The organism is Mesobacillus subterraneus, from assembly GCF_003937825.1.
Lineage (GTDB): Bacteria > Bacillota > Bacilli > Bacillales > Cytobacillaceae > Mesobacillus > Mesobacillus subterraneus.
Genome location: NZ_RSFW01000013.1, coordinates 57,672 through 115,342, shown reverse-complemented (window position 1 = coordinate 115,342; position 57,671 = coordinate 57,672). Strand labels below are relative to the sequence as shown.

At 43.7% G+C, this 57,671-nt stretch carries 49 protein-coding genes and 1 pseudogene (2 of these 50 cut by a window edge); 35 read left to right on the top strand and 15 right to left on the bottom strand.

All coding sequences use genetic code 11. The annotated features are described in order from the left end of the window. On the bottom strand, positions 1-1,730 hold the 5' portion of the coding sequence (locus EJA10_RS10840) for an NEW3 domain-containing protein (RefSeq protein WP_125480024.1). The gene continues 781 nt to the left of window position 1, outside the view; only the first 1,730 of its 2,511 coding nucleotides appear in the window; its start codon is at positions 1,728-1,730; its stop codon lies off the left edge, out of view. A 401-nt stretch (positions 1,731-2,131) separates the two neighbouring features. Between EJA10_RS10840 and EJA10_RS10835 the strand changes: the two genes are divergently transcribed. From EJA10_RS10835 to EJA10_RS10750, 18 genes are all read left to right on the top strand, one after another. Next, on the top strand, positions 2,132-3,343 hold the full coding sequence (locus EJA10_RS10835; RefSeq protein WP_246017757.1) for an ROK family transcriptional regulator: 1,212 nt from the start codon (positions 2,132-2,134) through the stop codon (positions 3,341-3,343). 15 nt (positions 3,344-3,358) lie between these two features. Continuing rightward, positions 3,359-4,444, top strand: a complete 1,086-nt coding sequence (locus EJA10_RS10830) for an extracellular solute-binding protein (protein ID WP_125480023.1) — start codon at positions 3,359-3,361, stop codon at positions 4,442-4,444. A 12-nt stretch (positions 4,445-4,456) separates the two neighbouring features. Then, a complete protein-coding gene (locus EJA10_RS10825) occupies positions 4,457-5,563 on the top strand; it encodes an ABC transporter ATP-binding protein (RefSeq protein ID WP_125480022.1) in 1,107 nt (368 codons plus the stop codon). Further along, positions 5,560-7,251: an ABC transporter permease gene (locus tag EJA10_RS10820; RefSeq protein WP_125480021.1), complete on the top strand. Its 1,692-nt coding sequence runs from the start codon at positions 5,560-5,562 to the stop codon at positions 7,249-7,251. Before EJA10_RS10825 ends, EJA10_RS10820 begins: the two co-directional genes overlap by 4 nt. 40 nt (positions 7,252-7,291) lie before the next feature. Continuing rightward, entirely contained in the window at positions 7,292-8,782 is a 1,491-nt protein-coding gene (gene argH / locus EJA10_RS10815) for an argininosuccinate lyase (protein WP_125480020.1), read from the top strand. 235 nt (positions 8,783-9,017) lie between these two features. Further along, positions 9,018-10,058 carry a LacI family DNA-binding transcriptional regulator gene (locus tag EJA10_RS10810; protein WP_125480019.1) on the top strand — a complete coding sequence of 347 codons (1,041 nt, stop codon included), beginning with the start codon at positions 9,018-9,020 and terminating at the stop codon, positions 10,056-10,058. Further along, entirely contained in the window at positions 10,042-10,998 is a 957-nt protein-coding gene (locus EJA10_RS10805; RefSeq protein WP_125480018.1) for a sugar kinase, read from the top strand. Before EJA10_RS10810 ends, EJA10_RS10805 begins: the two co-directional genes overlap by 17 nt. A gap of 13 nt (positions 10,999-11,011) precedes the next feature. Then, positions 11,012-11,557 carry a 6-phospho-3-hexuloisomerase gene (hxlB, locus tag EJA10_RS10800; protein WP_125480017.1) on the top strand — a complete coding sequence of 182 codons (546 nt, stop codon included), beginning with the start codon at positions 11,012-11,014 and terminating at the stop codon, positions 11,555-11,557. Between the two features lie 12 nt (positions 11,558-11,569). Next, positions 11,570-12,580: an ureidoglycolate dehydrogenase gene (allD, locus tag EJA10_RS10795; protein ID WP_125480016.1), complete on the top strand. Its 1,011-nt coding sequence runs from the start codon at positions 11,570-11,572 to the stop codon at positions 12,578-12,580. Positions 12,581-12,609: 29 nt separating this feature from the next. Next, complete coding sequence (locus EJA10_RS10790; protein ID WP_125480015.1) at positions 12,610-13,614, top strand: TRAP transporter substrate-binding protein; 1,005 nt, start codon at positions 12,610-12,612, stop codon at positions 13,612-13,614. Between the two features lie 66 nt (positions 13,615-13,680). Further along, positions 13,681-14,172: a TRAP transporter small permease gene (locus tag EJA10_RS10785; RefSeq protein ID WP_125480014.1), complete on the top strand. Its 492-nt coding sequence runs from the start codon at positions 13,681-13,683 to the stop codon at positions 14,170-14,172. Further along, entirely contained in the window at positions 14,169-15,443 is a 1,275-nt protein-coding gene (locus tag EJA10_RS10780) for a TRAP transporter large permease (protein ID WP_125480013.1), read from the top strand. Before EJA10_RS10785 ends, EJA10_RS10780 begins: the two co-directional genes overlap by 4 nt. Before the next feature lie 14 nt (positions 15,444-15,457). Next, positions 15,458-16,477 (top strand): zinc-binding alcohol dehydrogenase family protein, encoded by a 1,020-nt coding sequence (locus tag EJA10_RS10775; protein WP_125480012.1) that lies wholly within the window; start codon positions 15,458-15,460, stop codon positions 16,475-16,477. Positions 16,478-16,487: 10 nt separating this feature from the next. Beyond that, positions 16,488-17,123, top strand: a complete 636-nt coding sequence (locus EJA10_RS10770; protein WP_125480011.1) for a bifunctional 2-keto-4-hydroxyglutarate aldolase/2-keto-3-deoxy-6-phosphogluconate aldolase — start codon at positions 16,488-16,490, stop codon at positions 17,121-17,123. Next, complete coding sequence (uxuA, locus tag EJA10_RS10765; RefSeq protein WP_125480010.1) at positions 17,120-18,181, top strand: mannonate dehydratase; 1,062 nt, start codon at positions 17,120-17,122, stop codon at positions 18,179-18,181. Before EJA10_RS10770 ends, uxuA begins: the two co-directional genes overlap by 4 nt. Positions 18,182-18,191: 10 nt before the next feature. Further along, a complete protein-coding gene (locus EJA10_RS10760; RefSeq protein WP_125480009.1) occupies positions 18,192-19,028 on the top strand; it encodes an SDR family oxidoreductase in 837 nt (278 codons plus the stop codon). Positions 19,029-19,095: 67 nt separating this feature from the next. Continuing rightward, positions 19,096-19,716 carry a 3-hexulose-6-phosphate synthase gene (gene hxlA, locus EJA10_RS10755; RefSeq protein ID WP_125480008.1) on the top strand — a complete coding sequence of 207 codons (621 nt, stop codon included), beginning with the start codon at positions 19,096-19,098 and terminating at the stop codon, positions 19,714-19,716. Positions 19,717-19,944: 228 nt separating this feature from the next. After that, a complete protein-coding gene (locus EJA10_RS10750; protein ID WP_125480007.1) occupies positions 19,945-20,667 on the top strand; it encodes an SGNH/GDSL hydrolase family protein in 723 nt (240 codons plus the stop codon). Between the two features lie 188 nt (positions 20,668-20,855). On the opposite strand, the gene EJA10_RS10745 is transcribed toward EJA10_RS10750, so the two are convergent. Continuing rightward, the gene (locus tag EJA10_RS10745; RefSeq protein ID WP_125480006.1) at positions 20,856-22,490 is read right to left on the bottom strand and encodes a bifunctional metallophosphatase/5'-nucleotidase; all 1,635 of its coding nucleotides are present in this window, start codon (positions 22,488-22,490) and stop codon (positions 20,856-20,858) included. A 339-nt stretch (positions 22,491-22,829) separates the two neighbouring features. Between EJA10_RS10745 and EJA10_RS10740 the strand changes: the two genes are divergently transcribed. Continuing rightward, positions 22,830-23,297: a DUF5381 family protein gene (locus tag EJA10_RS10740; protein WP_125480005.1), complete on the top strand. Its 468-nt coding sequence runs from the start codon at positions 22,830-22,832 to the stop codon at positions 23,295-23,297. Positions 23,298-23,354: 57 nt separating this feature from the next. Here EJA10_RS10740 and EJA10_RS10735 read toward each other — a convergent pair whose 3' ends face one another. Together EJA10_RS10735 and EJA10_RS10730 are read right to left on the bottom strand one after the other, a co-directional pair. Next, entirely contained in the window at positions 23,355-23,924 is a 570-nt protein-coding gene (locus EJA10_RS10735; RefSeq protein ID WP_246017756.1) for a class D sortase, read from the bottom strand. Between the two features lie 43 nt (positions 23,925-23,967). After that, positions 23,968-25,155, bottom strand: a complete 1,188-nt coding sequence (locus tag EJA10_RS10730) for a processed acidic surface protein (protein WP_125480003.1) — start codon at positions 25,153-25,155, stop codon at positions 23,968-23,970. Positions 25,156-25,357: 202 nt separating this feature from the next. Between EJA10_RS10730 and EJA10_RS10725 the strand changes: the two genes are divergently transcribed. The 3 genes from EJA10_RS10725 to EJA10_RS10715 all read left to right on the top strand — a co-directional run bounded on the left by EJA10_RS10725 (position 25,358) and on the right by EJA10_RS10715 (position 28,051). Then, the gene (locus tag EJA10_RS10725; protein ID WP_170169113.1) at positions 25,358-26,053 is read left to right on the top strand and encodes an N-acetylmuramoyl-L-alanine amidase; all 696 of its coding nucleotides are present in this window, start codon (positions 25,358-25,360) and stop codon (positions 26,051-26,053) included. Between the two features lie 178 nt (positions 26,054-26,231). After that, on the top strand, positions 26,232-27,449 hold the full coding sequence (locus EJA10_RS10720; RefSeq protein WP_125480001.1) for an N-acetylmuramoyl-L-alanine amidase family protein: 1,218 nt from the start codon (positions 26,232-26,234) through the stop codon (positions 27,447-27,449). Between the two features lie 335 nt (positions 27,450-27,784). After that, positions 27,785-28,051, top strand: a complete 267-nt coding sequence (locus EJA10_RS10715; protein WP_125480000.1) for an IDEAL domain-containing protein — start codon at positions 27,785-27,787, stop codon at positions 28,049-28,051. Between the two features lie 70 nt (positions 28,052-28,121). Here EJA10_RS10715 and EJA10_RS10710 read toward each other — a convergent pair whose 3' ends face one another. Continuing rightward, positions 28,122-28,613 carry a sigma-70 family RNA polymerase sigma factor gene (locus tag EJA10_RS10710; protein ID WP_125479999.1) on the bottom strand — a complete coding sequence of 164 codons (492 nt, stop codon included), beginning with the start codon at positions 28,611-28,613 and terminating at the stop codon, positions 28,122-28,124. 613 nt (positions 28,614-29,226) lie between these two features. Between EJA10_RS10710 and EJA10_RS10705 the strand changes: the two genes are divergently transcribed. From EJA10_RS10705 to EJA10_RS10670, 8 genes are all read left to right on the top strand, one after another. Then, the gene (locus EJA10_RS10705) at positions 29,227-29,775 is read left to right on the top strand and encodes a competence protein ComK (protein WP_125479998.1); all 549 of its coding nucleotides are present in this window, start codon (positions 29,227-29,229) and stop codon (positions 29,773-29,775) included. Positions 29,776-30,040: 265 nt separating this feature from the next. Beyond that, a complete protein-coding gene (locus EJA10_RS10700) occupies positions 30,041-31,240 on the top strand; it encodes a hypothetical protein (protein WP_125479997.1) in 1,200 nt (399 codons plus the stop codon). A gap of 31 nt (positions 31,241-31,271) precedes the next feature. Next, positions 31,272-31,610 carry a hypothetical protein gene (locus EJA10_RS10695; protein ID WP_125479996.1) on the top strand — a complete coding sequence of 113 codons (339 nt, stop codon included), beginning with the start codon at positions 31,272-31,274 and terminating at the stop codon, positions 31,608-31,610. Between the two features lie 44 nt (positions 31,611-31,654). Beyond that, positions 31,655-31,984 carry a hypothetical protein gene (locus EJA10_RS10690; protein WP_125479995.1) on the top strand — a complete coding sequence of 110 codons (330 nt, stop codon included), beginning with the start codon at positions 31,655-31,657 and terminating at the stop codon, positions 31,982-31,984. Positions 31,985-32,381: 397 nt separating this feature from the next. Next, positions 32,382-33,176, top strand: a complete 795-nt coding sequence (locus EJA10_RS10685; protein ID WP_125479994.1) for a hypothetical protein — start codon at positions 32,382-32,384, stop codon at positions 33,174-33,176. A gap of 93 nt (positions 33,177-33,269) precedes the next feature. Beyond that, positions 33,270-33,956 carry a L,D-transpeptidase family protein gene (locus EJA10_RS10680; RefSeq protein WP_246017755.1) on the top strand — a complete coding sequence of 229 codons (687 nt, stop codon included), beginning with the start codon at positions 33,270-33,272 and terminating at the stop codon, positions 33,954-33,956. A 205-nt stretch (positions 33,957-34,161) separates the two neighbouring features. After that, positions 34,162-35,133, top strand: coding sequence for a UDP-glucose 4-epimerase GalE (galE, locus tag EJA10_RS10675; RefSeq protein ID WP_125479993.1), 972 nt, complete (start codon positions 34,162-34,164; stop codon positions 35,131-35,133). Positions 35,134-35,314: 181 nt separating this feature from the next. After that, complete coding sequence (locus EJA10_RS10670) at positions 35,315-35,701, top strand: hypothetical protein (RefSeq protein ID WP_125479992.1); 387 nt, start codon at positions 35,315-35,317, stop codon at positions 35,699-35,701. 195 nt (positions 35,702-35,896) lie between these two features. Here the strand turns inward: EJA10_RS10670 and EJA10_RS10665 are convergent, their stop codons facing one another. The 4 genes from EJA10_RS10665 to EJA10_RS10650 all read right to left on the bottom strand — a co-directional run bounded on the left by EJA10_RS10665 (position 35,897) and on the right by EJA10_RS10650 (position 44,415). Further along, positions 35,897-36,862 (bottom strand): LacI family DNA-binding transcriptional regulator, encoded by a 966-nt coding sequence (locus EJA10_RS10665; protein WP_125479991.1) that lies wholly within the window; start codon positions 36,860-36,862, stop codon positions 35,897-35,899. A 68-nt stretch (positions 36,863-36,930) separates the two neighbouring features. Then, positions 36,931-38,535, bottom strand: a complete 1,605-nt coding sequence (locus EJA10_RS10660; RefSeq protein ID WP_125479990.1) for a glycoside hydrolase family 13 protein — start codon at positions 38,533-38,535, stop codon at positions 36,931-36,933. A gap of 56 nt (positions 38,536-38,591) precedes the next feature. Further along, positions 38,592-41,918 (bottom strand): GH36-type glycosyl hydrolase domain-containing protein, encoded by a 3,327-nt coding sequence (locus EJA10_RS10655; RefSeq protein ID WP_125479989.1) that lies wholly within the window; start codon positions 41,916-41,918, stop codon positions 38,592-38,594. Positions 41,919-42,240: 322 nt separating this feature from the next. Further along, a complete protein-coding gene (locus EJA10_RS10650; protein WP_125479988.1) occupies positions 42,241-44,415 on the bottom strand; it encodes a glycoside hydrolase family 3 N-terminal domain-containing protein in 2,175 nt (724 codons plus the stop codon). A gap of 447 nt (positions 44,416-44,862) precedes the next feature. Here EJA10_RS10650 and EJA10_RS10645 point away from each other — a divergent pair, with 447 nt between their 5' ends. The 4 genes from EJA10_RS10645 to glpK all read left to right on the top strand — a co-directional run bounded on the left by EJA10_RS10645 (position 44,863) and on the right by glpK (position 49,699). After that, complete coding sequence (locus tag EJA10_RS10645; RefSeq protein ID WP_246017754.1) at positions 44,863-46,131, top strand: sugar ABC transporter substrate-binding protein; 1,269 nt, start codon at positions 44,863-44,865, stop codon at positions 46,129-46,131. 90 nt (positions 46,132-46,221) lie between these two features. Next, complete coding sequence (locus EJA10_RS10640; RefSeq protein WP_125479987.1) at positions 46,222-47,109, top strand: carbohydrate ABC transporter permease; 888 nt, start codon at positions 46,222-46,224, stop codon at positions 47,107-47,109. Between the two features lie 22 nt (positions 47,110-47,131). Continuing rightward, positions 47,132-47,992, top strand: coding sequence for a carbohydrate ABC transporter permease (locus EJA10_RS10635; RefSeq protein ID WP_125479986.1), 861 nt, complete (start codon positions 47,132-47,134; stop codon positions 47,990-47,992). A 216-nt stretch (positions 47,993-48,208) separates the two neighbouring features. Further along, complete coding sequence (gene glpK / locus EJA10_RS10630; protein WP_125479985.1) at positions 48,209-49,699, top strand: glycerol kinase GlpK; 1,491 nt, start codon at positions 48,209-48,211, stop codon at positions 49,697-49,699. Between the two features lie 301 nt (positions 49,700-50,000). On the opposite strand, the gene EJA10_RS10625 is transcribed toward glpK, so the two are convergent. From EJA10_RS10625 to EJA10_RS10600, 6 genes and pseudogenes are all read right to left on the bottom strand, one after another. After that, positions 50,001-50,297, bottom strand: a complete 297-nt coding sequence (locus EJA10_RS10625; RefSeq protein WP_125479984.1) for a hypothetical protein — start codon at positions 50,295-50,297, stop codon at positions 50,001-50,003. Between the two features lie 139 nt (positions 50,298-50,436). Then, positions 50,437-50,792: pseudogene (locus EJA10_RS10620) on the bottom strand (DUF898 family protein). A 152-nt stretch (positions 50,793-50,944) separates the two neighbouring features. Then, positions 50,945-51,637 (bottom strand): C40 family peptidase, encoded by a 693-nt coding sequence (locus EJA10_RS10615; RefSeq protein WP_125479983.1) that lies wholly within the window; start codon positions 51,635-51,637, stop codon positions 50,945-50,947. A 224-nt stretch (positions 51,638-51,861) separates the two neighbouring features. Then, positions 51,862-53,658, bottom strand: a complete 1,797-nt coding sequence (locus tag EJA10_RS10610) for an LTA synthase family protein (RefSeq protein WP_170169112.1) — start codon at positions 53,656-53,658, stop codon at positions 51,862-51,864. Between the two features lie 39 nt (positions 53,659-53,697). Further along, positions 53,698-54,504, bottom strand: a complete 807-nt coding sequence (locus EJA10_RS10605) for a hypothetical protein (RefSeq protein WP_125479981.1) — start codon at positions 54,502-54,504, stop codon at positions 53,698-53,700. A gap of 147 nt (positions 54,505-54,651) precedes the next feature. Continuing rightward, a complete protein-coding gene (locus tag EJA10_RS10600) occupies positions 54,652-55,836 on the bottom strand; it encodes a HupE/UreJ family protein (RefSeq protein ID WP_246017753.1) in 1,185 nt (394 codons plus the stop codon). A 235-nt stretch (positions 55,837-56,071) separates the two neighbouring features. Between EJA10_RS10600 and EJA10_RS10595 the strand changes: the two genes are divergently transcribed. Next, positions 56,072-57,671: the 5' portion of a DUF4350 domain-containing protein gene (locus EJA10_RS10595; protein ID WP_125479980.1), read on the top strand. The gene runs 4,832 nt beyond the window's last position; only the first 1,600 of its 6,432 coding nucleotides appear in the window; it begins with the start codon at positions 56,072-56,074; its stop codon lies off the right edge, out of view.

Here is a 57,671-nt window from a genome sequence, read left to right as displayed (position 1 = left end):
TTGAAATCTCCTGTTTGAATGCTTTCCGGCGGTGAAAGGGTAAACGCGACTTCTTTTTCCTCAAATTGGGCGCTGAAATCAACACTTGCTGATTCCGGTTCCACTACCCAGCCTGCGGGTGCTTTCAAGGAAACAGCAGCCTGGGAAGCTCCGTTAAAATAGTTCTTTACTTTTACCTTCACCGGGATTTCACTTTGGACATTTGCTGTATTGACGATGATGTCCTCTGGATTCAAAGTCACTGCAGCATCTGGCAGAACTGCGATGGTACCTTCCAGTTGCTTCACTTGTTCAACCTCAGCGCCATCGTTCTTATAAGAGACTTTAGCCTGTAAAACTGGCTCCTGGTATGCGTGGAAGAACTCAGCATCTTCCGGGACGGAAACGTCAAAAGAAAGGGTAGCTGTTTCGCCTGGCGCCAATGATTTTACCTTCCCGCTGGAAGCAACGCTCCAGCCTTCCGGAGCCAATAATTCAACTGCTGTATGCTCCAATTCATGTTCTCCATTATTTTGCAAGGTAACCGTTACTGTTGTGTCTTCGCCCTTTGTAACCACAGTAGATGGAGCTTCTGCTTTTACATCAAGGCTGGAAGAAACAAAGCTTGCCTCCTGAAGCTGATCTGCTTTCAGGCTTAGCTTGTTAAGTAAATCAGATTTAAGCTCGTCATCAAGCTTCGCTTTTTCTGTCATCTTTTCTAGACGGTGGACATCTTTTAAGGCTTTTTGTGTTTGAGTGAAGACTGCTCCTCTGTCAGGATAGGAAGCAATGATCGACTCAAGCTGTTTCTGGAAATTCGTATACTGGACGGACAATCCATTCGCGTTTTTCGGCAGCGTTTTTGCCCATTCTGCAAAGTCATAAGGTATGCCTGCGAAAAGTTCATTGCTGCCGTTTGTGTCAACATTGCTGAAAAGCAGTTCTAGATGAGTTTGTCGTGGTGCGACAGGAATGTCATTTCCCATTCCCTGGCTTTTGTGCATGTAGCGGGATTCTTCTCCCAGCTGTGGATAGGACATCTGGTAGATCGGGTCGTACATACCGATTTCAATAGAAGTTGTGGCAGTAGCTGGTGAAGCAGCAGGGAGGAAGAACTTTTTAGTCTGCCATACCGACAAGCCTTCTGTTAACTGTTCTGGATAAACGGAAGGGTTCGCTGCGTCTTTAAAAGCTTTTTCACTCAGGATGGCCATTGCGCGATGATGTCCATGCTGTGTTGGGGTATCTCTGAAGGATGGCATGACGATATCCGGCTGGTATGTGCGGATAAACCGGATTAAACGCTCATACGTGACATCTTCATCCCACTTTTCCAATGTTTCAACAGGGCTTTTTGAAAAACCGAAGTCGTAGATGGCATCGGATGTTGTGTCGCTCAAATGATAAGCAGTAACGCCGGTGATTTTAGAAGCTTCAATCATTTCGCGGGAACGGATGATCCCGAGTGCGTTCCCCAATTCATTGCCAATTTCATTTTGGCCGCCCTCACCGCGGTTGGCGATCATGCTGGCCGTTTTTACACCGAGTCCTCTTGATAGGTACGCTAAAAAGTCACTGCGCTCATCATCTGGATGGGCACCGGTATTCAAGAAGGTAACAGTTGTATCAAGTGGCTTTATTTCGTTCCAAAGGTCAACATCATGCTCCTGGGATTCGACAGCTGTTCCGCTTAAAGGCACCATGGATACGATGAGGAGCAAAGAAAGCATACTCATGATAAACTTTCGCATTTTTGTAACCCCTTTCATTTTGTGGTTTGAAAAAGAAATCCTGAACACTCCTTCCTCTTTTATGTAATCGTAGGTTAGTTAATCTGCCTAACTAACAACAGATGTAACACCTAACTAAAAGGTAAACATAGTTAGATAATATTGTAAATTCATAAATTATCAGAAAATTAAAAATGAGAATTTCTATCTATAAACAGTTTGGGTAAATGGAACTAACTGGATAATTTATAAAAATAGGGAAGGGAAGATCCAGAATAAATCCCACTTTTGTAAAATATACGTTTAAGAGACAGGATTTAAAATTTTCTGAACTTTACGGTTGTAAACGTTTCCAAATTAATGTATATTTCTAGTTAATTAGTAAATCTTACTAACCAAAAAGAAATTAAGGCCGTGATGTTATGAACGTAAGTGGAACAACTGTGCAGCTGAAATCACTCAATAAAAAAAGAGTGCTTCAGTGCATCCAGGGAAATTCACCGATCTCAAGGGCTGAAATTGCAGCGAAAATCAATATCAGCAAACCAACGGTTTCATTATTGGTCGATGAATTGATTCAGGAAAGATGGATCTTTGAAAAAGGGATTGGCGAATCGACATCACAAGGTGGCAGAAGGCCGATCCAGCTATACTTCAATGAAAAGGCGGCTTACATAATCGGGACGGATATTGGCGGGACGAAGGTGAAGACTGTTATTTGCGATTTGAATGGGAACATTATCGCAAACAGAAGTTTTAACACTTGCCAGTACCTTGAATCAGGGCTGCTGAAGCAGATTGCAAAAGAAATTGACTACATGGTAAAAACAGAAGGACTTGAAGTCGAGAAAATCTTGGGAATGGGCGCTGGGGTACCGGGGATTACAGAAACAACAACCGGAATCGTCGTCGAGGCGCCAAGCTTGAATTGGGTTCGATATCCTTTTATCAAAGAAGCGGAGCGGCATATTCCGTTCCCGGTCCATGTGGACAATGATGTCAACGTGGCCGCACTTGGAGAACAGTGGCTTGGGAATGCACGCGAAAAACAAAATGTATTGTTCATCGCAGTTGGCACAGGAATCGGCAGCGGCATTATCATCAACAACCAGCTGTATCGAGGTTCATCCAGTGCGGCTGGGGAGATTGGCTACATGGTCACCGACAAGAATCATATGAAGAATGAGTTCAAGCCGATTTTCCATCGTTACGGCTACCTTGAAAGTGTGGCAGGCGGGAAATCGATTGGAGACAGGCTGACGAAATGCATCCAGAAGGAGCCGGAACATCCTTTGCACCAGCAGGCACTTGCATCTGAATTGGCTGGGGAAACGGCATTCAAACTAGCGAAGACAGGTGACGAGATTGCCCTGAAAGTCATTGAGGAAGCGATCGAGCATTTAGCTTATGGAATTGTGAATGCTGCTAGTTTGCTAAATCCAGAGGTTGTCATTTTAGGAGGTGGTGTTTTAAAATCATCCGAATTCATCTTGCCGAAGCTGCAGGAGATTGTAAATCAGTATCTTCCTAGTTCAGTCCAGCTGAAAACTTCCCAACTGGGTGATAATGCAGGGGTTCTTGGTGCAGTATCGCTATTCATGAGGGAGCATGAAAGTTTGATTAAATACCATTAACGAGGGGGAATTTCCATGAAACACAAGAAAAAAGTTTTGATTATCACTGCACTAACTTTATCTGCATCCTTATTGCTGGCAGCTTGCAGCTCTGAAGAAGGCTCCAGCAAACCGGCAGGGGACAAAAAGGATAGTGATCTAACAGGAAAAGTGGTCATCTATTCTCCGCATGGTAAAGATATTTTATCAGAATTTGAGAAACAGTTCGAAGCTGAATATGATGTGGATGTTGAATGGCTTGATATGGGCTCCCAGGAAGTCCTGGACCGTGTCCGTTCGGAAAAGAACAACCCGCAGGCAGATGTTTGGTGGGGAGCACCATCTGTCATGTTTGACCAGGCTAAGGATGAAGGACTTTTACAGCCATATGAGCCTTCCTACTCTGGAGCCCTGGCTGATGGATTCCATGAGGCAGAATGGCACTGGTCAGGAACAAGCCAGACACCTGAAGTCATTATGTACAACAGCAAAGAGCTGACAAAGGAAGAAGCGCCAAAGGATTGGGATGAATTGCTTGATCCTAAATGGAAGGATGAAATCATCATCCGTTATCCACTCGCTTCCGGAACAATGAGAACCATCTTCTCCGCGATGATTTACCGCGATTTCAAAGACAGCAATGACCCGGCGAAAGGATATGAATGGCTCGAAAAGCTTGATGCAAACACGAAGGAATACTCCGCAAACCCTGAAATGATGTACAACAAGGTTGCCAAGGGTGAAGGTTCAGTATCTGTTTGGGCAATGCCGGATGTCGTCATGCTGAAGGAAAACAAGAACTATCCATTTGAATTCATTGTTCCTGAAAGCGGCACGCCTGTATTGACTGAGGGAATTGCGATCGTGAAAAATGGTCCGAACCAGAAAGCTGCCGAAGCATTTTATGAGTTCGTGAATACGCCTGAAGCTGCAAAGCTTTTAGCGGAAAAATACTACCGCATCCCTACGAGAGATGATGTAACGGATCTTCCTAAGTGGATCACGGATACAGAAATCAAGGCGATGGATATTGACTGGAAAGTGTTCCAGGACAACAGCGATGCGTGGATGAAGTATTGGGATGAAAACATTAAGAGTGGAGATAAAGAAATCAAAGAATAGGAAGTGTGTGGTATGGCGTCGATAAAAATAGAAAATGTCCAAAAAGCCTTCGGTAAAGTAATTGCGGTCGATCATTTGAACCTGGAAATCAAGGACGGCGAGTTCTTCACTTTCCTCGGGCCAAGTGGCTGCGGCAAGACAACGACTCTAAGGATGATTGCGGGATTTTACTATCCTACCAAGGGTATGGTCCGATTTGGCGATAAAGATATGACGCGTGTACCTCCAGAAAAAAGAAATACGGGCATGGTTTTCCAAAACTATGCCCTTTTTCCTCATATGACGGTCTTTGAAAATGTAGCCTTTGGATTGAGGGTCAGAAAGATTGGCTCCAAAGAAGTAAAAACGCGGGTGCATGATGTGCTTCGCAAGGTAAGGCTTGAACAGTACGCCGATCGTCAGGTGAGCCAGTTGAGTGGAGGACAGCAGCAGAGGGTTGCTCTTGCAAGGGCATTGGTGATTGAACCAGAAATCCTTTTGCTGGATGAGCCATTGAGTAACCTCGATGCAAAGCTTCGTGACGAAATGCGGAGCGAAATTCTCAGACTGCAAAAGGAATACAAGATTACCACGATATATGTTACCCACGACCAGGCAGAAGCACTGTCGATGAGTGACCGGATCGCTGTTTTCAACTTTGGTGTCTGTCACCAGGTTGGGACTCCATCCGAGATTTACAATGAGCCTGCAAATGATTTCGTTGCTAGTTTTATAGGCGAGATCAATCTTTTGCCTGTAAAAGTGGATCAGCTTGATGAAAGCCGGATTACCGTTTCTGCGATTGAGAATCCAGATATGAATAAATTTGTTGTACATAATACTCCGTTTAATTTTAGTCAGAGTGCTCAAGAAGGTGAATTGGCGCTGTCTATTCGCCCTGAATCAATAAGGATCCTTACGGAAAAAGCTGACCGTCCAAATGTTTTTAAAGGGAAGGTTGAAGATGTGCAGTTTTTTGGCACAATCATCCTTGTCAAAGTGCGGGTCAATGGTCTGCTGCTTGAGGTGAATTTGCTGAACCATGTGTCGGCAAACCTGAAACCGGGAGCTGATGTATGGGTCGAGATGCCTGAGGACCAAATCAGACTGATTCCGATGCTGAGCGGTGATGCGTCATGATGAAGAACCGTGATAACAGGCTGACGTTATATTTGCTCATTCCAGTGTTGCTTGTTTTGATTGCCTATGTTCTCTATCCTTCTGTTCGTACGATTCTTGAAAGCTTTCATAAAGATGGAGGATTGACGTTCGGGAATTATCAGGACTTTTTCACACAGGAATCGAAGACTAACCTGCAGGCGCTGTGGAACTCCGTTTACATCTCGGTGCTCAGCGTTTTGGTCAGTGCAGCGATAGGGATACCGCTTGCTTTTATTTTTAATCGATTTGACTTTCCGGGCAGAGGTTTTTTCGCAACCGCTGCGATCATGCCGATTGTTTTGCCTTCATTAGTAGGGGTTATGGCATTCATGTTTCTTTATGGGGAAACTGGCCTCGTCCCGAACGCAATTAAGGATTTATTCGGATTGGATGAGGTTCCTTTTAAAATTGGCGGCGTATCAGGAATCCTGATCGTCCACGCCTATACGATGTATGTTTATTTTTACATGACGGTTTCCTCGGCGATCAATAAAATTGATCCATCGCTTGAGGAGTCTGCGTATAACCTCGGAGCAAGCCGTTTTCAGGTGTTCTGGAAGGTGACATTCCCGTTGCTGACTCCGGCCATAGTTGCTGCTTCGTTATTGGTGTTTATGATCTCGATGGCTTCCTTCAGTGCACCATTCCTGCTGGCCGGCGGGTTTCGGGTCCTGAGTCTGCAAATCTATTTTTCCAAGATTAATGGAGATATGGAGGTAGCAGCGACTCAATCGGTCATTCTGTCGATTGTTTCGATCTCGTTCCTGTTGTTCATGCGCTGGTATCAGAACCGGAAGGACTACAGGATGGCATCTAAGGGGATTGGGGCTCATCGCAGCGAGGTCAATAATCCGCTGCTGAAGTGGACGATGGTGGCAACTGGTGTGATAGGCGTCATCATTCTGCTATTGCCGCATTTCACTATTTTACTATTGTCGCTCGTGCCGGATGGGACCTGGACATGGCAGACATATCCTTCAGTTTTCAATTTCGAAAACTACCGATTGCTGCTGCAGGACCCGAATATCTTCAAGCCTTTGAAAAACAGCTTGATTCTGTCGTTCATCGCTACGGCAGGGAATCTCGTATTCGGTGTGCTGGCATCCTATGTGCTTGTTAAGAGGAAGTTTGTCGGCAAAAGCTTCGTCGATATTCTCGTAATGATTCCATGGGCATTGCCGGCAACTGTTATCGGGATGAACTTGATCTTTGCTTTTAATGAGCCGAATATCTTTTCGTTCGGAAATATACTTGTCGGCACGTTCTGGATTTTGCCGCTTGCTTATTTTATCAGGCATATTCCTCTTGTGGTCCGTTCGACCAATGCGGTGCTCGAGCAGCTCGATGATTCGATTGAGGAGGCCTCTAGGAGCCTGGGGGCAAAGTGGTTCTATACATTCAGGAAAGTCATTTTGCCAATCATTATGCCGGGTGTCCTCTCCGGGACATTGCTTGCATTTGTTGAATCTGTCGGTGAATTCCCAACATCGGTATTGCTTTATACAATTTCGAACCGCCCGATTTCGATTGAAATCATGAACCAGCTGCGGATGTTCAATATGGGGCAGGCAGCTGCGTATGGAATGATCCAGATAACCTTGATTGCGGTTGTCCTTCTGATCTCGAACAGGTTCTTCGGGGTGAAGGCAGAACAGTCTTTATCATAATGGTACAAAAAAGCATAGTCATAGAATCGGAGATGAAAATATGAACAAGCTTGAAGAGTTTATTAAAAATGAAGGGGCTGCTTTCCCCGGGAAAACATACGTGGAAGAGCTGTTGATGCCCGTCTTCAACGACCAGCGAGATTACTTGTTCCATGTCATGTTTGATATCCACCGGGCGCATGTGATTATGCTGGCTGAGCAAGGAATCATAGAAGAGGCTGAAGCGAAAGTGATGCTTGAAGGAATCAATAAGGTCGCGCAGACGGATGTGGGGCTGTTAAGCTATCAGCCGCAATTTGAGGACTTGTTTTTCATGATGGAAGCGCAAATTGGCGAGGAAATTGGAGCAGAGCTCGCTGGCAAAATCCATATTGGCCGCAGCCGTAATGATATGGGTGTAGCAATGTATCGTTTGGTATTGCGTGAGCATCTCGTTAACTTGCTCGGGAGCGCCTATCAGCTAAGCGAGACTTTGCTTGAGCAGGCTGAACGCCATACAGACACGATCATAACCGGCTACACGCATACTCAGCCTGCGCAGCCGACTACACTCGGCCATTATTTCCTTGCGATTTATGACGTTTTGGCTCGGGATATTCAGCGTTTATGGTCCGCCTACCGGACGGTGAATCAGTCTTCGCTTGGAGCGGCCGCTTTGACAACGACAGGCTTCCCGATCAGCCGCGAGAGGACTTGTGAGTTGCTTGGCTTTGATCGGATTGTCGAGAATTCCTATGATTCTATTGGCGGTGGGGATTATCTGCTTGAGACGGCGTCTGCTTTGATGACAAGTATGGTCAATACCGGCAGATGGATCCAGGATTTCCTGCAGCATGTCACAAGGGAATTTGGTTCGTTTTATGTGGCCGATCCGTATGTCCAGTGCAGCAGCATCATGCCTCAAAAGCGGAACCCGGTGTCGATTGAACATTCGCGTTCAATTGCAAGCAGCGCATATGGTGATGCGCTGGCTGCTTTTAATATGGTGCACAATACACCTTTCGGCGATATCGTTGATACAGAAGACGATCTGCAGCCTCACTTGTACCGAGCATTTAACAATGCGAACAGAGTATGGAAGCTGATGTATGCCGTAATTGCGACATTGAAGGTGAACGGAGATCATACGAAGGAAATGGCGAAGAAATCAAGCATCACGATTACAGAGCTTGCTGATACGCTTGCCCGCGATTATGGAGTGCCATTCAGGAAAGCACACTCCATCGCCAGCCATATCTCCAAGCAGACCGTTAAGGAAGCAAGAGAACTGTACGAGTGGAACGTTGACGATATAAATACAGTCATTAAAGAATTTGTGGATGTTTCTTTAACAGAAGCAGAATGGCAAAAAATCATCTCACCCGAATACTTCATCGAAATCCGGAACATCCAGGGCGGCCCAAGTCCAAAAGAAGTCACAAGAATGACCTTGGATCGGAAAGAAAAACTCGGTAAAGATTTAGAAGATTATTCAGAAGTCGTTCAGACATTGGATGAAAAGAGAAAAAAATTAGTAGAATTTAGATTTTGAGTTTGATTGACGGTGTTGGTGTGCTGCCAGTGAACATCTGAATAAAAAACAGAGGGACGGTTCTGTGTTTCACGAAACACTAGAACCGTCCCTCTGTTTTGGAAAAAATAACAAACAAAATTTTTAGAAATTACTGATTGATTTTTGTAAGGGGTTTCATTTATACTGTTACTAAACCGGTTTACTAAACCGTTTTACTAAATCGGTTTATAGAGAATTCAAAGAAGGGATTCTTATGAAAAAAGTAACTATGCAGGATGTGGCTGTGAAGGCGGGCGTTTCGAAAAGTACGGTTTCTCAGTACATAAATAACCGATATGAGTTTATGGCGGAGCCGACAAGACTCCGCATCCAGGAAGCGATTCGCGAGCTTGGGTATATCCCGAACTTCGTCGCGAAGAGCTTGAAGCAAAAGAAGTCATCGACGATTGGCGTGATTGTGGCGAACATTCTCCACACGTTTTCAACGGAGATCATCCGGGCGATTGAGGATGCGTGTGAAGAAAGCCAGTTTCATATGTTCGTATGCAATGCCGATGACAATCCGGCGAAGGAACGTGATTACATCAATATGCTGCTCGCAAAGCAGGTTGATGGCCTGATCATCTTCCCGACGGCCGACAATCTTTGTTTGTATGAAGAGCTGAAGCGTTCGAACTTCCCGGTTGTATTCGTAGACAGGAAAGTGGAGCAGCCGATTTATCCGACGTTGATGCTGAACAATGAAAGGGCAGCTGAGGTCGCGGTTCGAGAGCTCCTGAAAAAGGGACACACGAAAATCGGAACGGTATCGATGTCGATCACCCAGAAGGTATCCCCGAGGGTGGAGCGTATCAGCGGTGCAAAGAAAACGCTTACTGAAAACGGTATCACACCAAACGAAAGCTGGATCATCGCAGCTGACCGGAAGGGAATCGTACCGGCGCTTGAAAAGCTCTGGGAGCAGGAAGACAGGCCAGAAGCATTTTTTGCGACAAATGACCTTTCCTTGATTGAGTTGCTCAAGTTTTTAAGAAAAAAGAAACTTCAAATCGGAGAAGATGTAAGCGTTATCGCGGTCGATGATTCCGATTTCCTCGAAATAGCGGCAACGCCGATATCTGCGATCAAGCAGCCTACCTTCCAAATTGGCAAGGATGCGGCCGAAACGCTGTTCAACCTGATTGCCGAAGGGGAAATAGAAGATTCATATGAAATTAGAAGGTACGACCCCGTATTAGTAGAACGGGAGTCCGTGCAAGTGTTGGGAGAGAAGAACAATGCCAGATCGGTATAAGGTTTTGACCATCGGAGATGCAATGATAACATTCAATCCATCTGTGCAAGGCCCCCTGCGCTTTGTAGAAAGATTTAATAGAAAAGTAGGCGGAGCGGAGCTGAACTTCGCGATTGGCTGTGCGCGACTTGGCCTGCACAGCAAATGGGTCAGCAGGCTGGGCAAGGATGAGTTCGGCAGGGTGATTTACAACTTCACTCGCGGAGAGGGTGTCGATGTCTCCGAAGTGAAGCTCGTGGAAGGCTATCCGACCTCACTAAATTTTAAAGAAATCAATGGTGACGGATCCGGTAAGACGTTTTACTACCGGTATAACTCGCCGATTACGACCTTGACTCCTGAAAAGGTACAGGAAGACTGGCTTGACGGAGTGAATTTGCTACATCTGACCGGTGTGTTCATGGCCATTGATTCAAATAATGTGAAGGTTGCTAAAAGGTTGGCCGAAGTCGCCAAGGAAAAAGGTATTCCGGTTTCCTTCGATCCTAATATCAGGCTTAAGCTTTGGACAATCGAAGATGCGCGCAAGGCATACAATGAGATTTTTCCTTATGTTGATATCCTCCTTACCGGACTGGATGAAATCCGCCTGATCATTGGCAAGGATTCAGCAGAAGAGCTTGGAAAGTTTGCAGATGAATTCGCAATCAAGGATCTCGTGATCAAGGATGGAGCGAATGGTTCGAGAATGTATCGCAATGGTGAGTGGATTGAAGCGCCTGGCTTCAAGGTAAATCCGATTGACACGGTTGGAGCAGGAGATGGCTTTGATGCAGGCTTTGTGTACGGCTGGCTTCAAGGCTTCACCCCAGAACAGCTTCTCCGCTTCGCAAACGGAGTCGGTGCACTTGTCACCACGGTCTCAGGGGATAATGAGGGGCTTCCTTATTATGAAGAAGTAAGCGCTTTTGTAAACAATGAAGCGGTCATTGAACGCTGATCGGAGGAGTGCCATGAATACGATCACAACAGTGTTAAAAGAAATGCAGGCCGTATGCATGAACGTTGAAGCTGAGCAATACGCTTCCTTCGTTGAACTTTTAAAAGAAGACAGACGCTTCTTTTTCACAGGGGAGGGGCGCTCGGGTTTCGTGGCTAAGGCGATCGCCATGAGGCTGATGCATAGTGGCAAAACAGTCTATGTTGTCGGAGAAACGACTACTCCGGCTATACAAGAGAATGATATTTTAGTAGTCATGTCTGGTTCGGGTAAAACCGCGCAAGCACTGAACATATCAGAAAGTGCCCATGAGACAGGAGCTCGGGTCTTCCTTGTTACGACAAACGAGGAAGCATTGCAGCTGCCCTTCATCTCAGGGGGGATCAGAATTCCGGCGGCGACGAAATATCGTATCGAGGGTGAGCCAGAAACAATCCAGCCGCTCGGGAACCAGTTCGATCAGGCCGCACATCTCATCTTGGATGCAGCCATCATCGACAGTCTGGCAGAAGGCAAAACGAACGAAGAATTAAGAAAGAACCATTCCAATCTGGAATAGGAGGGGCAAGGAATGTCAACAGTAACGATTTCACATGAAGAAGCGAAAGAGCTAGTTGTAAACAAACTTGGCGAGGCTGGCTTGAACAAGGAGCACGCAGTAAAAGTGGCTGAAATCCTTGTCCATGCAGACCTTCGCAATGTCAACTCACACGGTGTTCTCCGCACGGAGCATTATGTGAACCGCCTGAATGCTGGCGGAATCAATCCAAATGCGGATATCAAATTCAATAAAACGGGACCAGTTACAGGCGTTGTTGACGGGGATGACGGGTTCGGCCACGTGATCGCCGATGTCGCCATGAAACAGGCGATTCAAATGGCGAAGGAAAATGGTATCGGCATGGTGACAGCCATTAATAGCAGCCACTGTGGCGCACTGAGCTACTTTGTCGAGGAAGCGGCAGAACAAAACGTGATCGGCATCGCGATGACCCACACGGATAAAATCGTCGTTCCATTTGGCGGAAAGGAAGCGTTCCTCGGGACGAACCCAATTGCATATGGTGTTCCAGCCAAAACGAGCAAACCGTTCATTCTGGATATGGCTACTTCCAATGTAGCGCTTGGCAAAATCCTTCAATACAAGGAAGAAGGCAAGGAGATTCCTCCAGGATGGGGAGTAGATGAAAATGGTGAAACGGTGACTGATCCTGCCAAAGTTGTCTCACTCCAGCCATTCGGCGGGCCTAAAGGCTACGGATTATCCATGATTGTCGATATCTTTTCAGGCCTGCTGGCAGGCGCGGCATTTGGTCCGCATGTGGCTAAAATGTATGGCGACCTTGATAAGAAGCGCAAGCTTGGCCATTACTTCTGCGCCATCAACCCTGCATTCTTCACAGATGCGGATGCTTTCCTTGAAGGCATGGACCAGATGATGGCGGAAATTCGCCAGTCAGAACCTGCACCAGGGTTCTCACAAGTGTTTGTGCCTGGCGAAATTGAACAGATGAATGAGGAAAGAAATCTCCAAAACGGAATTACGATTGCTTCCACTGTGTATGAATTTTTAAAAAAATAATCTAAGGAACTAAGGGGAGGAAAATGTTCATGAAAAAGGCAAAATTTTTATCAGGTATTTTGGCAGCATCACTATTGTTGACAGCTTGTGGCTCTGGCGATTCTGAAAAAGCTGGCGGCGAAAGCAAAGGGGATGTCATCAAGTGGAAGTTCGGCCACCTTGCTGACGAAAATCACATCTGGCACAAAACAGCTAAGAAATTCGAAGAGCTTGTAGAAGAAAAAACTGACGGCAGCATTGATATCACAATCTATCCAAACAACTCACTTGGCGGGGAAACAGATACAATCAACGCGATTCAGGCTGGAACTGCAGACATGGTCATCTCTGGAGAAACACTGCAAAACTGGGCACCAAAAGCTGCGCTGATGGCTGTACCATACGCATTCCGTGATTTGGACCATGTTAAGACAGTTGTCGAAGGTGAAATCGGTGAGCAGATTGAAGCGGAAATCTCTGAAAAAGCGAACCTGACACCTTTGTACTATCACACTCGCGCACCGCGTAACCTGACATCCAACAAAGAAATCACTTCACCGGAAGATTTGAAAGGTTTCAGCATGCGTGTACCAAACGTTCCATTGTTCCTGAAGGTATGGGAAGCTGCAGGTGCAAAGCCGCAGGTAATGGACTTCAATGAAGTATTTACTGGACTTCAGCAAGGCGTAATCCATGGACAGGAAAACCCGGTTGACCTGATCAAGAGTGGCGCACTTTACGAAGTACAAGATTACGTGAACCGCACTGAGCACGTTTACTCATGGATTTACATCCTTGTTGGCAACAAGCAGTTCGATGCACTGAATGACGAGCAGAAAGAAGCTGTAAAAGAAGCAGCAGCTGAAGCACAGCAGTTCGGAGCTGACCTGTATGACAAGGAAATCGCTCAAATCGAAAAGGATCTTGAAGGCGAAGGCATGAAGTTTGTCGATGTGGATCAGGATGCATTCCGTGAAGCAATGATTCCTGCAATCAAAGCTTCGTTGAAGCCAGAACAATATGAATTATACGAAAAGATTCTTGAAACGAAGTAATTCTGATAAGGCACTGTCCGGCTATTGCAGCCGGCTGTGCCTTTCCTTTAAGGAAGGGATGGAACCATGAAAATTCGTAAATGGCTTGATACGGTGTTGGCGTTTTTAACTGTTGTCAGCTTAACTGGTGTCATCGTTGTCGTGATGGTACAGATCATGTCCCGCTATCTGCCTTATACAGCGATTTGGACTGAGGAATTGACACGATATTTATTCATTTATGCCATTTGCTTCGGCGCTCCGCTCGCGTTGCTCCGCGGGGAGTATATCAATGTTGATATGATCCTGACGAAAATGTCCCATCATTTCAGGCGTTTTTACGAAATCGGGATTTACGCAGTGTTGATGGTGCTATTCGGAGTCATGATCAAGACAGGCTACGACTTCACGCTGGTCGGCACACAAACCTCAGCGACAATGCCGTTTAAAATGTCTGCAATCCATGCAGCCATCTTGATTATGTCAATTCTATTAGCATTTTATTCTATTGTTAAAATCGTTAAGTTGATTCGTAATGAAGTAGACTTCAAGTCAGACATCGATGGAGGAGAGTTATAATGGCGGCCGTTTTATTCATTTCATTCATAGTGCTGATCTTTTTGGGCGTGCCGGTTGCTTTTAGCCTCGGTTTGTCTTCCTTGATCTATTTGTTCCTGGCAGATATTCCTCTAACCATCATTCCCCAAAAAATGTTTGCCGGACTGAATTCCTTTGTATTGCTGTGTATTCCGGGATTTATCCTTGCAGGTAACCTGATGAACGCCGGCGGGATCACGGACCGAATCATCAAGTTCGCGAATAACCTCTTCGGACATGTCCGCGGCGGCCTGGGATTGGCGAACGTTGGTTCATCCATGGGCTTTGCCGGGATCTCCGGAACGGCGCTTGCGGATACAGCAAGCATCGGCGCGATCATGATTCCTGCAATGAAAAAGGAAGGCTACGGTCCTGGCTTTTCTGCTGCAGTTACTGCATCGTCTTCAACGGTCGGACCAATCATCCCGCCGTCCCTGCCAATGATCATTGTTGGGACATTAGCTTCTGTATCGATTGGTGACCTGTTCTTAGCGGGAGCGCTGCCTGGACTAATGCTTGGACTCGGTTTGATGATTCCTACTTACATTATTTCAGTTAAGCGTAACTATCCAAAAGGTGAAAGAAAATCCTTAAAAGTCATTTTCGAAAGCTTCATGGGCTCATTCTGGGCATTGTTCATGACGGTCATCATCCTTTGGGGCATTCTTGGCGGATACTTCACGCCAACAGAGGCATCGATTATTGCGGTTATCTACGCACTTGTAATCGGAATCTTTGTTTATAAAGAATTGCCGATCAAAAAGATCCCTGGCATCATGCTGTCTACCATGACAACGACCGCTTCCATCATGCTGCTCGTCGGTTTTGCCAACCTGTTTGGCTGGATAATGGTAAGCGAACAGATTCCACAGCTAGTGGCTGATACGATTCTTGGTATCTCTGAAAATCCAATTGTCGTCATCCTGCTGATCAACCTGCTGCTTTTATTCGTAGGTACATTCATGGAAACGATTGCTGCGCTTGTCATTTTGTTCCCGGTATTGATGCCGGTTGCTGCACAAGTTGGAATGGACCCAGTCCAATTTGGTGTCATGATGGTCCTTAACCTTGTCATCGGCCTCGTTACACCTCCAGTTGGTGTATGTCTTTTCGTTGCTTCCCAGATCGGCAAGGTACCGATTGGCAGGACAGCGAGGGAACTCGTTCCTTTCCTTGGCGTCAGCTTAGTGGTATTGCTGCTGGTTGCGTTCGTGCCGCAAGTTTCACTTTTCTTACCAAGCTTATTTGAATAGGTGGTTTTTAAAAAATGAAGGCAGTCCAAATTCCTCAAGCAATGGAACTTGTAATTCAAGAGCTAGAACAGCCCGTTATAAAGAATCCGGAAGATGTTCTTGTAAAAGTAAAGCGTGTTGGCATTTGCGGATCCGATATGCATATCTACCATGGCACGAATCCGCTGGCCACTTATCCGCGAATCCCTGGCCATGAAGTTACCGGGGAAGTAGTTGAAGTAGGCTCTGCAGTTAAAAATGTAAAACCTGGAGACCATGTGGTGGTTGAACCAATCCGTTACTGCGGTGAGTGCTATGCTTGCAGAAAAGGCCGCACGAATGTTTGTAAGTCACTGTCCGTATTTGGTGTCCACGAAGATGGCGGAATGCGCGAATCTTTCGTGCTGCCGGAAAAACAGCTGCATGTGGTTGATCCTTCCCTTGGTTGGGATGAAGCTGTTTTAGCAGAGCCATTCACGATCGGTGCACAGGCTGTCTGGCGCGGCGGTGTTGAAGAAGGGGATACCGTATTGATCCAGGGCTCCGGTCCGATTGGGATCTGCATTTTAAAAATGGCGAAGCTTCAAGGAGCAAAGGTGATCATCACAGACCTTGAAGAGGAAAGACTTGCATTCGCCAGGGAGAATGGTGCAGATGAAATCATCAATGCCCGTGAAGTATCCGTGGCCGAACGCGTAATGGAACTGACGGACGGTGACGGCCCGAACGTAGTGATTGATGCAGTCTGCCTTCCGTCAACATTTGAGCTTGGTGTCGATGTCGTTTCGCCAGCAGGCACAGTCGTAGTGCTGGGCTTTGATGAGCGGCCATCACAGATTCCGCAGCTGCCGATCACGAAAAAGGAAGTGACGATTGTCGGCTCTCGTCTGCAGACGAACCAGTTCGGCAAGGTCGTCAACTTACTTAATGACAGAAGACTGAAAGGGAATGGTTTTATCACCCACCAGTTCCCGCTTGAGCAGGTAAAAGAAGCTTTTACATTTGTAGAGCAGAATCCGGGTGAAGTACGCAAAGCAGTTATTGTGTTTGAATAGGGGCGATTTGATGAACTTGAAAATAGAAACACTACAGCAATTGTCTGAATCCAAGGTCGTCGCTGTCGTCCGCGGCGCGACGGCAGAAGAAGCGATTCAAATCTCGGAAGGTGCCATCGAAGGCGGCTTCCGGGCCATTGAATTAACCTATACGACTCCTGATGTTGCCAAAGTATTCGAGGAGCTGTCAGGATCAGATGCAATTTTGGGTGCAGGAACAGTACTTGATCCGGAAACAGCCCGCCATGCGATATTAAGCGGAGCTAAATTCGTGGTCAGCCCGAATTTTAACAAGGATATCGCAGTACTGTGCAATCGCTATTCTGTTGCATATTTGCCAGGCTGCATGACGATTACCGAAATCGTTACGGCGATTGAAAGTGGCTGTGACATCGTCAAACTGTTCCCGGCAAACCGTTTCGACCCATCATTCATTGGCGCGGTCAATGGGCCACTGCCACAGGTTCGCGTCATGCCGACAGGCGGCGTCAACCTTGATAATGTATCCGATTGGCTTGGTGCTGGTGCGGTTGCAGCAGGAATTGGCAGTGACCTGAACAAGGCATATCGTTCTTCCGGAAAAGAAGGCGTGACGGAGCTTTGCCGTAAATACACCGAAGCAGTATCAGGAGGTAACGCATCATGAATATGACATTTCGCTGGTATGGCCGCGATAATGATACGGTCACTCTTGATCATGTCAGACAGATTCCTGGTGTAAAAGGCATCGTCTGGGCGCTGCACCAAAAGCCGGTAGGAGAAGTGTGGGAAAAGGAAGAAATCAAAGCGGAAATGGACTACATCCAGTCATTTGGCTTCCATGGAGAAGTCGTTGAGAGTGTGAATGTCCACGAAGCGATTAAACTGGGTAATGAAGACCGTGAGCGTTATATCGAGAATTACAAGCAAACAATCCGCAATCTTGGTGAGTTTGGTGTCAAGGTGATCTGCTACAATTTCATGCCGATTTTCGACTGGACGCGAACCGATTTGTTCAAGGAGCTTCCTGATGGATCCACGGCTTTATTTTTCGAAAAAGCGAAAGTAGAAAACCAGGATCCCCAGGAGTTGATCGACACCGTTTCTTCAGCCTCTGACTTGACGCTGCCAGGATGGGAGCCGGAAAAACTGGCACGAATCAAGGAATTGTTTGCAGCGTATGAAAATGTAACAGAGGAAGACCTATGGGAGAACCTTGGCTACTTCCTCAGAGAGATCCTGCCGGTTGCTGAAGAAGCTGGAATCAAGATGGGAATCCACCCGGATGATCCGCCATGGTCGATTTTTGGTTTACCTCGTATCATGACGGGCAGAGCTAGCCTTGAGAAGCTGCTTTCCATCTCAGATTCTCCATCGAATGGAATCACTTTCTGCACAGGTTCGCTGGGGGCGAATCCTGAGAATGATATGGTTGCGATTGCGAAGGAATTTGCGCATAAGTCTCCTTTCGCCCATATTCGCAATGTGAAGATCTATGAAAATGGCGATTTCATTGAAACTTCCCATCTGACAACGGATGGTTCAATCGATATTAAAGGCGTAGTGAAAGAACTGGCAGATATCCAATACGACGGCTACGTTCGTCCAGACCACGGCCGACATCTGTGGGGCGAGGTGTGCAGACCAGGATACGGTTTATATGACAGGGCGCTAGGCATCATGTACCTTCACGGGTTATGGGATGCATATCAAGCCTCGAAATAGGAGGGATACGATGTTTCCGATCCATGAAAATCTGAATGGTAAGACAGCCGTCATTACTGGAGGAAGCGGAGTGCTTTGCTCCGAAATGGCACGAGAGCTTGCAAGGCATGGCGTCAAAGTTGCGATTCTGAACCGCACTGCGGAAAAAGGCGAGGCCATCGCAGCAGAAATCAACGAAGCTGGCGGGTCAGCGATTGCAGTTGCGGCAGACGTACTTGACGGTGCCTCCCTTGAAGCGGCAAAAGATCAGGTAGTTTCCGAGTTTGGCAGTGTCGATATTTTGATTAATGGCGCAGGCGGGAATCATCCTGACGCGATTACGGCAGTGGAGAAGTATGATGAGGAATCAACAGAGAAATCCTTTTTCGATATGGATGCTTCCGGATTCTCTAAAGTGTTTGATACGAACTTCATCGGAACTTTTTTGACATGCCAGGTGTTTGGCAAGGAGCTGCTGAAACAGGAAGCTCCCGTCATCATCAACGTTTCATCGATGAGCGCATACTCGCCGATGACGAAGGTGCCTGCCTACAGTGCAGCCAAATCGGCAATCAACAACTTCACGATGTGGATGGCCGTCCATTTCGCCGAAACAGGCATGCGGGTCAATGCGATTGCACCAGGGTTTTTCCTGACATCGCAAAACCGCAACCTGCTTCTCAACGAAGACGGAACACATACAGACCGTTCCAAGAAAATCATCGCCCATACGCCAATGAAGCGCTTTGGCCAGCCGAAAGACCTGCTTGGCGCACTTCTGTGGCTGACAGATGAAGAATACTCAGGGTTTGTGACGGGTGTAACCGTGCCGGTGGATGGCGGATTTATGGCTTATTCAGGAGTTTAAAATGATATAAAGCAAAACATCCACGAGAAGCATTTCTTGTGGATGTTTGCTATTTTAGGAGGCAGCTATGAAGATTCAGCTTGCACTTGACCGATTAACAAAGGAACAATGCTTTTCTATTTTGGAAAAGACTGCAGACAATATCGAATGGATCGAAATAGGTACAGGTGTAATAAAGGAATATGGTATGGAAATTGTTCGCGAAATCAATGAAGCCTATCCTCATAACACTGTTGTGGCCGACATGAAAACCTGTGATGCAGGCCGGCATGAAGCGAAGCAAGCCTTTGAAGCAGGAGCCGATATTATTACGGTTATGGCTTTCTCGCATAACAAGACTGTCGCTGAAACACTTGAGGTCGCCCAACAGTACGGAAAGAGGATCATGATAGATTTGCTGGGTGTTACCGACAGGGAGCGCGTTCGGGAACTTCATGAGCTGGGAGTCGACCTATTTTGCCTGCATGTAGGAAAAGACATGCAGAAGGAAGGGGCGCTGGCAGATCCGTCACTTTACCATTTGGTAGATGGCCTTGATAATATTGAGGTTGCTATTGCAGGAGGAATTTCTGATAAAACCATAGGTTCCTTGAAGAATAGTGTCGTTGATATTGCCATTGTCGGAAGTGCAATTACTGGAAGCAGTGACCCTGGCGAAGAGAGCAGAAAGATAAGAGATTTTATATAAGAGTTTCTGTCACCACTCAAAGGTTTTTACGAAACAAAACATGCAACTATATGTGAACTCTACCCCGGATAGTGGCACTTTTTATCAGTGTCCGCTATCCACGGGAAAGCTTCTTCATATTAGTATAGGTTCTAAAACGGAATAATTAACTGAATATTCTACCTTTTGTTCATGGATTCTGTTAAAATTGAACTGTACTTAATAAAGAACGAATGGGGTGGAATCTAAATGTTTCTATCAAAAAAGATTACCGGTTTCTTGATCGCTGGATCATTGCTGGTAGGCCTGCCGGGTGGCGTGATGGCAAAACCCGAAAAGAAGGTGGCAGATTTAGTCGTCCTTGGAGACTCCTTAGCCGCAGGATGGACTCCATATGGTGAAAAAGGTCCCGGATATGGGGAGTTTTTAAAGTCCAGATTTGAACAATCTCAGTATACTGGGGATTTAGACAATCATGGGGTTCCTGGATATGTTTCTGCCCAGCTTTTAAAGGATGTCCTGACCAGGGAAGATGTCAAACAATCCATAAGAGGTGCTGAAGTAATCACGATGGATATAGGAGCCAATGATCTTTTACGGGCAATTAAGACGAATGATCCTGCTAAGATCCAGTCAGCATTGGGAGAAGTGCAGAGTAACTTGTTCCTTATTTTAAAAACGATCGACGAATTAAATCCCCATGCTGATGTTTATGTAATGGGATACTATAACCCCTTCCCATACCTTCCGGAAGAACAGCAAGCTTCCCTTAGACCAATGCTGGGAGCCTTGAATCAAACGATTGAAACCATTGCAAAAATCAATGGAGATACTTTTGTTCCAACAGAGAAGGTGATTGCCAAGCATTTCGAAACTTACCTTCCAAATCCAAATGATATCCACCTCAGCGAGGAAGGCTATAGAATTGTAGCAAAGGAGTTTTGGAAAGCGATTGATAGAAGTTTAAATTAATTGTGGTCCCTGGCTTTTTCGGCCAGGGATTTCTCCTTGCCCTTAATTAGGATGTAGGGGCTTTATAGCATGCTTTGATTGACAGGTTAAAGAGATGAGTTGAGAGTTCTATAATATTAGCGGATGAGAATGTATTTAGCTTCCATTAAAATACCCAGCCACAAAGCTCTGTGGCTGGGCATTAATTATTAATTTGCTATACCAACAATTCTTCCTTCTACAGCAGGACTCACGGTTTTTTGATCTTGTGACTGAACATATTCAGTGAATATCTCCCAATCAACAAAGCCAGGTTCACTGACACGACCTTCATTGTAGGCTTTTGCAAAGACAGTATATCCGTCTCCACCTTTAGCAGTGAAAGTGTTTGTTGCTACTGTATAAGTCTTGTTTGCATCCAGGCTGACGTAATTTACGCCATCTTCTTTTACTTCAACAGAAACTACTCTCTGGCCAGATGGAAGACTGCTGTTGTACTCAAACTTTAGGCCTGATACTTGAAGAAATGCGCCGTTCGCTTTTGGGGCAAGACTTACGCTATGCTCCAAAGCTTCTTTAATTTCAGCACCTTTTAACTGCATAATGCCTAAAGAGTTTCCGAATGGCATAACTTCCAATACCTTCGCCAGAGTGATGTCTCCAGCAGAAACGGATGTGCGAATTCCGCCGCCATTCTGGACTGCGATCACCGTGTTTGGATTAATGGTTTTCGCTTTTGCTAGCATTCCGTCTGTAATCAGGTTTCCAAGATTGGTTTCACCAGTTCTGGCTGCAGGATTGCCGCCAACTAGATCGACAGTCGTTTTTCCGATAACGGTTTTTTTCATTTCATCAACCGCAGGCTTGTATTTAGTATTCAGGATTTGTGCAGCTTCCAAATCCTCTGGATAACCATTAACGTCTAACAACTTCCCAGCATATTCGGTTACTTTTCCTTTTTTATCGAATGTAACATCCAGAGTACCGAGGAATTTTCCATACTCATTCGCCTGAACAATGACTGTAGGTTCTTTACCGGCCTCTACTACAAGTGGTGCATTCAACTGAACGTGAGTGTGGCCGCCGACGATTACATCGATCCCATCTACAGCTTCAGCCAGTGTCAGGTCATTATCGCCGCCGCCATCATTCAAGCCAATATGTGTCAGGGCAATGATTTTATTGATGCCTTGCTTTTCGAAAGCTTCGACTGCAGCTTTTGCCTCTTCAATGTAGTCTGTGAACTTGACATCTTCTCCAGGGCTGGAGATTTCTACAGTTTCAGCTGTTGTGAGACCGAAGATTCCTACTTTCTCACCGTTAATTTCTTTAACGATGCCTTTGTAGATTTCACCATCTTTTGGCTTTGAAGCGTATTTATTTTTAGCATATTTTTTTAGATTTTTGTCTTTTTTAACGTCTACGTTTGCACTGACAAATGGGAATTTTGCATCTTTAACAAAATTAGCAAGCGTCGCTGTTCCTTTGTCAAACTCATGGTTTCCAAATGTCATAGCATCATAGCCAACAAGGTTCATGAACTCCAGGTCTGCAAGTCCTTCATACTCGTTGAAATAAAGAGTTCCAGAGAAAACATCCCCAGCGTCCAATAATAGGCTGTTAGCGCTTTCCCCGCGTACCTGCTTGATAGCTGAAACGCGTTTAGCCACAGTGTCTAAATGTGCGTGAGTATCATTTGTATGCATGATGGTAAGCTCAAATGGCTTGTCTGGGCTAACATGCTTCTCTTTTGCAGCTACTGCAGGTACCGCTACTGATGCCAAAAGAGCAGCAGAAGCAACTACCGACAAAACTTTACGATAAAACCTGTTCTGGTAATTCATTTTGACCCTCCCTAAAATTAAAAATAATTTGTGGTACTACTAAAATAGTAATTAAGTAGCACACTACCATTATTCTATCAAATTTGATTAAGAACGGGTGAATTTTACATTAAATTCATAATATTTAACAAAACACAGGGACGGTTCTAGTGTTTAATTGGGAGGCCCCTTTTCGAATTTTAGAGTCCCATCTTTCTTTTTGGGTGACCTTTAGTGAAGATAGGTCCCATTCGAAATTTGTCGAAACTCTTCTGTGCCGATATTTGTTTGGAAATAGTAGGATAATGATGGATAGGGTTTAGCTTTGCAAGAAGAATTTTTGAAATATTGAAGGTGGATATGATGAAAATAGTAAAATACCGTACGGCTACCATAATTGGGCGCATTTCAATTTGCCTACTTTTTATCGTATCTGGAGTGGCACTAATCCTCGCAAGTATGTATCTGGAAGCTCCTACCGGCAGGAAGATCATCTCTGTTGTTGCAGGTATAATGGGAATTTTGTTTTTTGGCAGAATGCTCTTGATGCTTATGATCCTTTTAATTAAGAATAAACAGATGTTCCGTTACGATAAGGAAAATATTATAATCAGGGACAAAACAATTAAGCTGGACACTATAAAAAAAGTTGAAGTAGAAAATGACATACCAACAGGATACTTAGGAATTAAGACACCTGCATTCGTACTAAATATAAAGGATGGGGAATCTATTCATATTCCAACTTACTATGTAATCTCAAAAAAAGATTTTCCCGTTTTCAATACAACATTAAAACAGATTGTCAGTGACAGGACAAAAAGATAAGAAAAAACAGAGGGGCGGTTCTTGCGTTTCGAAAAACGCAAGAACCGTCCCTCTGTTTCAATTTACATCGACCAGGTCTGCGACGAGGATGTATCGTTCCGGTGCGTCGCCGATATAGTCGAATGGGTAGCAGGTGCTGACGGTTAGTGTGGGGCGTGGTGTTGGCACGATGACCGTTCTATCGTCAGCGTCTACGATTCTTACTTTCCTTACTTTGTAGGTAAAGGTTCCGGCCTCGGTGGTGACGACGAGCAGGTCGCCTTTGCCTACTTCACCAAGCTTGCGAAAAACGGTATCTCGATGGCCGGAAAGGACGGAGTTGTCCCTCTCGCCTGGAAGGACACTGCCTGCAAAGTGGCCTACCCCTTTTTCGAGCTCATCTTCGTCTGTTCCATGGTAGATTGGCAGGTTCGCTTTTATTTTAGGAATGGTTAAGTTACCCATCATTTCGCCTTTTTTAGGCCGTTGGGCGTAAAGCTCTTTCTTTTTTACAACCTTTTGTATTGCTTCATGGGCGGATGCCAGCTCGGTTTTAGCCCCAGTCTTGAACAGCCAGTAGCCTTTCATGAACTTGTAGGCATTTGTCCCGCTGAACCAAATCCCAGATACGATTATTACAAGGGACAAGGAAAGAAGAACCACATTTCTGGTTCTTCTTTTCTTTCTATTCCTACGCACGTCTTGTCTTCACTTTCCTGAATACTAAGGCTCCGAGCAGAACAATTACAAGGCCAGCCATTGTGTTTTGCAGATAGTCAGAAGCAGTGTTTGGAAGCTTGCCGCCATTTACTGTCTTAGCCGGTGCTGTGGCAGGGACCTTATCCACTGCTTTTTTTACTTCTTCTGCTGCTTTTTTGGTATCTTTAAGGTTTTTGCCTGTTTCTTCAACAAAATCAGATCCGAACATTTCCTTTGTAATGATCATATCTACTAAAAACTCGCCAGATTTTGTGTAGATTTTGATTAACAAATCGGCGCCGCCGATATCATCCATTTGAATTAAAGTAGCGAAGGAGATAGGAGTTTCCTTACCGTCTTTTAAAAGATAGTATTCTACTTTAAGGTTTAAAAGGTTCAAAAGATCATCCCAAATAGCAATGAATTCAGCAATTTGTTCAGGCGTAAGGTCAGAAGCACTATCAAAATCAGCAAAGTTCATTAAGCGGTTGCTGATGTTTTCCAATGATACCATAAATGTTTCTTCGTTGAAATTTGGATCTTCCATTAAGGAAACGAAGTAGTTGGCTAGCCTTTCTGTTTCTTCCATCGTAAGGCCAAGTGAGTCCATAGCGGCCATCAATTCTTCCTCAGCCTGGGCTAAGTAGTAGCCAGCTACAGCAGATTCCAGTTCTTCAATAAACTGATAATTTTTGATTGAGTCATCATACTCTTTTAAAAATGATTCAAGCTCTTTTTTTGAAGCAAAGCCGAAATCTTCAAGAAGGATCTTCAGGTTTTCATCTGTAATCGGTGTTTGTGTTTCAGGATAAAGCCAATTTGTCACATCGAAATACAAGTCACCAATGAAGGAGTATTGGTCCAATGTCTTTCCGTTTTCTTCAAGCAACTTGTTTAATTCTTCTTCTGTAATTTCTAGATCAGTGAGCATTTCTTGCAAGTTCTGGTCATCGACTAAGGGTCCTAGAATATACTTTAATTCTTCTAGATTATCAAAATCATTAAGTGTTGCTTCCTGGACATCCTTTAGATATGTGACAAACTCACTCTCTGTCATGCCAATTTCCGTCAGGTAATTCTGGAATTCCTGGCTCTTTGGATCTACAGCTGCAAATGCTCCTAATGGCAAGGTACCGAGTGACAATGCAATGGCCAACATAATAGATAAAAACCGCTTCAAGATAATACTTCCTCCTAAATTTTCAAATATATTACAAGTGTATTGTAATCGTATTCTATTATTACTGATAGTGGAATAATGTGGAATACTTTAGTCCTATTTTTGCGTTACAAACGAAATCTATCTTGTTTTTCGTAAGTTAAAAGGATTTTAGTTACCTTAAGAGAATTAGTAATGGTAGAAGATGTTTTGGGGGAGAACAATGAACAGTAAGTTATCACTGGCAGTTATGCTTTTATTCATACTTCTTGTGTCGGGCTGTTCGGGTAAGATTGCGGAGGAAGCTGCGACAAAGGTTAAGGTTGATACAGATAAGCCTAGAATCGATTTAACCGTACCCCAATTGCCCGTAATTAAGGATTTCATGCCGAATATGAACTTTGTCCCTCGCAGCGAAACACCTACGCACATTGTCCTGCACTTTATCAGCAATGCAGCGGTGAATCCTGAGGACCCTTTTCTATATGAAGAGATTCGTAATATTTTTATCGAGTATGATGTCGCTCCTCATTATATGATTGACCGTCAGGGACAGATTTATTATCTGATGCCGGAGACCCGAAGGGCACGCCATGCAGGTAAAGGCGGGTTGTTTGATTTCCCGGATTATAATGACCGTCTGAATAATCACTCCATTGGCATTGAACTAATGGCGGTTGGCACGGAAGAGGAAATGCTGACAATGCTGACAGCAGAACAATATCAAAAAATCTCTACTGAGCATTTCGGGTACACCGACGAACAATACAAAGCTCTTAACCAATTGCTTGATGATATCCTGTCACGGAACAAGCAGATTAAAAAAGACAGAAAACACATTATTGGCCATAACGAATATGCCCCCGATCGGAAAGTGGATCCTGGCATTTTGTTCGATTGGTCGGAGATAAAATTCTAATTATTAACTCATTAAGAGTGCCTATATAGGTACTCTTTTATTATTCTAAAAAACTTACCTTGTTAATTTATTCCACCATCTATATTAGGGTCTTTTTACACTCTTACCGTTACCAGTAATGGTTTATAGTGGAAATGACTTCTCGTATTAGACAAAAATAGACAAAAGGTGGGAAAATTTGTTGAAAGTCGCTTCTTTTAGTAAATTGCTACTGTGTTTTCTGGTCCTTTTTTCATTCACATTATCTTTCCATGCGGGTCGAACAGAGGCAGCTTATACATTTCAGGCCAGTGTCAGTGCTGATGTGCTGAATGTCCGTTCGCAACCAGGCACAACCTATTCCATTGTTGGAAAACTCACGAAAAGTCAGGTTGTGACTGTTTATGAACAGAAAAATGGCTGGTCGAGAATCGCATACGGCTCATTGAAAGGCTGGGTTTCATCGCAATACATCACTGCGACAACCTGGACAGGCTATATAACGGCTACGAACCTAAACTTTCGCAGCGCTCCTGGGGGGAGTGTGATCGGGACTTTACCGAATGGTACTTCCGTAAAAGTTTATGGAAACGATGGAACGTGGCTGAAAGTATATGCATCTACCCTCAATAAAACAGGTTGGGTAGCAAGCTCCTATGTTTCCAAGCAGAAACCTGCAGCTGTCGTGTCCAAGGTTGTTCTTAAGGCCAACACTAATATTCGTAAGGGCCCAGGTACATCTTATCCCATCCTTTATACAGCCAATATGGGAATGTTCCTGGACCAGCTTGAGGAGAGTAATGGCTGGGTAAAAGTGAAGGATGCAAATGGCGTCATTGGCTGGGTTTCCGGAACGCTTGTCCGCGACCCGAATACGGTTCTAAAAGGGAAGGTAATTGTACTCGATCCCGGCCATGGAGGCTATGATCCTGGTACGAGGGGCGTAACCTATCTGGAAAAGACGCTGACACTGAGAACGGCTCTGGAGCTTAAACCTTTATTGGAGAATGCTGGAGCGAAAGTCATTTTAACGAGAGGTTCAGACATTTACCTGAGCCTGACACAGCGTGTGAACATCAGCAATAATAACAAGGCGCATGCATTTTTAAGCCTTCATTATAATGCTTATTCTTCAACAAGCAGTGGAGTCATGACCTTCTATTACAACAGTTCAAAGGATGCACCGCTGGCCAATACGATCCAAAGCTTTCTGGCTTCTTCAACTCAACTGAGGAATATGGGATCCAAGTATGGAAACTATCATGTGCTCCGCGATAACAGCCAGCCAGCTGCACTGGTGGAGCTCGGTTTCCTATCGAATCCAACTGAGGAAAAGCTCGTTGCAACCTCAACCTATCAGAAAAAAGCTGCAAAAGGATTGTATGACGGATTGTTCCGATATTTTCTTACAAGATAGTTAAGAGGAGTGGCCTGCTCAGGTCACTCCTTTTACTAGTTTGCTGTCTTTCTAAGATTGCTAGTTCTGGAGAGAAGGGCTCAGGTTTAAGTGAATTTATGTGTTTTTTGACCTATGCTGCCTATTTGGGGTTTTCCTCTGAATTATTCTGCGATAATACTAGGTCGAAGTCTATCATGTGTAATTAAAAGTTAACAGCTAGGGTAGAGTGGTTTTATAAAAAAGGACTCAGAAATTATTAGGGAAATAAATCAAATCATTCTTCAAGTTATTTTCCTGAAAAATCGGGTAAATAGTAACTAACAACTAACCCACAAAAAGGCAGGGATGAGAGCATGAAGAACGATAAAAATTCTAACTACTATAAACAAGAAATGAATTTGAATATGTATATGGACGCGTTGGCTGATCCAGATAATACTGATCTAATCCTCAACCGTGATAAGACCAGATATACTGATGATGTGAACAGGCTCATCAAGAAGGTGCAGAATGAGTTCCTGGAGAAGAAAAGAGTGGAGGAGATTGACTTAGCTCTTGCGAATAAAGATAAAAACCGTTTTATGAAATTGACTTCAGACAACTGGAAGGATGCCTTGTAAAGTGAAAATCGAATTACATCCAATATAAAAGCCTGAAACCAATAATTAATCTGGTTTCAGGCTTTTTGTGTTAATCCATAACCTCAAGGAATTCTTTCCGCAGCTTCTTTTTGGCCCCTTTCCGCCACTGTTTAACTGCGGACATGGAGACATGCTCCCGTTCTGCAATTTCCTTGATTGATAAGAAATCGACACATGTGTAGATCACCCATTTGGTTTCTTTCTCAGTCAATGTCTCGCAATAGCTGAGAAGAAATTCTATCTCTAATGGACTATCAGGATTTTCCTCCACTAGTGATTCCCAATATTCCTCTTTTGGAGAGAAGCTCCTTTCCTCTCTTTTATTATTCCTGCTCATTTCATTTAAAATTTGTCCTTTTATATAGCTGTATGCATAGCTGGAGAATTCCCCTTTTACCGGATTGAAACCCTCAGCTGCTTCCCAAAGCGCGACAAGGCCGGTATGGAAATATTCCTTTTGATTTTTATAGATATGGAGGGTCCGGATAATTTTGTGAATCATAGGTTCATACAGTTTGGCTAACTGATCGAAATTGTTCATTTGCAATCCTTCCTGGATCGCGCGCGACTTACTATTATTCCCGGGTAGCTTAAAGATACCTCCAGGAATGGAATATGAGCCAATCTTGAAAAATCATTTTTCAAAGCAAAAAAGCATAATTATTGTGCTTTTTTAGGTCCAAAATTGAATTTTCAAGAGTTGTTAGACAATTTCATAGAAAATGGCGATGAAAATGAGTTTTCTTATGAATTGTGAATATTGTATGTCTATTAAAGAAAATATTTTTTAGAGGTTCATGGGAGAAGTTTGCACTATTGCTGAATAATAAAATAGAGGTGGGATTCCATTTTTTAAGTGGAAATAGGTAAGTTTATCGTGTTTTATGAAAATAAACATACATTATACTGAAAAAACATATTTTTGACAATGTTCCGTAAGATTTATGCTTTCTAAACAGGGAACAAAGCCAATTTACTTATAAAAGGAAAAATTTATATAATAATACCAGTGGGGGTTAAAGGGGGGTGGCCATGAAAAAAGCCCTCGGGTAATTGTCTAGCAGGACTCCCGAGGACCGTGGTTGGGTGTACCAACTATGTTAGTATACCCTTTCTAATCAATTAATCAATAGATTTTATGAGGAGGGGAAAGAATGGAAGAATTAACGGATTACATACTCAATGAAGAAACGGTGCTTTTGACTGGGGAATACAATGGGCACGGAAGGCTGTGCGCAAGGGTGATCCAGGGGGAAGATACATTCCTGGTAGACAGCAGACCTTTACACATCATCAATGAAACAATGATTGGCCTCGGCTCCGATTTTAAGACAGGCAGAAAATGTGCAAAAAGGCTGCTGGGCGATGTCAGTATGTGCCCGATAAAAATCAACTGTAACCTGGGGATCTGGTTATTCCCGACCAAGTCATACAACGATGACTTCTGCATCTGGTTCTCTCTAATGCATGTACACAATACGAAAGCACTTGGGATTCGCAGAACAGAAGTAGAACTGAGCTATGGCCATAAAATCATCATTCAAATGAAAGAATCCTCCTTTAATCAAAAACGCAAAAAAGCAGAAGACCTGAGGGGAAAGATGATAAAAAATTCGAAAGGCCCCCTTACTTTCTATGTGGAATCTAAAAAGGGAATCAAGATGATCGAGGGAGAAGGGGTTAAGAGGTATACGCTGAAATAGAATTCATAAAGGCCAATTAAACTGTTCGGTTCTGTGTTGAGAGGACATTCTCTGAAGGATGTCCTTTTTGTGTTGGAAAATCTAATTCCTTTCAATTTGAAACAGGCATTCAAGCACTGTTAAATGGACCCTTGCAAAGCTATTATAAAAAGAACGAAGTAAGGAAGGGTATCATTTGACGAAGCCCTTATGAATATAGGATATTAGTAATTAATTACCTTAATTTTCTAATTGGAATTTTAAAAAGGGAGGTATGTATTAGAGGATGCACTCAATCAAATTCCAGGGTGGTTTTGTTCAGAATCTTAGTCCAGAAGCTAAGCGGCTTGCGACTAGAATAGGAACTATACAGACTGGTGTATCTCAAGTCAAGGGAAGCTTGGATAGTCGAATATCCAGCAGGAATGCTATTGGAGCAAATCTTGCTAAAGCGGGTGGGTCTCTAGGAAGGTTAGAGCAGAAACTAAATGAACTGAATGTTTTTGTCGATCGTTCTGTTGATCAGTATACAATTGCTGAAAATAAAATTAATAAGAAAGCTGTGTCCCTTATTGTATCCTGGAACAGGGATTTCGGGCTAGCGGAGTGCAATAGACCAACAGCTAAGTCTAAAGAGGGAAAGGGTCAAGTTAATAAAAAAACAGCTTCAAAGGAAGAAATCCTAAAATACTTTGCAGATGCAAATCAAAAAATGGGATTGCTGGATGCTGCCCTTGTTGGAACTCAGTTCACTTCTTTAATTACTGCCTACTCACTAAGCAGGAAGATTAACATTAATTATGTTGGTGGCAAGCCTACTCTTTGGCAAAAGCTTAAAGGCGGATACAAATTCACTGTATCCGCTGATGCCTCGTGGACTAGCAAAGGAAAATACAGTTCAACCGCAGCACGATATTTATATGATTTTTCAAAATCTAATCCGACCAACGCTGTTGCAAAGAAACTTCATAGTTTTGTGACTTCATATACTAGTCCGCCGGCACTCTTGAAGCATGCTGCCGGATTCCCCAAAAATGCAACCTATATGAAGGCTTCCACGTTAGCTGACGAATTTCATAAGCGAATAAAATTGGGAGTAAAGGATGTAGCAAAAAATGTAGCTGAAGCGAAAGGGTTTACAAGAGTAGGTAAAGGGATTCCTGTTGCTGGAACACTGATTTCCTTCGGCTCTGCTGCTTGGGAGCTTTTCGACCCAAGAAATGCAGGGAAGAGTGAAGGTGAAAAGTTCGGTAGGGCGATTGGCGGATTTACTGGCGATTTTGCTGCTATAAGTGGCGGTGCTAAAATTGGTGCAATGATTGGCAGTCTAGGAGGTCCAATTGGCACTGTGATTGGTGGTGCAGCTGGCGGTTTGGCAGGAGGGATTATTAGCGTGAAATACGGAGATAGCTTTAAAGATGCAGGTGGATTCCTAGGGAAATATGCAGAAAAGGGTTGGAAGTCAATCAACAGCTGGTTTAAATAAATATTAAGAAGTTTAAGGTGGAAATGTTAAGATGGCGCTAAAGGAAATATTCGATATTATTCTAGGTCTTATAGGCTTGCTGCTCTCAGCTCAATTTGCATTCGCTCTGACAATTCTATTACTAGGTAATATGATGTTAGATTATTATGAATGGGGCACTTACGAGAAACCAGCAAACCTTATGCAGAAAATAGTGAATGTTATTATGGGGCTGATCATTGGTATTGGACCTTATTTTTACAAGAAGTTCCTGAGATATAATTGGTTTCTTCGAAAGTTGATGATGTTAGGATTTCTTTTAATCATGGGTATTTTGAGTATCCTTGTCTATCAAATTATCAAATGGGCGCTATTTTCCTTGATCCTATAAGTGGGATGAGTTTTCTATTCCGAAAAAATAAAGGACGTGGAAAAATGGATAGTATTCTGTATTATCTGGACGCCGCCATTGTTATGTGGTTCATTACTCAAGTTACCTTCAGTTTTTTGGTTTTAGTGTTAGGGGATTTAATGGTGGAATATTATGAGTGGGGTACCTACGAGCAGCCGTCAAATGGGTATCAAAAAACTGTCAACGCGACAATGGGTTTTCTTATAGGGGCGGGTCCTTTTGTTTATAAAATATTGCTGAAATACCCATGGTGGAAAAGAAAACTGTTTATGATGGGGTTCTTTTTCATCTTCCTATTCAGTAGCATTCTAACCTATCAGTTGCTTATGATGATTGTTCGCATTGTATTTTAGGATGCATAAACAAAAAGGTGGAAAATAGTTTGAGTCTTGTAGAAATAATTAATTTCATAGAGCTCATAATCATCACTTGGTTCCTAATCCAAAGTGGCTATACACTATCGGTATTTTTAGTAGGTAGAGTGATAATCGTGTATTATGAATGTGGAATATTTGAAGATCCCTCTACTCTCTATGAAAAAACCATATATACCCTTCTCTCTATAACTGTAGGAGTAGGTCTGTATGTGACAAAAAGTTATACAAGGTCAATTGGCTATTCAGAAAAATACTCATGTTAGCTTTTTTAGTACTATTCGGAATCGCAGGCATTATTATATACAACGTGGTCAGTATTGCGTTACGTGCTCTATTGCTATAATTATATGTTCTTGTTAAGGAAGTGAATAAGTTGAAACCTCTTTTAGCATGCACTACAGAAGAACTGGCATTACTAGTTACCTTCAGCGGCTATCCTGGTGTCGGAAAGGGAATAGCGGAGTCATCCTTGGGCATCCTAAGCCCGGATAAATGGGACTCCGTCATGCAGGCAACCATTCACCAATTGATGCTAAAGCAGATTTGGGATTATGACAGGGAAGCCATTGGCGAGGCTCCAATCAGTGTTGAAATGGAGACTTTCATAAAATCCTATGTGGAATCTGAATGGATGGTCCGGTGCTCTAATGTACCAGAACAGCATATCCTGATGGTTCATAGAATTAATGACGAAACATGGCTTTCCCATTTGATTGACAGGGATATCATTCATGAATTTGCCTACGTAACGAGTGATGAACTGCCAAGTCATATAGAAGAATACTATTCATTTACAGATGTCCAGTTTAAGTCAGGACTGTCTTTTAAACTCACAGAAGGTGATTTCGATCAGCTTAGCAATCGGAAGAATATAGAGAAGTTAGCTGTAGATACATATTTAGCTCCTGAAGAAAAAGCAGCCTTCAATCATTTTTTAGAAGCGTTGGATGTCCGTGACTGGTCACTGAATAACATTTCTGTTTTCAACCTGCCGAACTTAGAAGCGGACCCTTCGCTTACGAATATCATGTTCTTTTTACCATCGATGCATGGCATTTGGATTATAGACTATACTGAAGCTGAAGATCGACCCGTTCATGTGGAACTGCATCCATATGAGGGATGGGTGGACATGCTAAAAACTGTTCCTGTTATTATAGGTGGATAAAAAAGGTAAGTTGTCTACTAGGTATATACTTATAGTTGCGATAAAAGGTAGCGGAATAGGTGTTTGAAGATGGGAAAAAGGAAGTGTTGTGTTATGAAGACGAAATTCATAAAGTTTTTTATGGTCGTCCTTTTTATTCCGCTGCTGATCATTCCGGCTTATCCTTCTGAAGCCAGCGGGATTTCGACGAGTTCGGAAAAGGCGAGGGAATTGAAACAAGAGGCTGCACAAATGATTGTTGTTACTCCATCGAAGAAATCAAAAACAACTGGTACCATGCAGCGGTATGAAAAAAGGAATGGGAAATGGAAGAAGGTCTCCACTCCCATGAAGGTGGTCATAGGGAAGAAGGGGACGGGGAAAACAAAAGAAGGCGATGCCCGGACTCCTGTTGGAACATTTCGCCTTGGCACCTCATTTGGCTGGGGAACTAAGCCAACAAAAACAAAGTATCCTTTTAAGAAAGCAACAAAGTACGACTACTGGATCGATGATGCAGAGTCAAAGGATTATAATAAATGGGTCCGTTATAAAGGAAATCCTCATAAAAAGTGGAAGTCCTTTGAACGACTGAATCATCCTTTATATAAATATGGGGTCGTCATTCGTTACAATGAGAAACCGATCGTCAAAGGAGCAGGAAGTGCAATCTTCCTGCATGTGAAAACAAGTAAAACCAAGTATACCCTCGGATGCGTAGCAACAAGCGAAAAAAATCTTATCAAAACGCTTAAATGGCTAGATTCTAAGAAGAAACCGATCATCGTCATTAAGCCTTAAATGCCATTCATCTGATTCCCTAGCTAGTTGCACAACAGTAGTTATTGTCATATGTTTTTCAAATCTAATTTTCGTATTTTGTGTCACCCGATTGGTCAAACAGTTTTCGAAAAGTGCCTTTCACCTTCTTAATGCCCTGGCTTAATTCATTTTTATCTATTTTTTAGATATATATGTAATAAGGCTGAGGTTAAAGGAGGCTTTTATGATTCTTGTTGTTGGCGGGGCAGGCTATATCGGCAGTCGTGTTGTTGAGGTATTAGTGAAAAAGAATGAAGTGGTGGTTTTAGATAATCTTTCAACGGGATTTGAGAATGCGGTTGATCCGCAAACAATATTTATAAAAGGTGACATTGGTAACGAGGGTGATCTCGAAGCTGTGTTCAGCAACTACCCTATTCATGCTGTCATGCACTTCGCAGCAAATAGTCTAGTAGGGGAATCAGTCGCCAATCCGCTGAAATACTATGAAAATAACGTGTCAGCAACTCTTAAGCTATTAAAAGTGATGTTGAAGTATAGTGTGAAGAACTTTATCTTCTCATCCACAGCAGCAATATATGGATTTCCCGATGTTAATATGATCCATGAAGAAAGTAAGGTAGAACCAATCAATCCATATGGCCGGTCAAAACTTATGGTCGAGAATATTCTGGCTGATTTTGCATCTGCTTATGACTTGAGATATGTAGTGTTACGCTACTTCAATGCTGCCGGGGCGAGTGAGTCAGGGAGAATAGGGGAAATGCACGATCCGGAAACACATTTGATTCCGATTATTCTGCAGCACCTTTTGGGCCAGCGGGAGCAAATATCCGTGTTCGGGGATGACTACGATACGCCGGACGGCACATGTATCCGCGATTATATTCATGTAACAGATTTAGCATATGCTCATGCTGCGGCCCTGAATTCTTTGTTGACAGGGCAGAATAAAACGGCGACATACAATTTAGGCAATGGGCTGGGGTACTCTGTAAAAGAAGTGATTGATACATGTGAGAAAGTGACTGGCCGAAAAGCAAAGGTTGTCATTACGGACCGCCGTGCCGGGGATCCGGCCAGGTTAGTGGCCTCGTCAGAAAAAATTCGTGTTGCGCTTGGCTGGAAGGCGGAACGTAATCTGGAGCAAATTGTGTCAAGCGCTTGGAAGTGGCATAAAAAAACTGATGAATAAAATTATAGAAAGGACCTCTGGAATAGGAGATTCTTTGATTTTTGATTGGCTATTTAAGGTATATCTCAGATTCACATTTTATTGTCCCTTATTATTTGAATTTTCTGTTCAATACTTATTGACTAGGTAATTTGTCCTGTGTACTATTAAATTAGTAGTTTAATAAACGGACGGGTGAAATATGAAAATTGAGAGTATTATATATGTCATTAATAACCTGATGGAAAAGCATCAATATGGATATGCCAGGAGCATGATTATAAATGAATGGGCACGCTTGACTGAGGGGAGAAACTATCAGAAGCTCAGCAGTGAGGCTAAGGAACTTTTTAAAGTGGTTGAAAGTGAAAAAGCTAAGCCGGATTTCAATTTGCTAACAGAAAAAGATAAGAGAATCCTACTGACATTAAATGAAGCTGTACGTGATGTGAAACTTCCTTACGCACAAAAAATATTCCGGCAGCACAGAGAGTTAATCATTAAATCTTATGCCCAAAATTGGCTGACATCAGATGCTCGCTTTCTCTGTCAGGTATGGAGCAAAAATACAACTGAGAACGTCATATAAAGCTAGTGAAGGACAGCTTCCCTTGGGGAGGGAAGCTGTCCTTTTTACTTTTTATCAGTCTCACAACTTTCGGTTAGTCATTGCTCCAACTCTCCATGATTTCGCACTGACCTTGAGACTTTTTCTGTCTTCGCAATCTCATTGGAGCGATAAAAAAATCAAAGGAGCCTATTTGAAGAAGGCTCCTTAAAAATTTTATACATTCTGCACCGAACCCCCGGGAATCAACGTCACATAAATCCGTTCATGTTCCACTGGTTCATTGGCGATCAATTTCAAAAGGTGTTCGGCCGAGACGGCGCCCCATTTTCGTTCTGAGTAGTCAATGGTGGCGAGTCTTGGACTGGTGTATTGTGTGAGTTCGATGTTATCGAATCCGATAATGTGGATGTCTTTTCCGACTTCATACTTTGTTCTTGCCAGGTAATTGTACATCCCGATGGCCATTTCGTCGTTCAGGCAGAATACTGCAGCCGGTTCGGTGAATTCTTTTACGATTTGTTCAGCGGCCTTTTCGCCGGCCGGTTTATTGAAATCACCTGGAAGTTCGTGATAGTCAATATCGGCATATCGCTTAACGGCCTGACGCACGGCTTCGATTCGCTGGGTGGCATCATAAGAACCCTCAGGTCCGGAAACAGCATATATTTTTCGGTGGCCTTTTTCAATCAGGTGATCGATCGCCAGGGTAGCGCCTGATGTATTATGCAATAACACTTGATTTATATTAGAATGCGTAAGCTCTCTATCCATAACGACGATTTTATGCCCGGCGTTCGCATGCTTGATCAGTTCTTCGCTGGAAAAGAAGTAATCCAATACGATGGCTCCATCAATCATCCGCTCGGGGATGAAGCGGTGTGATTCTTTGCCGCTGCAGACAATCATTTCGTATCCCTTTCGGTTGAGGGCCTCCTGGATGCCCTGCAGAAGCTGTCCGTAAAAAGCCCCCCCGTAATTGGTCAGAAAGACGCCAATGATTTTCGTTTCCCGCTTCTTCAGCGAACGGGCGGCGGCGTTCGGAACGTAATTCAGTTCCTTCGCGATGGCAAGGATTTTTGCCGCCGTTTCTTCCGTTACCTTTGAACTGCCATTCAGAGCATAGGAAACAGTCGATATGGATACGCCTGCTTGTTTCGCAATATCTTTAATACTTGCCACGATACTCTCTCCTGTCTCTTCATTAAGCTCTCTAGTTTATTATACAATGTTAACGTTTACAGCTATAGTTAATTTTTCAATTTATAGACAATCGCTTCGTAAGGACGCAATTTTTCAGTAGGGGAGTCATAGTTATGGATGACGATTTCACCATCACAAATTAACTGACTTTCAATCTCTCTGTTGCTAAAATTGCAGACTACACGCCATTCTTCATTTTGATAGGTGCGAGTGTAGGCGAAAATCTCTGGTTCACTTTCAAGCAGTTCATAGTCTCCGTAGACGATCAGGTCGTTTGCTTTACGCAGCTCGATCAACTTTTTGTAAATTTGATAGATAGATCTTTCACTGTGGTGATCTGCCTGAACATTGATTGATGGATAATTTGGATTCAAGTCAATCCAAGGTTTTCCAGCTGTAAAACCGGCATGGGATTCTGCATTCCACTGCATCGGCGTCCTCGCATTATCCCTGCCTTTTACATAAATCGATTCCATGATGTCATCGTGGGCAAAACCTTGCTTGATTCGCTCTTTGTACATATTGAGAGTCTCTATATCACAATAAGAGTCCAAATCAGCGAACTGCACATTTGTCATCCCTATTTCCTCGCCCTGATAAATGTAAGGGGTACCGCGCATCATATGGAGCAGGACAGCGAGCATCGTCGCACTTTCATACCGGTATTCCTGATCATTTCCCCAGCGTGAAATGATCCGCGGCTGGTCGTGATTGCTCCAGAACAAGCTGTTCCAGCCCTTGCCTGTAAGACAGGTCTGCCAGTTGGACAGTACTCTCTTCAAATCGTCCAGCTCAAGCGACTTTAAATCCCATTTTTGCTTGCCATGCTGTTCGTCGAGAGCGATATGCTCGAATGAAAAGACCATGTCGAGTTCCTTCCGTTCCGGGCTTGTAAAAAGAATCGCTTTTTCCAAGTCGGCTCCGCCTGTTTCACCGACCGTGACGACGTCAGCACCTGCCAGCACTTCCCGGTGCATTTCCTGCAAGTAAGGATGGAGCAGGGGACCGTTGGCGATGATTCCCTGTTCCAGCTCCTTCGCGATCAGGTCGATGACATCAAATCGAAAACCCTTGATCCCCTTATTGATCCAGAAGCGCATCACATCATAGATTGCCTCGCGGACAGGAGGGTGATGCCAGTTCAGGTCAGGCTGCTTTTTGCTGAACATATGCAGGTAATACTGGTCTGTCCCGGCATCATACTCCCAGGCGCAGCCGCTGAAGATTGACTGCAGGTCACTCGGCGGGCCGCCATCTACAGCATCCCGCCAGACATAATAATCACGATACGGATTATCTTTGCTGCTCCTCGACTCGATGAACCATGGATGCTCGTCAGATGTGTGATTGGCGACAATATCCATCATAATGCCGAGTCCACGCTTTTCCGCTTCGGAAATAAGCAGGTCCATGTCTTTCAACGTGCCAAACTCGGGATGGATTTGATAATAATTGCTGATATCATATCCATTGTCATCATTCGGAGACGCGTAAACAGGGCAGAGCCAGATCATGTCCGCCCCAAGGTCCGCAATATAATCCAGCTTAGAAATAATGCCTTTAAGGTCGCCGATCCCATCTCCGTTACTGTCCATGAAGCTGCGGGGATACACCTGGTAAACAACGCAGTTATGCCACCACTTCTTCTTCATATTGAACCTCCCTGATTAGAAAAAGGAAGCGGCCTAATGGGGCCGCTGATTCCTTTTTACATCGTAATCTCAATCGTATTTTTCTCAGCGTTCAGTTTCTCAAGCTTATCCGCTTCGATACGGTAGCCTCCATCGCGATAACGATTTGAAACTCTTGCTGCTTCAAGTCCTTCTCCATTGACCTTCACGCTGGCTTCACCTTTGAAATGGTAGATAAACGTAACAGGCTTGCCATCAATGTTGAATGCGAATTCCAGGCCGTCCATTTCTTCTGGAAGCACAGGGTCGATGATTAGGTCTTGAGCTTCGCGGCGGATACCGAGCGCGTTTGAAATCAGCTGGTTCATGTAAATGCCAGGGCCGCTAGAGTAAATGCGCCAGCCGCCTTTTACCGGAGCAGAGCCATCCCGAAGCTTTTCGAAATTCTCAGCCGCCTCGTAGCGTGTGTTGAACTTTCCGTCAGAGCTGCTGAAGTAGGCATTGCTCTGGCGCAATTCAGCATTCGGAACCACCTTCTGGATGCCGATCGGATTAATCGTCTGCAGGCCTTTCCACACTTCATCCACTTTGCCAAGCTTCGCCATTGCTTCAACGAAACGGATGTGGGCATGAACATACTGGAGACCGATTTCGCGGCCGAAGTTCGAAGCCTGCTCGGCACGCTTGAAGTTCGTGCTCACGCCGCCTTTATACGTCGCCGGTCGGTCCATCAGGCGCACGCCGTCCGGATGGTACAGGCGCTGTTGGATGATTTCATAATGTGATTCCGCCTGTTCCGGAGTCAGCAGTTCGCCGATCATGCTCCGCGTCATTGGAAGAAGACGGTACTGGATGCCTGTTTTTGTATCGGTAGGGTGGACCATTAGTTCAGGGTGATCAGGCTGCTCCATGAACACGAATCCCGGGATGATTTCAGTGGACAACATGTATTTGTTGAAGTCTTCCTTAATGCCTTCTGCCATCGTACTCAGCTCATCTGCGAGCAGAGCATCTTCCTTTTGTAAAAGCGATGCGAATTGGTTCATCACTTGGTAGGTCAGCGCGACAGTCCAGCTGCTCGCCATATATTGCTTCAGCTGTGCATTTGCCGGCTGAAGCGTGTCATCCCAGTCGCCATCCCCGTAAGAAGACAAATGCGTATCATGTAAAAAATGATCCTTGATATATTGGATTTGCTTTTTCACATGGTCAAGCAAGGACACTTTTTCTGCGGTGAACTCAAAGCTGCCTTTTTCGGTGTAAGGAAGCATTTCCTGTAAAATTGTATAATCATTGGTCGCGCGCAAGTATTCAACAATGACCTTCAACGGCCAGACGATGATGTCGCCGTGGCTTTCTTCCTGCTGGAACCGGTAGTAGTTGTCGAACATAAACCACTGCGGCCAGTTTCCATCATCATGGTACTGGTGAGAATAAACAGTTTTGATGATTTCTTTTACATTTTCATATTTTTGCGTCGCAATGAAGTATTCAGTCGGACCCTGGCAGACATCACGCGTTCCCCAGGCAGCGCCGCCGTACTGTTCAAGACCATGCGGCACGGAGTAGTGGACCAGCATATTATGCGTGTACCACCAGGCGAGCGCGTTGACCTTTTTGAGTTCCTCAGTGGCTTCGCCATTTTGCGCGAGCTTGAAGCCGTTCATCGTCTCAGCAAAGAATTTACGGTAATTCTCGATTTCAGTTTGAGTGTCATTATCCATGAACGGAATCTCTTTTCCGTCTAGCAGACCCTGGACAGTGATGTTCCACTCGCTGACTGGCTCCAGCTCAAGTAATGCAAGTGATGCTGTGCTAGCTTCGATGTTCTTACCAAACACGCTAGAATTCTTCACCTCGAAGTTTTCGCTGATTTGCATGCGATAGCTGAGTTCAGGGAAGACCGTGGAGCTGTTGGATCCTTTACCCGCTGTAAAAGTAAGGACATTTCCGTCCTGCTTCATATTAAATGGCTGTGCATATTCGTTGTTGTTCATCGAAACCTGGTTCGTTACAAGGAAGCGGTACGCTTTTCCATTGGCAGAACGAACCTGGAGCTGCAATTGCGGTGAATCCACAGCGCTGTGAGTTGTCGCAATGATCATGTCATCATTCGTTTTGTAGTACCAGCGGCCATAATTGAATCCCATTTCGAACATCGAAGGCATTGTCAGCAATCGGTATTCGCCATCGATCTCCACATAAATCCTCTGTCCGGAAGTCTTCATCACATTCAAAGCATTGCGGGCATTAGTGAGCATTTTATTAAAAGATGTATTGCCCACGACAATGTGCGAGTTGAAAATTCCATACATATATAAAGTCGTCGTCAAGACATTCTTGATGTTGTCGACATTGCCGCCGCTCATCAGGATATGCCCATGCGGACGCTCTACAAGAAGTTCCTTTTCCTTTAAAACAACATGCTCATGCTGCTCTGTGAAGAAGGAAAGCAATGTATCGCCAGTTGTTTCTTCCTGATGGCGATTCGGGAACAACTCATCAATTTCCTCTTTAGACATTGAAACAGTTTCCAAAGGTTTTCCGAAAGCAGGGGAGAGGTTCACTCTTGCAATTTCAGGAGCTTGCTCAGCTTTTATCGTCTTTGCATGTTCCCATGCTGCCGCCACTTCGTCTGTAAATTCCAATTCAGTAATTGCTGCTTGATGATTCTCTTTAAAAATTCCATAGAATACAAATTGTGCTTTGCCATTCAACGTTACTTTTTCCGACTGTAATGCAGTGTAAGCAAACTCATATTGATAGACTTCGTTTGCCAGGTGTTCCTTAGTTAAAACTTCAGGAACGTCCGTTTCTTTATAAGACAGGCCGAAGAATTGGAATCCGTCTGTTGAATAGCCAGCAGTTTTCGTCAGCGAACCTTGCTGGGAATACGGGAAGAAACCACCGCTCATTGGCTGATTCTGGCGTGAGCAGACAACATAGCCTTTTTCCGCATCATTGAAAACATTGTGGTCGATATATTGCGACATATACGCTTCATTCGTGCGGACAGCCCCTTTATCAGCAAGACCAAGATCCTGGCCATAAACGATATCAATCGTTGCATCGTTGCCTTCCACTTCAACATCCCAGAACCAGATGCCTTGCTCTGTCACGGTAAAAGTGACTTTGTATTGGAGACCAGCGGTTTCGCCCTTCCAGAATGCCTGATTGTCACTGTGGCTCACTGTGCTGTCAGATTTCGAGCCAAGCAGCGGATAAAACTCAATGCCATTTGCGCTGTGAACACGCAAGAATAGATTATTCATAGAGCCATCGATCGGATTCGATAGCCACTGGTTAATCATGGTCGTTTTATGGGCAATCTCATAAACGTCGCCGCTATGCAAAAACGTAAAACTTAAGTCATTTGCCAGTATGGTGAACTTTGACTGTGTCATGGGTGTCAACTCTTTCCGTTTAGGTTTGTCATTCGTCTTTTGGGTGGCCGAGGTGTTATAAAGCCTCAACCATTAATTTATTTTCTCAACTGGAGATATATCGTCTTCAACTGGAGATATATTACCTCTAACTGGAGATATAAGGCCTTCAACCGGAGATATAGGGCCTACAACCGTACAATTATTGTCTATAACCGTAGAAATATTATCTCCAACCGTATAAAAACTGACATTTATCAAATTTTTGACCACTCAAAACGGCCTTTTATCGTGATGATCAATAGTATATAGGCTATATTAGGTTCATCTTCTGTTAATACAATCACTCATTGACAAGTTCAAAGGCCATTTCCACCGTATCGCGGCTGTTTGGTCCAACAAATGCGATGAATTTTCCTATATCGCTTTTAAAGCTCAGGTCGGCGTGATGGTAACGAAGCATTTCTTCTGTGATTTCGAATTCAACAGTTGCTTTTTCACCTGGCTGCAACGAGAGTTTCTTGAAGGATTTTAGTTCCTTCATTGGTCTTACGACTTCACCGGAAATGTCTCTTATATAAAGCTGGACAATTTCTTCACCAGCCATGCTGCCTGAGTTCTGGACTTCGACGGAAACGGTCAGCGGCTTGGTTGCTGTCATCGTGACATCCGACAGGGTTTCATTGCTGTACGCAAAGCTTGTATAGCTTAATCCATAACCGAATGGCAGCAGTGGCTCGTTCGGAATGTCCAAATACTGCGATACATATCGTTCCTGGGCATCAGGCGCACCTTGAGGGCGGCCTGTGTTGAAATGGTTGTAATAAACCGGAACCTGTCCAACAGAGTGAGGGAAAGACATTGCCAGCTTCCCGGATGGGTTCGCATCGCCAAACAGGATGTCTCCGATCGCATTTCCGCCTTCTGTTCCTGGATACCATGCTTCCAGAATCGCGTCGCTTTCTTCCCAGATTCCGTGGAGGTCAAGTGGACGGCCGTTAAATAAAACAGCGACGATCGGTTTGTCCAGTTCTTTCATTTTAGCTGCTAGTTCGAGCTGGATCTGTGGCAGGCGGATGTCTGCACGGCAGCCAGCTTCACCGCTCATTTCGGATGCTTCGCCAAGTGCGAGCACAATCAAATCTGCTTCCTTGGCAGCTTTTACTGCCTCAGCCAATTGTTCTTCCGTTCCCGTCTCGATTTCACAGCCCTTGGCCGCCGTTAAAAGAAGGGAGGAATTCATCTTCGCCAGCAAGCCATCGTACAATTGAACAGCTTTTTCTTTTGAACCAAGGAATGACCATGGTCCCAAAACATCTCCGCTTTGTGCGAAAGGACCAACCAATGCTATTTTCTTTTCTCTATTAATAGGAAGAACTCCGTTGTTTTTTAGTAAGACAGAGGACTTAACCGCAAGCTCTCTGGCGGCCTGGCGGTGATCTTCGCTCATGACTAATTCATTCTCGAGTGCTTCGTCTGCACCTCGGAATGGATTTTCAAATAAACCTAATTTATCCTTCAAAGTCAGAATCCGCATAACCGATTCATCTATAAGCTTTTCTTCTACTTTTCCGCTCTCTACCTGCTTTTTCAAATGGTCAACATAGCAGGAAGTCATCATTTCAATATCGACACCGGCCTGAATCGCCTTGTAGGCAGCTTCTGCCTCGTCCTCAGCGACACCGTGGGGAATCATTTCTTTTACCGCTCCCCAGTCTGAAATCAGGACGCCATCGAACCCCCATTCCTCACGAAGCAGGTCTCGCATCAGTTTTACATTGCCGGTGGCAGGGATACCATCGACCGTGTTAAAGGCGGTCATGACCATTTCGCAGCCTTCGTCGAGCGCCGCTTTATAGGCCGGCAGATAGGATTCCCTCAACTGGCGTTCCGACATATTGACGGTATTGTAATCACGTCCGCCTTCAGCAGCACCATATGCCGCGAAGTGCTTCACGCATGCGGCAACCGAATCTGTATTGTGTTTCAAGTCTTTCCCCTGGAAGCCGCGGACAAACGCCTTGGCAAATTCGCCATTCAAGAATGGGTCCTCACCAGTGGATTCCATTACGCGTCCCCAGCGAGGGTCACGTACCAAGTCTACCATTGGAGAAAAAGTGACATGGACGCCTGCAACGGCAGCTTCTTTCGCTGCAATTTCCGCGCTCTGCTGGGCCTTGTCCAAGTCCCATGAACAGCCGATAGCCAGTGGTACCGGGAAAATCGTTTTGTACCCATGGATGACATCCGCCATGAACAATAGAGGAATGCCTAAACGGTTCTTTTTTAAATGTGCTTTCTGGATGTTGATCGCTTCTTTTGCTCCCCCGGAAGCGCCAAGTACAGAGCCTGTGTTGATAATGTTTTCATCAGATATATTCATAGAAGCAAGTGGACCAGTAATTTGACCTTCGTCCTTCGATCCCTCGAAAAAAGGAGTAGCTAATTGAAGCAATTGTGCGATTTTCTCATCAAGCGTCATTTCATTTAATAAAGAAGTAAGTTTCTGACTGTTCATAGGGGTGAACCTCCCGTGAATTATATTAAGGTAATAGAAACGTTTCGAATAAAGATACACCTGCATTATAAGCGCTTTCTTTTTTAGAGTCAACAAATTATCGAAACGTTTCTATTAGTAATTGAAAGCGAAACAAATTATAGAGGGATTTTATAAAAAAAAGAAAAATTAGTCACAAATTTTTACTTGAAAACGATTACACCATGACATATAATAGCCCTATCGAAACGTTTCAACAAACTTAAACCATACTTTCCGGAGAAGAACCGGAAATACATGAATCGTTTCGCAAGATCCAACTATATATTTTTTTGTTAGTTTTCGAAACGTTTCACTATAAGGAGGTTTTCATAAACAAAGTAGAATTTCGCAGGTTATAAGTAATTGTTTGCTATAACGGGAATTTTAATTGCTAGACCTTATCATATTATTTTGGAGGTTTTACGAATGAGCCGAAAAATGTTAAATGTATTCAGCAAGAAATTTGCAGCTGCCGCAATGGTTGGTACTTTGGTGGTATCTGGTGCGTTAGCCGGATGTTCTTCTTCCGACACAGGTTCTGAAAAAGACGGCAAGAAAGTCATCACGGTATGGGGCATGGGGGAAGAAGCGAAGACTCTTCCGAAGATTGCTGATGAGTTTGAAAAAGAAAATCCGGAAATCGATGTAAAGGTGCAGGCAATCCCTTGGGATCAGGCACATGACAAGCTGTTGACAGCGGTTGCATCCAAAAAAGGCCCGGATGTTGTCCAAATGGGAACAACATGGATTCCTGAATTTGCATCTGCAAATGCATTGATGGATTTATCAGACCAGACTGAAAAATATCCTGAATTAGCAGCTGAAAACTTCTATGATGGTTCTATTGAAACAACCAAATACGAGGATAAAGTAGTGGGCGTACCTTGGTATGTTGATACTCGTGTCCTTTTCTATCGTACAGACTTATTAGAGGAAGCTGGTTACAAGGAAGCACCAAAAACTTGGGACGAGCTTCGTGACGCAGCGAAGAAACTGAATGACCGCGGTGATGACAAATACGGCATCAGCATTGATACAAATGAGCAAAGCTTGTCGTTCATGCTTGCCCGCCAGAATGGCTCTGAATTAATCGAAGGAAACAAAGCTTATTTCAACGAACCTGAATTTGTTGAAGCAGTTGAATACCTGAATGGATTCTTCAAGGATGGCTCAGCGCCGGTTGACCTTGGATTGGATATCGTCCAGGCATTCAAAGGTGACGGCATCCTGCCTATGTTCATCAGCGGACCCTGGATGGTCAAAATCATTAATGACCAGGCTCCTGAACTAGAAGGCAAGTGGGCAACGGCTGTCCTTCCAGCAAAAGAAACGAACACATCAACACTAGGCGGATCTAACCTGTCTGTATTCGAGCACACTAAGAACAAGGAAGAAGCGTTGAAGTTCCTTGCTTACATGAGCAAACCAGAAACACAGGTAAAATGGCTTGAAATGACAAACTCGCTTCCTGCGAACAAAGAAGCATGGAATGACAAGCAGCTTCAAGAGAACCAGTACTACAAAGTGTTTGGTGAGCAATTGGAGAACGCTCAGCCTATGCCTGTAATCAAGCCATTCGAAAAAATTGCCCAGGACTTCCTGAGCCGTTTCGAAAAGATTTACCGTGGCGGTGCTGACATTCAGGAAGAAATGGATGCATTTGATCAGAAGGCTGAGGAAATCCTGGCCAAATAATCTTCAAAATAAAGTTGACTGGCAGGCGGCATGCCTGCCGGCCAACTATATTAGTCCAAACTGATTGGACTGAGAAAGAAGGGACTTACAATGAAAAGCTTTTTGGCAAACAAGACTCCTTACTTTTTTATAGCTCCTGCCATCATTCTTTTATCCTTATTTTCTATTCTTCCTATATTTGTAGCTTTGATCATCAGTTTTACGGATCTTGATTTAGTCGGGATTGCTGATTGGTCATCAATTAGTTTTGTTGGCTTCGAGAACTATAAAGAAGTTGTAAGTGACCCGATCTTCGTCAAATCGATTTTCAACACCTTGTTCTATGTTGTTATAGGTGTTCCGCTAGTTATTGTCTTATCGCTGGCAATAGCGCTACTGATCAATTTTGGAAAAGCTCGTATTTTCAAGGCTTTCCGGGTTGTCTTCTACATGCCTTCCATCACAAACGTTGTTGCGGTTGCTGTTGTTTGGAGCTATCTGTACAACCCTCAGCTTGGATTGTTCAACCATGTACTAAACTTGCTGAACCTGCCTGATGTACCATGGCTGCAAGATCCAACCATGGCAAAAATCTCATTGATTTTACTTGCTCTCTGGAGAGCGATCGGTCTTAACATGATTATCTTCCTGGCAGCATTGCAGGGAATTCCAAAAACGTACTATGAAGCTGCGCAGCTTGATGGCGCCAACAATTGGAAGCAGCTGACGAGAATTACGATTCCGCTGCTCCGCTACGCGATCTTCTTTGTATCGATCACGACGATGATTGGCTGGCTGCAATTCTTCGAAGAACCATTCGTCATGACCAATGGCGGCCCGCTTGACAGCACGACTTCTGTTGCATTGTTCATCTATCGCAATGGATTCCAGTTCAGCAACTTTGGCTATGCGGCAGCTGGATCATTCATATTGTTCATCGCCATCATTATCATTACAATGATTCAATTCAAGATTCAAAACAAACAACAGGATTATTAAGGGAAGCAGAGGTGGACGACAAATGAAATCCAGTGCAGCACCAAAACAGTCATTAAGCAGCAGTATAAGACAGGAAAAAATCCAGCAGTGGGTGGTCGGCATCATCCTGGCAATCGGGGGATTGATCGTTGCCATTCCATTCATTTGGATGATCCTTTCCGCCTTCAAGCCCGAAAGCGAAGTCATGCAGCTAACGCCGACTCTGTTTCCTGAACAATGGACAATCGAAAACTTCCATAATCTTTTTGTGAATATGAATTTCGGTCTCTATTTGAAAAACACGATCATCGTTGTGCTCTGGTCTTTCGTCGGTCTGTTCCTGAACGCGATGGCCGGGTACGCATTTGCTAAATTTGAGTTCAAAGGGCGTAACCAATTGTTCTTCATGGTCCTGGCGACAATGATGATTCCAGGTCAGGTAACAATGATTCCTGTTTACCTGATCTTGAATCAAATGCAGTTGACGAACACGATGGCCGGGATTGTCTTGCCAGGCCTTGTCGGCGCGTTCGGAATCTTCCTGTTCCGCCAGTTCATGATAACCATTCCGGACGAACTGCTTGAAGCAGCAAGACTTGATGGTGCAAGTGAATTCCGCGTATTCTGGCAGATCGTCCTGCCGATGACAAAGCCAATCCTTGCGGTACAAGGAATCTTAACCTTCATCGCAGGATGGAACAGCTTCCTATGGCCATTGATCATCGCCAACGACGAAAACCTTTACACCTTATCGGTCGGGTTGCAGCTGCTAAAAGGCCAATACGGGGGAAACTTCGCCCTGCAAATGGCCGGATCAACCTTCATGGTCGTTCCGATCGTGATTATCTTCATCATTTTCCAGAAGCATATTATCGATGGCTATACGATTTCAGGGATGAAATAGAAGAGAAGGACAGCGAGAAATCGCTGTCCTTTTTTCATATGGGTGCCTGTCCCCACTCGAAATCTGTCGAAATAGAGTTAATCAAACGTTTGATTAATGGATTGTTAATTACAGTTCTTTGAAAAACACCTTCTTTATTGGGTATAGTTAGGTTAAGTATGCTGCATTGTTACATATGTTTTAGAAAACGAGCAGTTATAAAAGGGAGGGAGCTTCATGGAAAAATATATCCTTTCATTAGATCAGGGAACGACAAGCTCGCGAGCGATTCTTTTTGACAAAAAGGGGCAGGTCGTCCATATAGCCCAAAAGGAATTCACTCAGCATTTCCCAAAGCCCGGCTGGGTCGAGCACAATGCGAGTGAAATCTGGGGATCAATCCTTGCAGTTATTGCCAGCGTTTTATCTGAATCAAATGTTAAACCAGAACAAATCGCAGGGATCGGCATTACCAATCAAAGGGAAACGACGGTTGTTTGGGATAAGGAAACGGGGGTGCCAGTCTATAACGCAATTGTCTGGCAATCAAGGCAAACGAGCCAGATTTGCGATGAATTGAAAGCGGCTGGTCATGATAAACTTTTTCGCGGAAAAACAGGTCTCCTAATAGATGCTTATTTTTCAGGAACGAAAGTGAAGTGGATCCTTGATAACGTTGAAGGCGCAAGGGAATTGGCGGAGCAGGGGAAGCTGCTGTTCGGCACAATTGACACGTGGCTGATCTGGAAGCTTTCCGGAGGAAAAGCCCATGTGACGGACTATAGCAATGCTTCGCGCACGTTAATGTTCAATATATATGACCTCAAATGGGATGAAGAGCTACTGCAAATCCTCGGTGTACCGGCCTCTATGCTTCCTGAGGTCAGACCGTCCTCGGAGGTTTATTCCAAAACTATACCTTACCATTTCTTCGGGCAGGAGATACAGATCGCTGGTGCAGCAGGGGATCAGCAAGCTGCTCTATTCGGCCAGGCTTGCTTCGGGGAAGGGATGGCGAAGAACACTTACGGAACCGGCTGTTTCATGCTTATGAACACTGGAGAAAAAGCTGTTAATTCAGAACACGGGCTTTTGACAACGCTCGCCTGGGGCTTGAACGGCAAGGTCGAATATGCCCTTGAAGGCAGTATTTTCGTTGCCGGATCGGCCATCCAGTGGCTCCGTGATGGCCTGAGAATGCTGAAGGAGGCGAAGGACAGCGAAAGCTATGCTGAAAAAGTGCAATCCACAGACGGGGTGTATGTCGTACCGGCGTTTGTGGGTCTTGGTACTCCATACTGGGATAGCGATGTAAGAGGAGCCGTTTTTGGGCTCACAAGGGGAACGAGCAAAGAGCATTTCATCCGTGCAACCCTTGAATCGCTTGCCTATCAGACAAAGGATGTGCTGTCCGCAATGGAGGCGGACTCAGGCATCGAGCTGAAAACCCTCCGTGTCGATGGAGGAGCGGTGAAAAATAACTTCCTGATGAACTTCCAGAGTGACATCCTGAACGTGCCAGTTGAGCGGCCGGTCGTGAATGAAACGACGGCGCTTGGTGCTGCCTACCTGGCTGGACTTGCTGTTGGATTCTGGACTGACCAGCAGGAGATTGCTTCACAGTGGGCGATTGACCGAGCGTTCGAGCCCAAAATGCCAGAAAAGGACCGTGACCAGCTTTACACCGGTTGGAAAAAAGCCGTCAATGCTGCGATGGCGTTTAAATAGAATAGAAGCTAAGTGCAGTTCTAGTAAAGGATATCTTGAAGCAAAAAATTTCAAAGAATAGATATTACTTAGCCAAAAACCCGTTTGCCTTTTTTGGGGTAAGTCTTGCAGCTGTCGATATTATCCAACCCACTAAGGCCTCGTTCTCTTCTTTGGAAATGTGCGATCCTTATCAACGAGCCAAGGATGAACTGACTTAAAAAGCTTGTTCCAAAGACGATTATCTCTTTTGGAATCAGTAGGTATTGTAAGCCTAGAAGTTTGAATCATTAAGCTCTCCTAAAAAGGGGAGCTTTTTTCATTACATAGTCTTTATGATAAAGCATTCATTTTCCTTATCAACGAAAACACAAATCTCATCTTCTGGTGTTAATCCCATTAATCTTTTGAATTCAGCTGGAATTGTTATGGTTCCATCACTTGAAATAACGCGAGTATTTTCTGTATTGCTGTCCATATGTTTTCTCACTAAAAGGGTATCCTTTTTATACACAATATCGACTAACTTACCTGGGGTGAAATTTAATTGTTTTCGCCATTTGCCTGGAAGTCTTACAAGCCCATATTTATTAAACTCCTTGCATCTATAAGGCTCCACTAAACACACCTGCCCATAAGTATTTAATATTTTTTATCCCATTTTTCTTAATCCTAATCTCTCAATGACTTGGGAATTAAAGTTCCATAAGAAAACTAAAAAAAAAGAGCTCAATGAGCTCTCAAAAAGTTTATGTTTTTTAATCTTCGAATACGGTATGTTTGACTTTCCATTTTTCCGAAGCGATAAATAACCAGAATGAATAAATACCTAATGTTACGATAGTGAGTAAAAACCACTTAATCCAATTGCCAAAAAGCCCGATTGCGGATCCTGTAAATTTTAATCTTCGCCCATTAATAACTTGTGCCTGGCTTTCCACCCCAGAATCATTGTTATTGCCCATGGATAACAAATGCCAAAAGTTAAAACAGTTACTAATCCTCCAAGGATAGACCACCCGATGTATTGAAGTAAACCACCATCGAAATGAGAGGTTTCTTCAGTTTGTGTAGGTGCATACACAGTAGTATTAGCTGCAACTAAGTCACTCATATTTTTTCTCGATTCCCTTTTTGTACTAATTCTACTATTAGCCCTATGTATAGGAAGAAGTTCTTGGCCAGAAGATATTTTCTTAAACGTTTGGGGGAGTGAGAGGCCAATAAAAATCAAAAAAGTGGCTAGCTTAGCCACTTTTTTTGATTTTATATTCTTTTAGCTCCAATAAATCTTGGCTTCCAATAAGAGTTATTGATGCTTGCGATTGAAACGCCATTGGAGGTTGCTGAATGAATCATCTGTCCATTGCCCAGGTAGATTGCCACATGAGTGACTTTTCTGCCGCCGCTTGTTGCGTAAAATAATAAATCTCCTGGCTGTAAAGCAGTCACCTTTGTTCCGACATTGTACATTTCTGCAGCGGTACGAGGCAATTCAAGACCGGCTTGACCAAATGAATAGCTTACAAGACCTGAGCAGTCAAATCCGCTTGGGTTGTTCCCTGCCCATTTATATCTAACACCAAGGTTGCTCTTCGCAACTGAGATTGCTTTTGACTTATAATCTCCTGCAGGTGTTACAGATGCTTTTTTTATGGTGGAAGCTTTTTTCACCTTTGAAGCTTTAGGTGCAATATATTTAGAGCTGACATAACCTTTTTTTCCTTTTACCGAAATCTTAGCCCAACCCTTTGATTGGGAGGTTACAGTCACTGCTTGTCCTTTTGATAGTTTAGTAACAATTGCTCCGGATGTAGATGGCTTTTTTCGAACATTCAAGGATCCAGAGTTTGTTTTTACAATGTATGTCTTTCCAGAGGCAGATGCTTGATCTATAGACGGTGCGACAGTGGCTACTAAGGTGAAGAGCAACAAAGATGCTAGGATTCTCTTAAACAAGTAGTTTTACCCCCGTTTGTTAAAAGTTAAACCTAGTATATAGCGAAAGGGGTTACAAACAAATAACGGAGAAATTACATTTATATTACAATTTACGACAAGTCTTCCATGTTAATTATATACTCTGCAAGAAAAATGTATCGAATCAGAGAGTTTATGGGTGAAAGAACAATAAGTTTAAATGGGGAATTATTAAAAAAAGTCAGAACCCGACGGGAACTGACTTATTCAATCGAACGAATATAAGCATCTGAGGACTTCATAAACTCCAGTATCTTGTTCAGCTCTTTTATTGAATCCGGTGTAGCCGGGCTTTCGTTTCTATTCTCTATTAGGGTGATTTTTCCGCTGTCTCTCGTTTTTCCGGGAGAAAATGTATACTCCTTTGTCACGAAAGTTCCTGTTGGTGCATAAAAGCGAATTCCTACTGTATTCTTTTTCGAATTTAAGAGATCCGTTCCGAAAACGATTTCATCCCTTATATCAAGTCCCAGTAAATTTGCGATTGTAGGATAAACGTCAACCAACCCTCCGATGGTGTCTATCGTTCCCCCGGTTGCAGACGGTACTTTAATAATGAGGGGTACGTTCAAATGATCCAGGACAGAATGGTAATCATGCCCGACCAAGTCATTTACAAGGGCTGTATCCTTTTCATTCTGAGTCTGTACTCCCTGATGATCGCCATAAACAACAATTACCGAGTCATCATACAAACCTGCCGCCTTTAACTCCTCTAACAGCAATCCAAAAGCAAAATCAGCATAACTGACGGATTTTATATAGGAGCCAACGATTGAACCGTTAAAGGAATCGGGCAATGTGATCGTATGAGCGATTTTTGTTTCGGGAAAATCATATGGATAATGGCTTGATAACGCGATGATATGGGCATAAAATTTTTGTCCATTAAATCCAGCAAGTTTTTCGATTGTTTTTTTATATAGAATTTCATCCGATACTCCGTAAGCAATAAAGTCTTCCTTGCCAAAGTAATCCTGGTCAAAGTACTCGTCAAAGCCCAGGGCATCATACATCTCTTTTCTGCTCCAGAAAGAGATCTCATTTGCATGGAAGGTGGCTGAATAGTAACCAGCCTGTCTCAGGTGCCTGGGTAAACTTGGTAAAGTCTTACCGGCGGTTGCAGTCGACATGGGTTCGTTTCCTAAAGCGTAAATCGAGGTATTGACAAGGAACTCTGCATCTGAAGTGTTGCCTTTGCCGACCTGGGTATAAAAGTGAGGGAAATAAAAGGCCTCGTTGATCAGTTTATTCAGGTTTGGTGTCACTTCAATATTATTGATCTGTTTATTGAGTAAAAAGCTTTGGACTGATTCCAGTTGGATTATGATCAAATTTTTGTTCCTGGCGATGCCGTTTAACTGTGGGTCCTCTTTTGGGCTCGAGGGTTTTATCTTGTTTACGAGCTGGGGGGTAACTTCTTCCCCATCTTCTCCTAACAAACCTTTTTCAGCTGAGGCTTCCAGGAATTGATAGGCGAAGAATCCTACGGTTTCGTATTGGCTGATTTCACTGATGATATTGGTTGATTTGTAAAAACCCCAGGCAATCACCAGTATGTTTGCTGCCATCAAAAATAGGTAAGTTTTTCTTCTGATTTTAAAAGAAAGCCCTTTTCTTTTCCTGTAGAGGAATAGGAAAGGAAGATCTGCGAAAAGCAGTAAGTATCTTAGTTTAAATAGAGCGAATATGCTTGTTCTAATGTCGCCAATCTGACCGGCCTGTGCAAGAGATTTATAAGTGACGATCGAGTTGTAATAGTCAAAGTACATGATGGCGCCTATCAATAACAATGAACCTGTTATATTCAAAAGTATGTATATAAAATGCGCTATTTTTTCCTTTAAAAGAGAAAGGAATAAAAACAGCAAAAACAAGAAAGAAACTTCGACTACAGCACCGCCAAATTCCAGACTGCCGATGATCTCATATCGTGTGTATAACGACTTTAAGCAAAACGAAATCAATGTCAGTATCGCTAGTGATGATAATCTTCTCAAATCATGATTCACCTCCAAAGTCATTTTTCACCAACCCTATTATTCCTTTAATGATGCAATTTTATGGATAGAATATAAATCTGCTATATAAAGGCGGTTGCCTCCACGATAGCCATAAATGTAATAAGCGTTTTCTCCCTTTGTGACTATGGCGACCCCCTCATTTTCACCAGGTTCTTCAATAGCTGTTTGTCCGATCACCTGTCCGTTGAAATTAAGCATTGTGATGAGATTGTTCGTTTGAAAATAGATAATGCCATTGTGTACCTCGAGCCCCTGAGGGATTCCCTGATAATTGATGGGGAAATGCTTTAGAATGTTGCCATTAAAATCGGCAATACTGATTTTAGGTGCAGCTTTATCATCGTCTGCTGTGTGGATGACTAAAGTATCATTCTGATTATCAACCGCCAATAAACCTGCATGGCCAAGGGATTGGAAGTCGATCGTTTTTGTAATGGAGGGGTTTTGAGACAATATGTCTATTTCATAAACCAAAGTGGGGTTCTTTCCACCGCCGTTAGAGATATAAAGCTTCTTATTTGATTCCCTGAAATCCATCTCTGCAGTATGGCCAATTGGAAGGGGGAGCGTCTCCTGCAGCAGCTTTCCTTTGGAATTGTACTTTCTGATTACCCCGTATCCTTTTCCGACATCATAGCCAACAAAAATATTGCCATCCCAGGATGCTACACCCTGCAGGTTATCTTCTGTTGCGATTTCGAATAACTTCTCACCAACCAGCACGTTTAATGGGGGAGAGCCTTTTGCTTCTGGGACAGAAATTAGGAAGGAGGAAAAGGTAGTTATACAAATGCAAAAATAGAAGAAAAAGGTCTTCATCATAAAAGCGCTCCATTCTAAAAAGAGTTAAATCTATCCTATTTTTCTTCGCAGAATCTTTTCTTATTCAAGTTTAATCTCTGCAAAAAAGGTACAAAGAAAAACCTCTGCCTAATTTGGCAGAGGTATATAGTAAGAATGCAAACTGAATTATGAAAATAACCGCTCAACAAGCCAGAAGGCTCCAAACAGAATAATCACAATCGAGCCGTATTTGATATATTTGGCCGAATCCTTTAAGCGGTGCAAGTAAGTTAATACAGGTAGCAATAGTAGCACGATCACAAGCTGCACAACCTCAATTCCAATATTGAAGCTTACAAGTGCAGATGCAAGATTCGCTTTTGATAGGTTCATTTCCTGAAGGATATTGGCAAAGCCAAGGCCATGGATCAATCCGAAGATGAACGTCAAACCCCAGCGATGGTTTACTTCCTTCTTGAAGATATTTTCCAAGGCTACATAGATGATACTCAAAGCAATCATAGATTCAACAAACTTGGAAGGCAGATCCATAATACCCAGTACTGCAAGACTAAGAGTGACACTGTGTGCAATGGTAAACGAAGTGACAATCAGCGCATACTGCTTGAATGTTTGTTTTCGCAGCAATAATGCGAACAGGAATAATAAGTGGTCATACCCCGTCAAAATATGTGACATCCCAAGCTTGAAAAAGGATAACCAGGATGATGTGGTTTTTGCTGCAGGCTGAGGATCTTTCCTGGAGGTCGTATCACTATCACTCGTCAGCTCACTACCTGCTTGTTGCTCCTGCTGGTCTTCAGTAAGCAGAATCGTCCAGGAACGGTTTTCTCCTTGTAATGCGGCCTGGCTGGATCCGCCTGCGTAGGTTGCGGATAACAGATTTACATAGTTGGTGTCAGGATCTTTATAATAAAGTCCATCATTGACCGTAATGGTGTCACCGCTGCTAAAAGCTGGGTATTTGAGGGATATAGTGAGGAACTCCTTATTTTCTCTGGTCTCGACGATCATTGATAGCACTTCTGGTTCTTGTTGTTCATTATTCATGTCAAGAATCACACTGTGTGTAAGATATTCAATTAAATGATCTTCATCCGCTTTAATCTCTTCCTCTTGCAGAATGTTATCTTCATTTTCATCAATGTCTTCTTGAAGTTCCATGATTGATAACGTATCGATAGAAAATGTTACAAGTGTATCATCCTCATTGAATTTCATATTTGTAAAACTAGCGCTGTATGGGTGTGCTGCTGTAAAAGTAGGAAAGGAGTAAAACATTAAGCTGAATATAACCATGTAAAAAGTTACGAAACGGAATTTCCTCTGGCTACAGGTATTTTTCTTCACGAAGTGTCCCCCTGAAATATGTCTTATCTGTAAAATCACCTTAATATAATCACAATTTCCTATAGATGTACATACCTGATAGAAATATGTCGAATTTTTATAAACATTTACAAAAGTTTATATCTTTCATAATAGAAATTTTGTAGAATTATAGTAGTTTATTACTCTAGAAAGGAGTGCCGTTATAGAAGCTTATAATAGATAGGTATAAAGTATGTTGAAAGAAGGTAAATGGATGAAGAGGAAAATGAGAACCTACAGAAAATGGGCTAGTTTGTCCATGGCTATTTTATTGCTTATTAGTACGTTTTTACCAAGTAGCTTAGCTTTAAAAGTAAACGCTTCCATATCGCAACAAGTGGTAATCAGTCAGGTGTATGGAGGTGGCGGAAACAGTGGTGCTCCTTTTAATAAGGATTTCATTGAGTTATATAACCCCACTTCAGAATCAATTTCTTTGGAGGGATGGTCTGTACAGTATGCCTCTGCCGCGGGAACGAGCTGGACATCTACTAGTCTTTCAGATGTCATCCCTGCTTATGGCTACTACTTAATTACACAAGCAGGAGGAGCGAACGGGGCAGAGGTTCCGACTGCTGATGCTTCTGGAACTATAGCAATGGCTGCAACTGCTGGAAAGGTAAAGCTGCTTGATGCAGATAAGACCGAAATTGATTTCGTTGGTTTTGGGTCTACAGCGAACCAATTTGAAGGCTCTGGCCCCACTCCCGCTCCATCTGCAGCTAAGAGCGTCCAGCGCCGTCCCTACGCAAATATTATGCCGGAATCTGGGTTAGGGAATGCCTGGGACTCTAATGACAATGCATTGGATTTCGTAGCTGTTACTCCTGTTCCTAAAAACAGTGCTAGTCCTGCGGAACAGCCAATGGAGTCTGCTGCAAGCCTTCAGCCATTGGGATCCAACATTCAGTTTATCTTGCAGGAAGGTACCGCAACAGTTACCGGATTACCGCAAGCTGCTTCGGCACAATCAGTAATCAATGTCTATGAAACATCTGCAAAAGGAGCGGCGCTTGAAAGTGCTGTTGCTGCAGCTGATGGATCATTCGAAGTGAGTTTTGAAACAGCAAAAGCTTTAACTGCAGTTTACGTTACAGCAACCCAGGATGGCAAAGACGAGAGCGATGCCATCGGAATTAACCTTGCACAGGCCAGCAAACAAGTAGTTGCTGACAAACTAAGCTACAGTGTTGATAGCAAGGGCATAGGTACGTTGATTGGCAATGCCGGTGCAGGTGTAGCTAGATCCACGATTTACGTTTATCCCAACTCTTCAGCAAACAAACCAGAGAGACTGAACGGTGGAGGCACTGAAGTTCTTGGAACTGGCGCATTCAATACCATCACTTTCAACAATGCTCCAGCGACAATCTATGTTACACAGCAATCAAGTGATGCAAAGGGAATCATGCTGGAAAGCGTCCCGGTATCAGTGGAGAAAGCTGCAACTGATGTCGTTACTCCTTTGGACGAAGTAAAAGAAACAGATTCTAAAGGGATTCTTGTAAACCTTAACCAGTTCTTCACGGTTGAAGGTGTCGTTACAATCGACAATGGCGTGATGGGCACCCAGAAGAATAACTTCTATATTCAGGATGAAAAAGCCGGAATCAATATTTTCGGCAACTATGATTCTGGGCTGAAAATTGTCCGCGGTGACAAACTTAGAATCACAGGTAAACTCATTCAATACAACGGTTTGACAGAATTAGAAGCAACTGCTATTACAAGAGTGGATGAAGGCCAGGTCATCCCTGCTCCAAAGGATGTTTCAATTCTTGACCTTAATACATTCACAGTTGCAGAACCACTCG

What these genes read in the sequence shown, in the direction of transcription:
- hxlB (WP_125480017.1), top strand. Translation starts at nt 11,012, where the DNA reads ATGAATACGATCACAACAGTGTTAAAAGAAATGCAGGCCGTATGCATG.
- EJA10_RS10640 (WP_125479987.1), top strand. Translation starts at nt 46,222, where the DNA reads ATGAAAAGCTTTTTGGCAAACAAGACTCCTTACTTTTTTATAGCTCCT.
- EJA10_RS10645 (WP_246017754.1), top strand. Translation starts at nt 44,863, where the DNA reads ATGAGCCGAAAAATGTTAAATGTATTCAGCAAGAAATTTGCAGCTGCC.
- EJA10_RS10715 (WP_125480000.1), top strand. Translation starts at nt 27,785, where the DNA reads ATGAAGAACGATAAAAATTCTAACTACTATAAACAAGAAATGAATTTG.
- EJA10_RS10655 (WP_125479989.1), bottom strand. Translation starts at nt 41,918, where the DNA reads ATGACACAGTCAAAGTTCACCATACTGGCAAATGACTTAAGTTTTACG.
- EJA10_RS10750 (WP_125480007.1), top strand. Translation starts at nt 19,945, where the DNA reads ATGTTTCTATCAAAAAAGATTACCGGTTTCTTGATCGCTGGATCATTG.
- EJA10_RS10700 (WP_125479997.1), top strand. Translation starts at nt 30,041, where the DNA reads ATGCACTCAATCAAATTCCAGGGTGGTTTTGTTCAGAATCTTAGTCCA.
- EJA10_RS10760 (WP_125480009.1), top strand. Translation starts at nt 18,192, where the DNA reads ATGTTTCCGATCCATGAAAATCTGAATGGTAAGACAGCCGTCATTACT.
- EJA10_RS10635 (WP_125479986.1), top strand. Translation starts at nt 47,132, where the DNA reads ATGAAATCCAGTGCAGCACCAAAACAGTCATTAAGCAGCAGTATAAGA.
- EJA10_RS10660 (WP_125479990.1), bottom strand. Translation starts at nt 38,535, where the DNA reads ATGAAGAAGAAGTGGTGGCATAACTGCGTTGTTTACCAGGTGTATCCC.
- EJA10_RS10825 (WP_125480022.1), top strand. Translation starts at nt 4,457, where the DNA reads ATGGCGTCGATAAAAATAGAAAATGTCCAAAAAGCCTTCGGTAAAGTA.
- EJA10_RS10770 (WP_125480011.1), top strand. Translation starts at nt 16,488, where the DNA reads ATGAACTTGAAAATAGAAACACTACAGCAATTGTCTGAATCCAAGGTC.
- EJA10_RS10690 (WP_125479995.1), top strand. Translation starts at nt 31,655, where the DNA reads ATGGATAGTATTCTGTATTATCTGGACGCCGCCATTGTTATGTGGTTC.
- EJA10_RS10790 (WP_125480015.1), top strand. Translation starts at nt 12,610, where the DNA reads ATGAAAAAGGCAAAATTTTTATCAGGTATTTTGGCAGCATCACTATTG.
- argH (WP_125480020.1), top strand. Translation starts at nt 7,292, where the DNA reads ATGAACAAGCTTGAAGAGTTTATTAAAAATGAAGGGGCTGCTTTCCCC.
- hxlA (WP_125480008.1), top strand. Translation starts at nt 19,096, where the DNA reads ATGAAGATTCAGCTTGCACTTGACCGATTAACAAAGGAACAATGCTTT.
- EJA10_RS10605 (WP_125479981.1), bottom strand. Translation starts at nt 54,504, where the DNA reads ATGATGAAGACCTTTTTCTTCTATTTTTGCATTTGTATAACTACCTTT.
- uxuA (WP_125480010.1), top strand. Translation starts at nt 17,120, where the DNA reads ATGAATATGACATTTCGCTGGTATGGCCGCGATAATGATACGGTCACT.
- EJA10_RS10725 (WP_170169113.1), top strand. Translation starts at nt 25,358, where the DNA reads ATGAACAGTAAGTTATCACTGGCAGTTATGCTTTTATTCATACTTCTT.
- EJA10_RS10820 (WP_125480021.1), top strand. Translation starts at nt 5,560, where the DNA reads ATGATGAAGAACCGTGATAACAGGCTGACGTTATATTTGCTCATTCCA.
- galE (WP_125479993.1), top strand. Translation starts at nt 34,162, where the DNA reads ATGATTCTTGTTGTTGGCGGGGCAGGCTATATCGGCAGTCGTGTTGTT.
- EJA10_RS10830 (WP_125480023.1), top strand. Translation starts at nt 3,359, where the DNA reads ATGAAACACAAGAAAAAAGTTTTGATTATCACTGCACTAACTTTATCT.
- glpK (WP_125479985.1), top strand. Translation starts at nt 48,209, where the DNA reads ATGGAAAAATATATCCTTTCATTAGATCAGGGAACGACAAGCTCGCGA.
- EJA10_RS10775 (WP_125480012.1), top strand. Translation starts at nt 15,458, where the DNA reads ATGAAGGCAGTCCAAATTCCTCAAGCAATGGAACTTGTAATTCAAGAG.
- EJA10_RS10805 (WP_125480018.1), top strand. Translation starts at nt 10,042, where the DNA reads ATGCCAGATCGGTATAAGGTTTTGACCATCGGAGATGCAATGATAACA.
- EJA10_RS10740 (WP_125480005.1), top strand. Translation starts at nt 22,830, where the DNA reads ATGATGAAAATAGTAAAATACCGTACGGCTACCATAATTGGGCGCATT.
- EJA10_RS10650 (WP_125479988.1), bottom strand. Translation starts at nt 44,415, where the DNA reads ATGAACAGTCAGAAACTTACTTCTTTATTAAATGAAATGACGCTTGAT.
- EJA10_RS10695 (WP_125479996.1), top strand. Translation starts at nt 31,272, where the DNA reads ATGGCGCTAAAGGAAATATTCGATATTATTCTAGGTCTTATAGGCTTG.
- EJA10_RS10670 (WP_125479992.1), top strand. Translation starts at nt 35,315, where the DNA reads ATGAAAATTGAGAGTATTATATATGTCATTAATAACCTGATGGAAAAG.
- EJA10_RS10745 (WP_125480006.1), bottom strand. Translation starts at nt 22,490, where the DNA reads ATGAATTACCAGAACAGGTTTTATCGTAAAGTTTTGTCGGTAGTTGCT.
- EJA10_RS10810 (WP_125480019.1), top strand. Translation starts at nt 9,018, where the DNA reads ATGAAAAAAGTAACTATGCAGGATGTGGCTGTGAAGGCGGGCGTTTCG.
- EJA10_RS10710 (WP_125479999.1), bottom strand. Translation starts at nt 28,613, where the DNA reads ATGAACAATTTCGATCAGTTAGCCAAACTGTATGAACCTATGATTCAC.
- EJA10_RS10785 (WP_125480014.1), top strand. Translation starts at nt 13,681, where the DNA reads ATGAAAATTCGTAAATGGCTTGATACGGTGTTGGCGTTTTTAACTGTT.
- EJA10_RS10680 (WP_246017755.1), top strand. Translation starts at nt 33,270, where the DNA reads ATGAAGACGAAATTCATAAAGTTTTTTATGGTCGTCCTTTTTATTCCG.
- EJA10_RS10705 (WP_125479998.1), top strand. Translation starts at nt 29,227, where the DNA reads ATGGAAGAATTAACGGATTACATACTCAATGAAGAAACGGTGCTTTTG.
- EJA10_RS10835 (WP_246017757.1), top strand. Translation starts at nt 2,132, where the DNA reads ATGAACGTAAGTGGAACAACTGTGCAGCTGAAATCACTCAATAAAAAA.
- allD (WP_125480016.1), top strand. Translation starts at nt 11,570, where the DNA reads ATGTCAACAGTAACGATTTCACATGAAGAAGCGAAAGAGCTAGTTGTA.